Origin of the sequence: Rhodococcus sp. NPDC006774 (assembly GCF_040636045.1) — a bacterium.
Lineage (GTDB): Bacteria > Actinomycetota > Actinomycetes > Mycobacteriales > Mycobacteriaceae > Rhodococcoides.
This window is the reverse complement of the sequence record NZ_JBEYIW010000028.1, coordinates 1-49699: the sequence shown is the minus strand read 5'-3', so window position 1 is coordinate 49699 and position 49699 is coordinate 1. Positions and strand designations below refer to the sequence as shown.

50 protein-coding genes are annotated in these 49699 nt (G+C 65.3%); 23 read left to right on the top strand and 27 right to left on the bottom strand.

The features are described 5' to 3' along the window. Window positions 1-45: 45 nt before the first annotated feature. Both ABZ677_RS25585 and ABZ677_RS25580 read right to left on the bottom strand, forming a co-directional pair. On the bottom strand, window positions 46-900 hold the full coding sequence (locus tag ABZ677_RS25585; RefSeq protein ID WP_358374490.1) for a universal stress protein: 855 nt from the start codon (window positions 898-900) through the stop codon (window positions 46-48). A 19-nt stretch (window positions 901-919) separates the two neighbouring features. Beyond that, window positions 920-2422 carry an APC family permease gene (locus ABZ677_RS25580; RefSeq protein ID WP_037188136.1) on the bottom strand — a complete coding sequence of 501 codons (1503 nt, stop codon included), beginning with the start codon at window positions 2420-2422 and terminating at the stop codon, window positions 920-922. Window positions 2423-2666: 244 nt separating this feature from the next. On the opposite strand from ABZ677_RS25580, the gene ABZ677_RS25575 reads away from it, so the two are divergent. After that, the gene (locus ABZ677_RS25575) at window positions 2667-3791 is read left to right on the top strand and encodes an adenosine deaminase (RefSeq protein WP_358374487.1); all 1125 of its coding nucleotides are present in this window, start codon (window positions 2667-2669) and stop codon (window positions 3789-3791) included. A 37-nt stretch (window positions 3792-3828) separates the two neighbouring features. Here the strand turns inward: ABZ677_RS25575 and ABZ677_RS25570 are convergent, their stop codons facing one another. The 5 genes from ABZ677_RS25570 to ABZ677_RS25550 are packed head-to-tail and all read right to left on the bottom strand — an operon-like array spanning window position 3829 to window position 7237. Then, window positions 3829-5097: a primosomal protein gene (locus ABZ677_RS25570; protein ID WP_358374485.1), complete on the bottom strand. Its 1269-nt coding sequence runs from the start codon at window positions 5095-5097 to the stop codon at window positions 3829-3831. A gap of 15 nt (window positions 5098-5112) precedes the next feature. Next, the gene (locus ABZ677_RS25565) at window positions 5113-5427 is read right to left on the bottom strand and encodes a YbaB/EbfC family nucleoid-associated protein (protein ID WP_052047362.1); all 315 of its coding nucleotides are present in this window, start codon (window positions 5425-5427) and stop codon (window positions 5113-5115) included. Next, window positions 5424-5777 (bottom strand): hypothetical protein, encoded by a 354-nt coding sequence (locus ABZ677_RS25560; RefSeq protein ID WP_094633751.1) that lies wholly within the window; start codon window positions 5775-5777, stop codon window positions 5424-5426. Before ABZ677_RS25560 ends, ABZ677_RS25565 begins: the two co-directional genes overlap by 4 nt. Further along, window positions 5774-6898, bottom strand: a complete 1125-nt coding sequence (locus ABZ677_RS25555; protein ID WP_358374481.1) for an NlpC/P60 family protein — start codon at window positions 6896-6898, stop codon at window positions 5774-5776. The genes ABZ677_RS25560 and ABZ677_RS25555 overlap by 4 nt, the downstream gene beginning before the upstream one ends. A gap of 6 nt (window positions 6899-6904) precedes the next feature. After that, entirely contained in the window at window positions 6905-7237 is a 333-nt protein-coding gene (locus tag ABZ677_RS25550; protein WP_358374478.1) for a hypothetical protein, read from the bottom strand. A gap of 133 nt (window positions 7238-7370) precedes the next feature. On the opposite strand from ABZ677_RS25550, the gene upp reads away from it, so the two are divergent. Beyond that, the gene (gene upp / locus ABZ677_RS25545) at window positions 7371-7994 is read left to right on the top strand and encodes a uracil phosphoribosyltransferase (RefSeq protein ID WP_037188128.1); all 624 of its coding nucleotides are present in this window, start codon (window positions 7371-7373) and stop codon (window positions 7992-7994) included. An 80-nt stretch (window positions 7995-8074) separates the two neighbouring features. Further along, window positions 8075-8923, top strand: a complete 849-nt coding sequence (locus ABZ677_RS25540; RefSeq protein WP_358374475.1) for a DUF2797 domain-containing protein — start codon at window positions 8075-8077, stop codon at window positions 8921-8923. Window positions 8924-8941: 18 nt separating this feature from the next. Here the strand turns inward: ABZ677_RS25540 and ABZ677_RS25535 are convergent, their stop codons facing one another. Both ABZ677_RS25535 and ABZ677_RS25530 read right to left on the bottom strand, forming a co-directional pair. After that, window positions 8942-10543 (bottom strand): phospho-sugar mutase, encoded by a 1602-nt coding sequence (locus ABZ677_RS25535; protein ID WP_358374472.1) that lies wholly within the window; start codon window positions 10541-10543, stop codon window positions 8942-8944. Beyond that, window positions 10540-11367: a purine-nucleoside phosphorylase gene (locus ABZ677_RS25530; protein ID WP_358374470.1), complete on the bottom strand. Its 828-nt coding sequence runs from the start codon at window positions 11365-11367 to the stop codon at window positions 10540-10542. The genes ABZ677_RS25535 and ABZ677_RS25530 overlap by 4 nt, the downstream gene beginning before the upstream one ends. Before the next feature lie 73 nt (window positions 11368-11440). Between ABZ677_RS25530 and ABZ677_RS25525 the strand changes: the two genes are divergently transcribed. From ABZ677_RS25525 to ABZ677_RS25510, 4 genes are all read left to right on the top strand, one after another. Then, on the top strand, window positions 11441-12145 hold the full coding sequence (locus tag ABZ677_RS25525; RefSeq protein ID WP_358374467.1) for an enoyl-CoA hydratase/isomerase family protein: 705 nt from the start codon (window positions 11441-11443) through the stop codon (window positions 12143-12145). A gap of 112 nt (window positions 12146-12257) precedes the next feature. Beyond that, window positions 12258-13421, top strand: a complete 1164-nt coding sequence (locus ABZ677_RS25520; RefSeq protein ID WP_358374499.1) for a M20 family metallopeptidase — start codon at window positions 12258-12260, stop codon at window positions 13419-13421. Next, window positions 13418-14581, top strand: a complete 1164-nt coding sequence (locus ABZ677_RS25515) for a M20 family metallopeptidase (RefSeq protein WP_094633755.1) — start codon at window positions 13418-13420, stop codon at window positions 14579-14581. Before ABZ677_RS25520 ends, ABZ677_RS25515 begins: the two co-directional genes overlap by 4 nt. Before the next feature lie 14 nt (window positions 14582-14595). Then, window positions 14596-15060: an SAM-dependent methyltransferase gene (locus ABZ677_RS25510; RefSeq protein ID WP_358374463.1), complete on the top strand. Its 465-nt coding sequence runs from the start codon at window positions 14596-14598 to the stop codon at window positions 15058-15060. Between the two features lie 13 nt (window positions 15061-15073). Here ABZ677_RS25510 and ABZ677_RS25505 read toward each other — a convergent pair whose 3' ends face one another. Beyond that, the gene (locus ABZ677_RS25505) at window positions 15074-15538 is read right to left on the bottom strand and encodes a gamma-glutamylcyclotransferase (RefSeq protein WP_037188123.1); all 465 of its coding nucleotides are present in this window, start codon (window positions 15536-15538) and stop codon (window positions 15074-15076) included. Window positions 15539-15719: 181 nt separating this feature from the next. Here ABZ677_RS25505 and ABZ677_RS25500 point away from each other — a divergent pair, with 181 nt between their 5' ends. From ABZ677_RS25500 to glpD, 3 genes are all read left to right on the top strand, one after another. Beyond that, window positions 15720-17123, top strand: coding sequence for an NAD(P)H-quinone dehydrogenase (locus tag ABZ677_RS25500; protein WP_037188122.1), 1404 nt, complete (start codon window positions 15720-15722; stop codon window positions 17121-17123). A gap of 140 nt (window positions 17124-17263) precedes the next feature. Further along, the gene (locus ABZ677_RS25495) at window positions 17264-18481 is read left to right on the top strand and encodes a PLP-dependent aminotransferase family protein (protein ID WP_358374459.1); all 1218 of its coding nucleotides are present in this window, start codon (window positions 17264-17266) and stop codon (window positions 18479-18481) included. Window positions 18482-18584: 103 nt separating this feature from the next. Further along, window positions 18585-20315: a glycerol-3-phosphate dehydrogenase gene (gene glpD / locus ABZ677_RS25490; protein ID WP_037188117.1), complete on the top strand. Its 1731-nt coding sequence runs from the start codon at window positions 18585-18587 to the stop codon at window positions 20313-20315. Here glpD and ABZ677_RS25485 read toward each other — a convergent pair. The 4 genes from ABZ677_RS25485 to ABZ677_RS25470 all read right to left on the bottom strand — a co-directional run bounded on the left by ABZ677_RS25485 (window position 20256) and on the right by ABZ677_RS25470 (window position 26868). After that, window positions 20256-21065 carry a sigma-70 family RNA polymerase sigma factor gene (locus ABZ677_RS25485; protein ID WP_358374456.1) on the bottom strand — a complete coding sequence of 270 codons (810 nt, stop codon included), beginning with the start codon at window positions 21063-21065 and terminating at the stop codon, window positions 20256-20258. The genes glpD and ABZ677_RS25485 overlap by 60 nt on opposite strands. Next, window positions 21062-21412, bottom strand: coding sequence for a YciI family protein (locus ABZ677_RS25480; RefSeq protein WP_037188115.1), 351 nt, complete (start codon window positions 21410-21412; stop codon window positions 21062-21064). The genes ABZ677_RS25485 and ABZ677_RS25480 overlap by 4 nt, the downstream gene beginning before the upstream one ends. Before the next feature lie 108 nt (window positions 21413-21520). Further along, entirely contained in the window at window positions 21521-22294 is a 774-nt protein-coding gene (locus ABZ677_RS25475; RefSeq protein ID WP_037188112.1) for a DNA-formamidopyrimidine glycosylase family protein, read from the bottom strand. A 44-nt stretch (window positions 22295-22338) separates the two neighbouring features. Beyond that, the gene (locus ABZ677_RS25470) at window positions 22339-26868 is read right to left on the bottom strand and encodes an ATP-dependent helicase (RefSeq protein WP_358374496.1); all 4530 of its coding nucleotides are present in this window, start codon (window positions 26866-26868) and stop codon (window positions 22339-22341) included. 144 nt (window positions 26869-27012) lie between these two features. Between ABZ677_RS25470 and ABZ677_RS25465 the strand changes: the two genes are divergently transcribed. Together ABZ677_RS25465 and ABZ677_RS25460 are read left to right on the top strand one after the other, a co-directional pair. Next, window positions 27013-27264, top strand: coding sequence for a hypothetical protein (locus ABZ677_RS25465; protein WP_037188110.1), 252 nt, complete (start codon window positions 27013-27015; stop codon window positions 27262-27264). Between the two features lie 187 nt (window positions 27265-27451). Next, on the top strand, window positions 27452-27973 hold the full coding sequence (locus tag ABZ677_RS25460) for a DUF1992 domain-containing protein (RefSeq protein WP_037188109.1): 522 nt from the start codon (window positions 27452-27454) through the stop codon (window positions 27971-27973). Here the strand turns inward: ABZ677_RS25460 and ABZ677_RS25455 are convergent. Continuing rightward, on the bottom strand, window positions 27957-29522 hold the full coding sequence (locus ABZ677_RS25455) for an NAD-dependent epimerase/dehydratase family protein (RefSeq protein WP_358374452.1): 1566 nt from the start codon (window positions 29520-29522) through the stop codon (window positions 27957-27959). The genes ABZ677_RS25460 and ABZ677_RS25455 overlap by 17 nt on opposite strands. Beyond that, on the bottom strand, window positions 29519-30748 hold the full coding sequence (locus tag ABZ677_RS25450) for an aminotransferase class I/II-fold pyridoxal phosphate-dependent enzyme (RefSeq protein ID WP_358374449.1): 1230 nt from the start codon (window positions 30746-30748) through the stop codon (window positions 29519-29521). The genes ABZ677_RS25455 and ABZ677_RS25450 overlap by 4 nt, the downstream gene beginning before the upstream one ends. A 365-nt stretch (window positions 30749-31113) precedes the next feature. Between ABZ677_RS25450 and ABZ677_RS25445 the strand changes: the two genes are divergently transcribed. Beyond that, the gene (locus ABZ677_RS25445; RefSeq protein ID WP_358374446.1) at window positions 31114-32253 is read left to right on the top strand and encodes an acyl-CoA dehydrogenase family protein; all 1140 of its coding nucleotides are present in this window, start codon (window positions 31114-31116) and stop codon (window positions 32251-32253) included. Between the two features lie 3 nt (window positions 32254-32256). Here ABZ677_RS25445 and ABZ677_RS25440 read toward each other — a convergent pair whose 3' ends face one another. Next, window positions 32257-32862, bottom strand: a complete 606-nt coding sequence (locus ABZ677_RS25440) for a hypothetical protein (RefSeq protein ID WP_037188097.1) — start codon at window positions 32860-32862, stop codon at window positions 32257-32259. Between the two features lie 54 nt (window positions 32863-32916). Between ABZ677_RS25440 and ABZ677_RS25435 the strand changes: the two genes are divergently transcribed. The 3 genes from ABZ677_RS25435 (at window position 32917) to ABZ677_RS25425 (ending at window position 35347) form a co-directional block, all read left to right on the top strand. Continuing rightward, window positions 32917-34101 carry an NAD(P)H-binding protein gene (locus ABZ677_RS25435; RefSeq protein WP_094633765.1) on the top strand — a complete coding sequence of 395 codons (1185 nt, stop codon included), beginning with the start codon at window positions 32917-32919 and terminating at the stop codon, window positions 34099-34101. Next, window positions 34101-34811, top strand: coding sequence for a type II CAAX endopeptidase family protein (locus ABZ677_RS25430; protein ID WP_037188095.1), 711 nt, complete (start codon window positions 34101-34103; stop codon window positions 34809-34811). Before ABZ677_RS25435 ends, ABZ677_RS25430 begins: the two co-directional genes overlap by 1 nt. 98 nt (window positions 34812-34909) lie before the next feature. Next, window positions 34910-35347, top strand: a complete 438-nt coding sequence (locus ABZ677_RS25425; RefSeq protein ID WP_032376860.1) for an Lrp/AsnC family transcriptional regulator — start codon at window positions 34910-34912, stop codon at window positions 35345-35347. Here the strand turns inward: ABZ677_RS25425 and ABZ677_RS25420 are convergent. Then, window positions 35319-38033, bottom strand: coding sequence for a molybdopterin cofactor-binding domain-containing protein (locus ABZ677_RS25420; RefSeq protein WP_358374441.1), 2715 nt, complete (start codon window positions 38031-38033; stop codon window positions 35319-35321). The genes ABZ677_RS25425 and ABZ677_RS25420 overlap by 29 nt on opposite strands. After that, window positions 38030-38842, bottom strand: coding sequence for an FAD binding domain-containing protein (locus ABZ677_RS25415; RefSeq protein WP_358374439.1), 813 nt, complete (start codon window positions 38840-38842; stop codon window positions 38030-38032). Before ABZ677_RS25415 ends, ABZ677_RS25420 begins: the two co-directional genes overlap by 4 nt. A 222-nt stretch (window positions 38843-39064) precedes the next feature. Here ABZ677_RS25415 and ABZ677_RS25410 point away from each other — a divergent pair, with 222 nt between their 5' ends. Then, entirely contained in the window at window positions 39065-40633 is a 1569-nt protein-coding gene (locus ABZ677_RS25410) for a PucR family transcriptional regulator (RefSeq protein WP_094633768.1), read from the top strand. A 9-nt stretch (window positions 40634-40642) separates the two neighbouring features. Beyond that, a complete protein-coding gene (locus ABZ677_RS25405; RefSeq protein WP_358374437.1) occupies window positions 40643-41275 on the top strand; it encodes a DUF2461 domain-containing protein in 633 nt (210 codons plus the stop codon). Window positions 41276-41285: 10 nt separating this feature from the next. On the opposite strand, the gene pucL is transcribed toward ABZ677_RS25405, so the two are convergent. Genes pucL through uraD (ABZ677_RS25385) form a run of 4 tightly spaced genes read right to left on the bottom strand, consistent with a single transcriptional unit; the run spans window position 41286 to window position 44949 of the window. After that, complete coding sequence (gene pucL, locus ABZ677_RS25400) at window positions 41286-42206, bottom strand: factor-independent urate hydroxylase (RefSeq protein WP_358374434.1); 921 nt, start codon at window positions 42204-42206, stop codon at window positions 41286-41288. A 1-nt stretch (window position 42207) separates the two neighbouring features. Next, window positions 42208-42534, bottom strand: coding sequence for a hydroxyisourate hydrolase (uraH, locus tag ABZ677_RS25395; RefSeq protein WP_094739435.1), 327 nt, complete (start codon window positions 42532-42534; stop codon window positions 42208-42210). Continuing rightward, window positions 42531-43034: a 2-oxo-4-hydroxy-4-carboxy-5-ureidoimidazoline decarboxylase gene (gene uraD / locus ABZ677_RS25390; protein ID WP_037188083.1), complete on the bottom strand. Its 504-nt coding sequence runs from the start codon at window positions 43032-43034 to the stop codon at window positions 42531-42533. The genes uraH and uraD (ABZ677_RS25390) overlap by 4 nt, the downstream gene beginning before the upstream one ends. Window positions 43035-43044: 10 nt before the next feature. Next, the gene (gene uraD, locus ABZ677_RS25385) at window positions 43045-44949 is read right to left on the bottom strand and encodes a 2-oxo-4-hydroxy-4-carboxy-5-ureidoimidazoline decarboxylase (RefSeq protein ID WP_037188082.1); all 1905 of its coding nucleotides are present in this window, start codon (window positions 44947-44949) and stop codon (window positions 43045-43047) included. Between the two features lie 178 nt (window positions 44950-45127). On the opposite strand from uraD (ABZ677_RS25385), the gene ABZ677_RS25380 reads away from it, so the two are divergent. Continuing rightward, entirely contained in the window at window positions 45128-45661 is a 534-nt protein-coding gene (locus tag ABZ677_RS25380; protein ID WP_358374429.1) for a nucleotidyltransferase family protein, read from the top strand. Here the strand turns inward: ABZ677_RS25380 and ABZ677_RS25375 are convergent. Next, window positions 45652-46176, bottom strand: coding sequence for an alpha/beta hydrolase (locus ABZ677_RS25375; RefSeq protein WP_358374426.1), 525 nt, complete (start codon window positions 46174-46176; stop codon window positions 45652-45654). The genes ABZ677_RS25380 and ABZ677_RS25375 overlap by 10 nt on opposite strands. Window positions 46177-46344: 168 nt before the next feature. Between ABZ677_RS25375 and ABZ677_RS25370 the strand changes: the two genes are divergently transcribed. Genes ABZ677_RS25370 through ABZ677_RS25355 form a run of 4 tightly spaced genes read left to right on the top strand, consistent with a single transcriptional unit; the run spans window position 46345 to window position 48478 of the window. Continuing rightward, window positions 46345-46746 carry a VOC family protein gene (locus tag ABZ677_RS25370; protein WP_358374424.1) on the top strand — a complete coding sequence of 134 codons (402 nt, stop codon included), beginning with the start codon at window positions 46345-46347 and terminating at the stop codon, window positions 46744-46746. 29 nt (window positions 46747-46775) lie between these two features. Further along, a complete protein-coding gene (locus tag ABZ677_RS25365) occupies window positions 46776-47411 on the top strand; it encodes a methyltransferase domain-containing protein (protein WP_358374421.1) in 636 nt (211 codons plus the stop codon). 27 nt (window positions 47412-47438) lie between these two features. Next, window positions 47439-47915, top strand: a complete 477-nt coding sequence (locus ABZ677_RS25360) for a DUF2306 domain-containing protein (protein WP_358374418.1) — start codon at window positions 47439-47441, stop codon at window positions 47913-47915. Next, complete coding sequence (locus tag ABZ677_RS25355) at window positions 47912-48478, top strand: AAA family ATPase (RefSeq protein WP_358374415.1); 567 nt, start codon at window positions 47912-47914, stop codon at window positions 48476-48478. Before ABZ677_RS25360 ends, ABZ677_RS25355 begins: the two co-directional genes overlap by 4 nt. A 6-nt stretch (window positions 48479-48484) precedes the next feature. Here ABZ677_RS25355 and ABZ677_RS25350 read toward each other — a convergent pair whose 3' ends face one another. From ABZ677_RS25350 to ABZ677_RS25340, 3 genes are all read right to left on the bottom strand, one after another. Beyond that, complete coding sequence (locus ABZ677_RS25350; protein ID WP_358374413.1) at window positions 48485-49171, bottom strand: haloacid dehalogenase type II; 687 nt, start codon at window positions 49169-49171, stop codon at window positions 48485-48487. Then, window positions 49168-49593 (bottom strand): DUF1707 domain-containing protein, encoded by a 426-nt coding sequence (locus ABZ677_RS25345; protein ID WP_037188069.1) that lies wholly within the window; start codon window positions 49591-49593, stop codon window positions 49168-49170. The genes ABZ677_RS25350 and ABZ677_RS25345 overlap by 4 nt, the downstream gene beginning before the upstream one ends. 7 nt (window positions 49594-49600) lie before the next feature. Next, on the bottom strand, window positions 49601-49699 hold a 99-nt coding region (locus ABZ677_RS25340; RefSeq protein ID WP_358374493.1), incomplete at its 5' end, for a biotin/lipoyl-containing protein.

Here is a 49699-nt window from a genome sequence, read left to right as displayed (position 1 = left end):
CGGTCGAGTGCTACCGGGGCACTCGACCGCACCACTGCCGTGGCACTAATCGTGCGGAACGACGACCACCGGCACCGGGGCAGCACGCAGAATCTTGGCCGCGCTCGAACCGAGGAACACCCGCTTCGGAGTCGCCAATCGACTCGAGCCGAGGAACAGCACATCGCCCGGCTTCCAGTCGAGGTTGCCCATCGCCTCGTCGAGCGTCGACCCGTCGGCGACGACCGACTCCAGACCGTCGATGTCGGGGAGTGTGCGCACCGCGTGGTCGAGATTGTCCTGCGCGGCAGCGACCTGTCGTCGACGGGTGTCCAGTGACGTCTCGTCGCTCGGTGCCCCGGTCGGCTCGAGCGAGACCAGCGACACCAAGCGGACCGGCACGTGCGCCGCGCTGGCAATGGTGATCGCGAAGGGCAGCGGATTCGGGGCAGAGGTCCGAGTGGGGACGGCGACGGTCAGGTCGGTGATCGGTGCGTTCGAGAGCCGGTAGCCCCGAGGGGCAAGTGCCAGCGGCACTTCCGAGGCATGCAGCAGTTGACTGGCGACCGACCCGATCGAGTGCCGGTTCAGCAGGCCGTCACCCGCACCGCCGACGACGATCATGTCGGCATCGGTGTTCACCGCGAAGTCGATCAACGCGCGGGCGAACGACTCGTGGGAGAGAACGTGTGTGGTCACCTCGATGCCCGACGGCACCTGAGCGGCCGCGTCGTCCACCCAGCCGCGCGCCTTGGCCTCGAGAACTTTGCGGTACGGTCCGCTGCCTTCCATGACCGGTTCGTCGACGGCCATGACCAGCACGATGTCGATGGACGCGTCGAGGGCGCGGGCGAGGGCGGTGGCCAGGGCTACGCCGTCGTCGCCGCTGGGGGTGGCGAGGTAGCCGACGGTGATCTTCATGAGTTTCGGTCCTTCTCTTCTAGTAAGTGTCCGGAACCTTGACTTCGGTGGACGCGGTGAGTGTCTTGCCCTGGAAGAAGTCCCTGTTGCCCACGAAGCACAGCAGCATGAGCGGGATTCCGAGTACCAGCATGCCGACGCCGAGGACGAACACACCGCCGATCGGACCGTAGACGGTGTAACCGTAGTCGGGCTTGATCATGTCGATTGCGCTCTGCACGAACGCCCACGTCATCGACAATCCACCGAGGAACGGGAAGATGCCGCGCATGAACAGGTTTCGCACGGACGTCAGCAGCGTCCGGCGGAAGTACCACGTGCACGCATACGCGGTGATGCCGTAGTAGAACGCGACCGCGAGCCCGAGCGAGGCCACCGAATCCTGCAGCGCGTTGGCGCTGACGAAGGTGAGCACCAGGTAGAACAGCAGGGCCGCGGCACCCATCACGAGCGTGCCGAAGCCGGGCGTCATGTACTTGGGGTGCACGCTGGCGAACCGCTTGGGGATTGCCTCGTACACGGCCATCGACAGTGTTCCGCGGGCCGTGGGCAGGATGGTCGTCTGCGTCGAGGACAGCGCCGAGATGGAGACCGTCAACAGCAGCAGCGACGCGACGATCGACCCGGCGACCGGATCGCCGAGAATGGTGAGCACATCGTCGACGTTGTCCGGGTTGTTCAAGCCGATGCCGGTATCGCCGAAACCGGCGAACGACTGCACGGCGTATCCGACGAGAACATACGTAGCAACGAGGATCAGCGTCGTGATCACTGCGGCCCGTCCCGGCGTCTTCTCCGAGTCCTTGGTTTCTTCGCCGACGGCAAGGCAGGCATCCCATCCCCAGTAGATGAAGATGCACAGGATGATGGCCTGGGCCGCGTCGGACATCGTCACTCCGGTGGGCACCAACCAACTCCACTGGGGCGTGATGGCCTGCGGTCCTGCGGTTCCGGTACCCACCTTGACCAGTGCTGTCACCGAGACTCCGATGAGCACTCCGAACTGCACGACCAGCAGCACGTTCTGCATGCGTTCGCTGATGAGGATGCCGCGGAAGCTGACGTAGGTCATCGAGACGATGAAGAACGAACCGAGAGCGACCTTGGCCGCGGTCGACTCCGCCAACCCCGACAGGCCCAGGAACTCGAACAGATAGATGGCTGCGATCTCGGCGACGTTGGCCAGCACGATGATCGCCGACACGGCCAGCCCCCACCCGGCCATCCAACCGACCCAGGGTCCGAAGGCCTTGGTGCCCCAGGTGAACGAGGTTCCGCAGTCCGGTGTGTCGCGACCGAGTTCGCGGTATGCGAAGGCAGTGAGCAGCATCGGAACGAAGGCGATGAGAAACATGGAGGGCGCTTTGTCGCCGACGGCCAGAACCACGTAACCGAGGGTGGCGGCGAGGCTGTAGGCCGGGGCTACCGCCGACAAGCCGATGACGATGTTGCCGACCAGCCCGAGAGCGCCGGTGTTGAGCCCTTTACCCGGAATGGTGTTCGGCGGTTCCACAGTGGACATAGGTCTCTCCGAGGTTCGAGTCGACCGAGGACGTCGGAGGGGACCCGACGGAATCGGCTGCGCGTGTGTGCAGAACACTACGATTTCCGTCGCCGATCCGCTGTGTATCGACGGAATTGTTTTCATCGGAGTAACAATGCAACGAAATGGGTCGCGGAAGGGGCGGACGTCGGGGGAATCCGCGGACTCGCCGAGTGGCGATGACAGGCGCGCGTGCGCGGGAGCCGCACGCTACCGTCGACACATGAGCACCGCGGAGAACACTCAGTCCTCGATCGGTGGCAGTGCGCCACTCGATCTCGCGTCGATCAGGACAGCTCCCAAGGCATTGCTGCACGATCACCTCGACGGCGGACTCCGCCCGCAGACCGTGTTGGAGCTGGCCGACGAATGCGGTTACGGCGATCTTCCGGCCACCGACGGTGCGGCGCTGGGCGAGTGGTTCCGCGACGCCGCGGACAGTGGCTCGCTGGTGCGGTACCTCGAGACGTTCGCGCACACCGTCGCCGTGATGCAGACCCCCGACGGGCTGTTCCGAGTGGCGCGCGAATGCGCCGAGGATCTGGCCGACGACGGCGTCGTGTACGCCGAGGTGCGCTTCGCACCGGAACAGCACCTCGAGCGTGGACTGACCCTCGACGAGGTCGTCACCCATACGCTCGCCGGCTTCGAAGCGGGGATCTCCGCGGCCAAGGTGCGGGGCAAGAACATCACGATCGGCACCTTGCTCACCGCGATGCGGCACGCGGCGCGTTCGCGGGAGATCGCCGAACTGACGGTCCGGTTCCGCGACCGTGGGGTCGTGGGCTTCGACATCGCCGGTGCCGAAGCGGGCTTTCCTCCCAGTCGCCACCTCGACGCCTTCGAGTACATGCGAGCAAGCAACGCGCACTTCACCATTCACGCGGGAGAGGCGTTCGGTCTGCCGTCGATCCAGGAAGCGGTGGCATTCTGCGGCACCGACAGGCTCGGTCACGGGGTCCGGATCACCGACGACATCACCGTCGGTGCCGATGGCACACCCGAACTCGGTCTGCTCGCCGCGTACGTCCGTGACACGAGAATGCCCCTCGAACTGTGCCCGAGCTCCAACGTCCAGACCGGAGCCGTCGAATCGTTGGCGACGCACCCGTTCGATCTGCTCGCCCGATTGCGATTCCGAGTCACCGTCAACACCGACAACCGGTTGATGAGCGATACCTCGATGAGTCGCGAGATGGCCAAGCTCGTCGAGACCTTCGGCTACGGCTGGAGCGATCTCGAGCGCTTCACCATCAACGCAATGAAGTCGGCGTTCCTGCCGTTCGACGAGCGGCTGGCGCTCATCGACGACGTCATCAAGCCCGGTTACGCAGTTCTGATCGGCTGATCGGCTGATCGGCTGATCGACCAGACCCGGCGGCCGGCTACTTCTTGCGCAGTCGGCTCTCGAACTCACGCTCGAGGGCGCGCCATGCTTCGGCCTCGACGTCGAACGGTGCGCTCGGAGCGAGCCGGTCGGGACTGGGCTCGAGGGCGTACGAGACGTACCAACCCAGTGGGGTGGACGTGGCGAGAGCCTCGTCGACGGAATCATCACCGGCGAATTCGGCGGCGTCGGTGAACAATTCGACGGCCAGGTCGAGTTGTTCGACGTCGACTGCGGTTGGCCCGTCGGCGAGGTCGTCGGCGAGGCCGGGCAGCACGTACACGTTGTCGTCGGTGATCGTGATGTCGAGGGAGCCGTCGATGGCGGCGGTCTGAACATCGGAGTAGGTGCTGACCTGCGCCAGATCGTGATCGTGGTCGTCGGCCAGATACCGGGCCAGCGAACGCTCGGAACCGAAAACGCTGATGGCGCCGCCGCGGCCGAGGAACACCGGCTTGTCGCCGAGGTAGCACCGCAGGGTGTAGAGCGTGTCGTCCGAGGTGATGATGCGAATCGGGTCGATGCCGACCGTGGTCCAGAACGTTTCTTCGGCTGCGGCAGCGGCGATCGGATCGCGGTCCACCTCGGCGGAGTCGTCTTCGTCTTCCTCGTCGTCCGAATCGGAGTCGATGTCGTCGGTGACGTCATCGGCGTCGACGGCGTTCTCGGCGGCTGCGGTGATCTCGGCTTCGGCGACGGCTACGGCTGCGGAGTCGACAGCGGGGGAGGTGACGATGGAGTCGACTGCGTCGAGCACGTCGTCCCAGTGTTTCGCGACCGCTGCACCGATGCGGTCCCACAGTTCACCGCCCTCGCGACCGAGGAAGTTCTCGACGCCTCCGCCGACGGCGCCGACGAAGGGGTTGGAGCCGAAAAAGCTTGTGACAGGTCGCAATTCGCAGACATCGCCGATGGAGGAAACGATGTCGAAGGTGGCCTGCAGTTCGGCGAGAACGTCGGCCTCGGGATCGGAGGCCACCAACTCCGGCACCGCCACCAGATCGAAGCGGTGCAGATCGTCGGGCTCGAGCTCGTGTGCGGCGAGTGCGGAGACCACCGTCCACGACGGATGATCGACGAGATCGTTGTCGTCGTCGGATCTGACGAATGCCGCGAGCTCTGCGACGGTCGAGAATCCGTACAGGTCTTCCTCGTGTCCGAGGAATGCCTCCCACTCGTCGTCGCCTTCTCGCCACTCCGGTGCCCACAGTGTCGAGAAGTCACCGGCGGTGAGACCGAGTTCGATCGGGATGATGTCTCCAGCCATGGCGCGAAGCCTATCTCAGGAGTCTGTGAACGAACCCTGCAGACTTTGCAGGATCGCCTCGCGCTGGTCGAGCGCCGCACGTGCAGCGTCGGCAGCCACTGCGGTGATCGTCGACGCGAGTGCGTGAGCGGCAATCGATCCGAGGTTCTCGGCTAGTTCGAGCTCGACCAGGGCTCCTGATCCATCGGCGACCACGGTCACCAGGTTGTCCGGCGAGGTGAGTCGAATTCTGATGCGGTCCAGTCGCTCGTGCGTTTCGCGGAGTGCATCCAGCCGGTGCTGGGCGCTGCCGACCAGAGCGTCGAGTTCGGTGGTGTGGGCGTGGGTCATACCTGCTTCAACCAACTCGTGGGTGCGGAGTCCTCTGCGAGATCGGCGTTCGCTTCGGCGGCGACTCGGGCACGGGTGGGCAGACCGAGACGATCGAGAACCTCGGTGGGAACACCCTCCTCGGCGAGGAGGGTGCGGCGCTGGGCTCGTGCTGCCGCACTCGCCCGTACGCAGTGCTCGAGAATTGCCGACGCCAATGCGCCTCCGCCGTAACGCAGTTCGCGTTCGTCGATCGCGATCCCGATCGGCAGTCCGTGTTCGGTGGCGCGCACGGTCACCGATCCCGATCGCGTACCCGATACCGCGCTGACGACGGTGATGTCCGAGTCCGTCACTGGCCGGCCCTTCATTCGGTCGGACGGTAGAAGCCCTTGAAGCCCATACCGCTGTTGGTCGTTCTGATCGGTCCCACCTGTACGGGGTCGCCTGCCTCGACGAGCTGACCGTTGCCGATGACCATGGCCACGTGCCCGTCCCAGACTGCGAGGTCACCGGGCATCACCTCACCCGGTGCCACGGCGGAGCCGATGTCCTGTTCCTGTGCCAGACGCGGGATCTCGACGCCCTGCTGTGCGTACGCCCACTGGGTCAGCCCGCTGCAGTCGAGCCCGCTGCCCGGCGTGGTGCCGCCCCACGCGTAGGGCACACCCTGTTGGGTCAGCGCGCTGCGGACGGCACCTGCGGCTTCGGCATTGGGTGCGGTGACGGTGCTGCCGTCGGGTAGTCGTATCTCGACTCCCCGGCCGGTGCTGTCCGGGGTCGGGGAGGGATCGGTGCCCGGATTGCCCAGGTAGTTCTGTGCGCCGCCGCTGCTCGGCGACTCGGCTCCGGCGGCAGGGGAGGAGACGGACTGCGCGAACGTCTTCGCCAACTTCTCGCCTGCCTCGATCACCTGTGATGTCGCGGGCGAGGTCATGAGATTCGAGGGGGAGCCGGGGGTCGGTGTCGGTCCGCCGCCCACGGGGGCGGGAACTGTCGGGGGAGCGGCCAGTTCACCGACTTTCGCGGTGTGGACGGCCAATTCGCCCCGAACGCGCGCCACCACCACGAGAGCTCGCTCGAGGTGTTCGATGGCCGCCGTGATCAGCATGGTCTGGCCGGCCGGGGTGGCGATGATCGGCCCGGCCGACAGTGCGATTCCTACGAACGATCGGACGATCGACTGCAGTTCCAGGAAGCCTTGATTGGTGTCGCGGCAGGCCTGATCGACGACGGCAGCGATATCGTCGGCGTGGTCGGCGAGGGCGATGGCGCTCCTATGAGCGTTCTCGGCGTACCGAATGGCCGCGTCGGCGGCGTCACCGTTCCAGTTCGCAGCGAGCTCGGTGATCGCGACCCTGCCGATTCCCTGCGCCGCCTCGATCGCTGCCGAGGACACACGCAGCACGTCGGCCGGACCGCCGGTGGGGAGCTCACCGTTGCCGAAGGCTCCGAGCAGATCGACGATGGGACGGGCCAGCAGATCGATCATCGGCGCTTACCTCGCGTCCTGCGCGACACCGGCGGCCGAGTCCGCGACGGTTGCGCCGGTGCCGGCATCGGCGAGAGCGTACGACACCGCGGATGCGGCGGCCGCGGAACCGATGCTCGCCACCGTGCCCGCCAGGCGCACCACGGCGTCGGTGTGCGCCAGATGGGTGCCGGTGACCGCACCGAGAAATTCCTGTCCGATCAGACCGAAGACCGGAGCCAACACAGCGGGTCCGCATGCGGCGGCAGCAGCACCTGCCGCGGCGATCTGTTCGGCCATGGTCGACGCCACCGCACCGTATGCGAGGACCCCCTCGGTTTCGACGACGAGCTCGGCCATCGGTGCCCCCTGAGAATGCGATCGATCGACGGTCGCCGAGTGCGACGCCCAACTGGTTCGACGCGGGTACTTGCCATTCGGTTCCCCCGAGTTGCCGTTCGCGTCCTGCCACCGAAGTCCTATCCTTGTCGGCATGGAAACACACGTGGTCGATCACCCACTGGCCGCAGCCCTGCTCACCACGATGCGGGACGAGCGCAGCGACAACGCCACGTTCCGGTCGGCTCTGCGCCAGCTCACCCACATGCTGGTCTACGAGGCCACCCGCGACGCTGCGATCGACACCTTCGAGGTACGTACACCCGTCGCAGTCACCGAGGGCACCAGGCTGGCACGACCGCCGTTGCTGGTCCCGGTCCTGCGCGCAGGCCTCGGCATGGTCGAGAAGGCCAGCAGCCTCATCCCGCAGTCTCGCGTCGGTTTCGTCGGAATGGCCCGAGACGAAGAAACTCACCAGCCCGTGCCGTACATGGAATCTCTGCCCGACGACCTGTCGCAGACGCCCGTCTACGTACTGGACCCGATGCTCGCCACCGGCGGATCCATGGTCCACACCATCGAACTGCTCGTCGGCCGTGGCGCGGCGGACGTGACCGCTATCTGCGTCGTTGCCGCTCCCGAAGGAGTTGCGGCGCTCGAAGCCTCGGGTCTGCCGGTGCGACTGGTGGCAGCGAGCATCGACGACGGTCTCAACGACAATGCCTTCATCGTTCCCGGCCTCGGTGACGCGGGCGATCGCCAGTTCGGTCCGCGCTGACTCCCTCTGTCGCAGGTCGATTGGTTCTCGGCGTCTCCTGGCCCTCGGAGGCAGCACCTGCACCGCGCCCGAGATTGCGGGTGCTCGACGTCGACACCGAGCAGATCGAGTTCCACGAACTGGTCGGCTGCAGGCTCGGCTTCCGCGCGCCGGGTGCGTCGACCGATCGGTACTGCACCGGGCGCATGGCATTTCGGGCCGACGGCCCGCCGCGCTACGTGCCGTGCCCCGGCCGGGAGCGGGCCGTCGCGTCGGGGCAGTGCGCGACGTGCGCCGACAAGGACAGCTTTCGATTCGTGCACACCGTGCATCGCAGCGGATTCGTCTCGCGTGATCTGGAAAAGCATGTCATGCAACCGCATTGGCTGTATCTGGCGGCGTTCGCCAACGGCACCTTCAAGATCGGGACGGCGGCGGACACGCGAAAATGGGGCCGGCTCGCCGAGCAAGGTGCCATCTGCGCGCAGTACGTCGCCCATGCCGACGACGGAAAGGCCGTCCGGGTTGCCGAGGATCTCGTGACCGAATCGATGGGGCTACGGCAGGCGGTGAGGTCCGCGGCGAAAGCCGCCTCGCTGTGTCTGCCGATCGACGTGGACAGGCTCGATGCCGCCACCGCTGCCCGGGCCCAGCAGGTCCGCGAGATGCTGACCGAGGCAGGCATTGCCGGATGCACCCCGATCGACGAACCATGGGCTCCGCCCGCAGGCCGGGAGGCGTTGAGCGAGAACGTCAGCCGCGTCGCCTACCCCGCCGATGTCGCAACCGGCTCGCACGGACTCGAGATCAGGACATGCGTCGGGCAGGCGGTGATCGCGACCGTCGACGACGAGACCTACGTCGTGGATCTTGCGGCATTGAAGGGTCGGCGAATCGAACTCGGGGCCTTCACGTCCGATCTACCCGCGGTGCAGTCGGCGCTGTTCTGAGGTTCCGGTCGTCGACGCCTAGAGGTGCTGGGCGAAGTCGGTCAGTTCGGCCAGAACCTCGGCTGCTGCCGCCCGCGCTCTCGGCAGGTCCTCGGGGCCGTCGACCGGCTCGACCACTTCGAGGTAGGCCTTGAGTTTGGGTTCGGTGCCGGAGGGCCGCACGATCACCCGCAGGCCCGATCCGCTGATCTCGACTGCATCGGTGCGTAATTCGTCGTCGCGCTGGGCGTAGTCGAGCACGGTGACGGCCCGACCGGCCAGTTCCGTCGGCGGTGCGCTGCGCAACCGGTGCATCATGTTCCCGATCTCGGCGAGGTCGTCGACCCGCCGCGAGACCTGCGCACCCAGGTGAACCCCGAACTCGACCGCGAGGTCGTCGAGCACGTCGAGCAGGGTGCGACGATCCTGCTTCAGGTCGGCGGCCAGATCTGCGAGCACCACCGCGGCCGAGATACCGTCCTTGTCGCGCACCACGTTCGGATCGACGCAGTGCCCGATGGCCTCCTCGTAGGCGTACACGAGGCCCTCGCCTGCGCGGACGAGCCATTTGAATCCGGTCAGGGTGCGGGCATAGCGCGCGCCGCGCGCCGGAGCGAGCGCCGAGAGCAGTTGCGACGAGACAATCGTGTTGGCCACCAGTGAGTCGGCGGGCGCATCGGCGAGGAGATGGTTCGCGAGCAGGGCCCCGGTCTCGTCGCCGGTCAGCATGCGCCACCCGCTGTCCGTAGGCACCCCGACCGCACAGCGATCGGCATCGGGGTCGAGGGCGATCGCGATATCGGCGTCGATGTCCGCCGCCAACGCGAGCACGGCGTCGGCAGCTCCGGGCTCCTCGGGGTTGGGAAACGTGACGGTCGGAAACGCTGGATCGGGCTCGAACTGCTCCTCGACCACCTGGATATCGCGGAACCCCGCACCGCGTAGTGCTGCCATCGCGAGCTCACCGCCGACGCCGTGCAGTGGGGTGAGTGCGATTCGGATGTCTCGACGCGTCGAATGTGGCAGTGCAACAACTGAATCGAGGTATCGAGCCGCGATGTCGGAGCCGCCGGGCTGGACGATCGCGCGCGGAACCTCGATCGCGTCGGGAGTGGCCGCGATGAGCGCTTCGATCTGGGCGTCGCTCGGCGGGATCAGTTGCGAGCCGCCGCGGAGATACACCTTGTACCCGTTGTCCGCGGCGGGATTGTGCGACGCGGTGATCTGCACGCCGAGCTCGGCATCGAGTGCCCGTACCGCGAAGGCGACGACGGGGGTCGGCAGCGGCCGAGGCAGCATCACCACGGAAAAGCCCTTGGCGGAGAAGGTTTCGGCGGCCGCGAATGCGAACTGTTCGGAGCCGTTCCTGGCGTCGCGACCGACCACGACCGTGGACCCGCCCAGACCGTTCTCGATCAACCAGGCCGCGATGCCGGCCGAGGTCTTCGTCACCACCGCCACGTTCATTCCGTTGGGTCCCGCGCGCACCGGGCCACGAAGACCTGCGGTACCGAACGTCAGGGGACCGCTGAACCTGTCGGCGAGTTCGGCATCGGGCAGACCGTCGAGTTCCTCGCGAGCAGCGGGGTCGGGATCGCCTGCGATCCATCGTTGTACTCGCTCGGTGAGATCCTCGGTCACAGGCGGGAGACCAATTCGTGCAGGAGCGATCCCATGCGGGCAGCGGACTCCTTGCCTGCAGCGAGTACTTCGGTGTGGTTCAGGTGCTCTCCGGTCATGCCGGCCGCGAGATTGGTCACCAGCGAGATGCCCAGGACGCGTGCGCCTTTCGCTCGTGCGGCAATCGTCTCGTGCACCGTCGACATACCCACGAGGTCTGCGCCGAGCGTGCGCAGCATCCTGATCTCGGCGGGCGTCTCGTAGTGCGGACCGGGCAGGCCTGCATAGACGCCGTCCTCGAGCGACGGATCGATCTCGGCCGCGAGGGCCCGGAGTTCGGGGGAGTACGCGTCGACCAGATCGACGAACTCGGCCCCGACGAGGGGCGAGCGAGCCGTCAGGTTGAGGTGGTCCGAGATCAGCACGGGCTGTCCGACGCTCATGCCGTCTCGGATACCGCCTGCAGCGTTGGTGAGCACGACGGTCGTGGCACCTGCCGCGATCGCGGTACGCACGGGATGCACGACGCGTCGCAGGTCGTGCCCCTCGTAGGCATGCGTGCGTCCCTGCAGCAGCAGGGTGTGGGTGCCGCCGACGTCCACCGAGGTGATGGTGCCGGAGTGGCCCGACGCCGACGGTGGCGCGAAACCGGGCAGGTCGGCCATGCGCACGGTTGCGGTGGGGGAGCCGAAGACGTCGGCTGCCGCCTGCCATCCAGAACCGAGAACGATAGCCACGGTGTGGGTGTCGACCCCGGTTGCCGCGGCGAGTGCGTCGGCGGCGGTGCGCGCAGCACCCTCGGGATCGGTCACGGGGTCGGTCGCATGTGCGTCGGTTGTTGCCACGATGAACAACAGTAGGAGATCGACGCCACGGATGTGCGACCGGCGGAAGTTACCGTTGGGTAGTATCCGCTGCATGCCTTATCTCGAACGCGACGGCGACGTCCACATCCTGTTCCTCGGTGCCCAGAACGGGGCGGACAATCCCGAGAATCGGTTCCATCCGGACTGGATCGACGCCACCCATGCGTTGCTCGACGAGGTCGAGGCCTCGACCGGTCCGGCCGCGCTGGTCACCACGTCGGCGGGCAAGTTCTACAGCAACGGCCTCGACACCGACTGGCTGTTCGCCAACCTGGACAAGATCACCTGGTATCTCGACCGCGTCCACACTCTCTACACCCGGCTCCTGGCGTTTCCGATGGCCACCGTCGCCGCGGTGCAGGGGCACGCATTCGGCGCGGGCGCGATGTTCGCCACCTCGCACGACTTCCGCATCCAGCGCGTCGATCGCGGCTTCTACTGCCTGCCCGAGGTGAACCTGAACATGCCGTTCACCGTCGGAATGTCTGCTCTGATCAACTCCCGGCTGCCCAAGCAGACCGCCGTCGAGGCCATGACGACCGGTCGCCGTTACGGCGGTGCCGACGCCGTGGCCGCCGGAATCGTCGAGGCAACGGCAGCGGAGGAGTCGCTGGTGTTCGACGCGGTCGCCAAGGCGGCGGCGTTGACGAGCACCCGAGGTGCGAACCTGGCCGGGATCAAGAGTCGTATGCACGTGGATCTGCTCGCCGCGCTGAACACCGCGACCGACGACAGCAACTTCAGCTTCGGGAAGTAGCAGGACCGACTTCACCCACGACTGAAGCACAGCTGTTCCGACACTCGGTCGCGCTAGTGACACACTGTCTCTCGTGATCGACGAATCGAACAGTGCTGCCGTGGGCGAGGCGATGGATCGCGCCCTGGCCACCGCCACCGACGAAGTGGTCGCGCTCTCGCACTCGATCCACGCGGAACCGGAGCTGGCGTTCGCCGAGCATCGCAGCGTCGCCAAGATCCTCGACACGCTCCGAGTCCACGATTTCGAGGTCGAGACGGCCGTCGCAGGTATGGACACCGCGTTCACCGCGTCGTTCGGCAGCGGCGATCTGGTGATCGGTATCTGCGCGGAGTACGACGCTCTGCCCGAGATCGGTCATGCGTGCGGGCACAACATCATCGCGGCCTCGGCTGTGGGTGCTGCGCTCGCGCTCGCGCCGGTCGCCGACGCTCTCGGCATCACCGTGCGAGTGCTCGGTACCCCGGCCGAGGAGACCGGCGGCGGCAAGGTGTTGATGCTCGAGCGAGGAGTGTTCGACGGCGTCGGCGCGGCGTTGATGGTCCATCCCGGCCCATTCGACATCGTGGGTGCGACCTCGCTGGCGCTGGCGGACATCGCCGTGAAGTTCACCGGCCGTGCCGCGCACGCCTCGGCAGCTCCCGAATGGGGAATCAACGCGGGCGATGCGGTGACCATCAGTCAGGTGGCACTCGGGCTGCTGCGGCAGCACCTCTCGCCGGGTCAGCAGTTGCACGGCATCGTCAGCGACGGGGGTGTGGCACCGAACATCGTGCCCGGCCACGCCGAGTTGCTCTACTACCTGCGCGCGAACACCACCGAATCGCTGCACGCTCTGACGGCGAAGACGTACGCGTGTTTCGAGGCAGGAGCGATCGCCACGGGGTGCACTCACGAGATCCGCACGGTGTCGCCCACCTACGCGGCGTTGACACCCGATTCGTGGCTGGTCGCAGCTTTTCGGCAGGAGATCGAAGCGTTGGGCCGGTCGCCCCTGGCTCCGGATTTGGAAGGATTTCGCCCGTTGGGCAGCACAGACATGGGAAACGTGACGAATGTTCTACCCGGTATTCATCCCGTCGTCGGACTCGATGCAGGAGGGGCGGTGACGCATCAGCCGGAGTTCGCCGCGGCGTGTGTCACCGAGTCGGCCGATCGAGCGTTGCTCGACGGAGCTCTCGGTCTCGCCAGAACTGCCGCGCGTGCCGCAGCCGATCCCGGTACTCGCGCCCGCCTGCTCGACGGCGTGATCGCTCGCTCGGCGGCGCAGTCGTGAGTACCCGCGAAGACGCGATCGATCGGTGGATCAACGCGCATACTTCCGATCTGTCTCAGTGGCGTCGGCACATTCACGCCAATCCGGAACTCGCTCGACGCGAATTCGCCACCACTGCGTTCGTCATGGAGCATCTCGAAGCAGCGGGTCTGTCGCCCAAGCCGCTCCCCGGCGGAACGGGGTTGATCTGCGACATCGGACCCGACGGTCCCCGGGTGGCGTTGCGGGCGGACATGGACGCCCTGCCCCTGCAGGAGAACACCGGCGCGGTGTACTCGTCGACCGTGCCTGGGGTGTCGCACGCCTGTGGGCACGACGCGCACACCACGGTGCTGCTCGCGACCGGGCTGGCGCTGGCGTCATTGCCGGACCTGCAGTACGGGGTGCGCCTGATCTTTCAGCCCGCCGAGGAGGTCATGCCTGGCGGTGCCCTCGACGCGGTGGCCGCGGGCGCGCTCGACGGCGTCACGAAAATCTTTGCGCTGCACTGTGATCCGCGGCTCGAGGTGGGGCAGGTCGGTCTGCGCCTCGGTGCGATCACCTCTGCGGCCGATACCGTCGAGCTTCGGCTGGATTCACCCGGCGGACACACCTCTCGGCCGCACCTGACCACCGATCTCATCTACGCACTGGGCACCGTCATCACCGGTCTGCCCGGGATGTTGAGCAGGCGAATCGACCCGCGGACCAGCACGGTCATGGTGTGGGGAGCGGTGGTCGCGGGCCAGGCCCCCAATGCCATACCGCAGACCGGCATGCTGACCGGTACCGTCCGCACCGGCGACCACGAGACCTGGGCATTGCTCGAACCTTTGGTCCGCGAGATCGTCACCGGCTTGCTGGCACCCACCGGGGTGCAGTTCGAGTTGCATTACCGTCGCGGCGTGCCTCCCGTGGTGAACGATGCGGCCTCCACGCACACGTTCGAGAAGGCGATCGGCCGGGTCGGACCCGACGCGTTGGCCGACACCGCGCAGTCCGGCGGTGGCGAGGATTTCTCGTGGTACCTCGAACGAGTACCGGGCGCGATGGCTCGACTCGGTGTGTGGCCGGGCACCGGACCGCAACTCGACATCCACCAACCCACGTTCGATCTCGACGAACGAGCACTGGCCGTGGGCGTGAAGGTGATGACCGGAATCGCGCTGGATCCGACCTAGGGACAGGGAACGAGATGGCATTCGAAGTGTCGCCGATCGGGGTCGTCAGATCCGATCGCGCCGAGGTGGTGGACGACGACTGGGGATCGATCGAGTCCGTCATCGAACTCCACGACACTGTCCTCGACGCCGACGCGACCCTCGGTCTCGCCGAGTTCTCCCACCTCGAAGTGGTCTACGGCTTCCACCTGTGCGATCCGGCCGCGACGACGACCGGCTCGCGGCACCCCCGCGGTGACACGACGCTTCCTCGGGTGGGCGTCCTCGCTCAACGGGTCAAGGACCGGCCCAATCATCTCGGGGTGTCGCGGTGCGAGATCGTCGACGTGGACGGACTTCGCATCCGAGTCCGAGGTCTCGACGCGATCGACGGCACACCGGTGTTCGATGTCAAGCCGTTCCTGCAGTCGATGGTTCCCGAGCGTGAAGACGTGAAGGAACCGACGTGGGTGGCATCGGTCATGAAGAACTACTTCTGACCCGTCGCTCGAGCTACGAGGCTGTACCGGGACCGACGTTGCGGCTGTTGCGGGTTCGTAGGTCTCGCACGTATTCGGCTGGGGCACCGGCAATTTCGGCTGCCTCTGCCATGACGCCGAGGTAGCGCGCCGACGGCAGGCCGCCCTCGTAGGCGTCGAGTACGTACATCCAGGCGAGCACCGGCTCCCGGCCGGTCTCGATGCGCAGCCGGATCTTCCGGTGAATACCGAGTTCCGAGCCCTCCCAGCGATCCAGGCTCTCCTCGTCCTCCTCGGATACGTCGTAGAGCACGACGAAGACCTGGGAGTCGGGATCCTCCACGACCGTGGCCAGTGCGCCTTCCCAACCGATGTCGCCACCGCCGAAGGTCAACCGCCATCCGTGCAGCCACCCGGTTCCCGACAGGGGCGAGTGAGGGCATCGCTGCAACATCTGCTCCGGATGCATGTTGGATCCGTAGGCGGCATAAATTGGCACGTCGGCCAGCCTAAACCGTATCGGTACCCACTGACGCCTCGTGGTCGTGTTTCGGTGCGTCGCCCCAGGTCCGCCCTCCTGCGGGGCGAGGCAGGCCAGCCCTGAAGACGCGGGAGGGCAGCCTCTGGAATACCGTTGACGCGACACGACGAGAGATTTCGAGCATGCGAGAAGAGGATCAATGACCCGGATTGTGATCATCGGTGGTGGTCCGGCAGGGTACGAAGCAGCGTTGGTTGCCGCACAGCACGGCGGAGAGGTGACGCTCGTCGATTCCGACGGTATCGGCGGTGCCTGCGTTCTCTGGGACTGCGTGCCGTCGAAGACGTTCATCGCCTCGACCGGCATTCGCACCGAGATGCGTCGAGCCAGCGACCTGGGCATTTCGCTCGATCCATCGCAGGCCGCCGTCGCGTTGCCGAAGATTCACGACCGCGTGAAGAGCCTCGCGCAGGCGCAGTCCTCCGACATCGCCCACCGCGTCACCTCCGTCGGCGTGCAACTGCTGGCCGGACGCGCCGAGATGATCGACACCCATGTCGGGATGGCCTCGCACCAGATCAAGGCAGTGCTCGCCGACGGCGAAGAGCGCATCCTCGACGCCGATGTGGTGCTCATCGCGACCGGAGCCCGCCCCCGCGTGGTCAAGGGAGCCGAACCCGACGGCGAACGAATCCTCAACTGGCGTCAGCTCTACGACCTCGAGGCCCTCCCCGAGCACCTGGTGGTCGTCGGATCTGGTGTGACCGGTGCCGAGTTCGTCTCCGCCTACACCGAGATGGGCGTCAAGGTCACCGCGGTCTCGAGCCGCGACCGCGTCCTTCCGCACGAGGACGAGGATGCCGCGCTGGTGCTCGAGGACGCGTTCAACGAACGTGGCGTCACCCTCGTCAAGCACGCCCGCGCCGATTCCGTGGTCCGCACCGACAACGGTGTTCTCGTGACGCTCTCGGACGGCCGCACCGTCGAGGGCAGTCACGCGCTGATGACCGTCGGATCGGTGCCTAACACCTCCGGTCTGGGACTCGAGAACGTCGGCATCGAACTCGACAAGGGCGGGTACCTGCGGGTGGATCGCGTCTCGCGTACTGCCGTCGCGGGCATCTATGCAGCCGGTGACTGCACCGGTCTGCTGCCGCTGGCCTCGGTCGCGGCGATGCAGGGACGCATTGCGATGTATCACGCACTGGGACAGGCCGTCAGCCCGATCAAGCTCAAGACCGTGGCCTCGGCGGTGTTCACTCGGCCCGAGATCGCGTCGGTCGGCGTCGCGCAGTCCAAGATCGACGCCGGTGAAGTGCCGGCGCGCGTGGTGATGCTGCCGCTGACCACAAATCCGCGAGCGAAGATGAGCGGACTCAAGCGTGGTTTCGTGAAGATCTTCTGCCGCCCGGCCACCGGCGTCGTCATCGGTGGTGTCGTGGTCGCCCCGAGTGCGTCGGAGCTGATTCTGCCGATCGCGATGGCCGTGCAGAACAACCTCTCGGTCAACGACCTGGCCAACACGTTCTCGGTGTACCCGTCGCTGTCCGGTTCGGTCATCGAGGCCGCGCGTCAGCTGATGGCGCACGACGATCTGGACTGATCTCACAATGTGAGAGCTGCGTTTCATATTTCGGTAGCACGTGAGACAGTCGGAAGGAGCGGACACACCCGTCCGCTCCTTCTTCGACTCAGCGGATCCGCGGGCCGTTCTCCCATTCCTGCTGCCCCGGAGTTCCTCTCATGTCCACTACGTACCGTTCCGCCGGCCTGGCCAGACGTACCGAATCACTCACCAGCTCGGCCATCCGTGATCTTCTCGCTCTCACTGCACGCGACGATGTGATCAGCCTCGCCGGTGGTCTACCGGCCACCGACCTGATCCCGGTCGACCGCATCGCCGCAGCAGCGGAGGCTGTGCTTCGCCGCCCCGACGCGGTGCAGTACTGCGAGACATCCGGCCACCGCACTCTGCGTGGCGTCATTGCGGCCAGGGAATCGCTCGTGCGCGGGGGAGTGTCCGTTCCGGTCGAGTCCGTCATCGTGACACACGGTTCGCAACAGGCCCTGACGTTGCTCGCGCAGGCCCTGATCGACCCGGGTGCTGTCGTCGTGGTCGACGAACCCGCGTATACCGGTGCGCTGCAGGTCTTCTCGATCGCCGAGGCAAGTATCGAGTCCATCCCCATCACCGATACCGGAATGGATACCGACGAACTCGAACGCAGACTGACCGCGGGACTGCGTCCCGCGGTGGTCCATACCGTCGCCAACTTTCACAATCCTCGCGGAGTCACGATGAGCGAGCAGCGTCGACGCCACCTCGCGGCGCTCGCGGATCGCTACGGATTCTGGGTGATCGAGGACGACCCGTACGGTGAGATATATTTCGACACAACGGAATTCGGAGTCGGCGCTCCGCCGCCGATCGCGTGTCTCAGCGACCGCGTCATTCGACTCTCGAGTGCGTCGAAGATCCTGGCTCCGACGCTTCGTGTCGGCTGGTTCGTCGCCCCGCCCAGCGTCTGTGGGGCGGTGGAGCTGCTCAAGCAGGGCGCAGATCTGTGTGGATCCTCGATGACGCAGTCGATGGCAGCGGAGATGCTCGCCGACACTTCGTGGCTCGATGCGCATCTGGACGTTCTGCGGCGCGAGTACGCCTGCCGTGCAACGGCATTGACTTCTGCTCTCGTCGCCGAGTTCGGTGATCGCCTCAGCGTCTCGCGCCCTGCGGGTGGGATGTTCGCCTGGGCCACCTTCCTGGACGGAACCGACACCGGCGAGTTGCTCGACGCGGCTCTCGATCACGGAGTTGCCTTCGTGCCGGGCACGGCGTTCGCTTCGGGTGCGCAGTACCGGCACTCGCTCCGGTTGAGTTTCGCCGGATCGACCCCGACCGCGCTGGCAGAAGCAGTGCGGCGATTGGGTGCCGCGCACTCGGCGTCGACCCGAGCGACCTGACCCGAGTGCCCCCACCACGGCAGGTTCTGCGCTCGAAGGACCTGGGGCGGTAGCCTGACTTGCAAGCAATGCGGGGATTTTCGATGGAGAGGGAGCGTTCGAGATGAGCAACCGATCGAATACGAAGTTCCTCGGACCCGACCAGCGGGTGGAGGCGTGGGACCAGCTCGGAACCGAGCAGTTCGACGTGGTGGTGATCGGCGGTGGCGTCGTCGGCTCCGGAGCCGCACTCGACGCGGCGACGCGGGGACTGAAGGTGGCCCTGGTCGAGGCGCGAGATTACGCGTCGGGAACGTCGTCTCGCTCGTCCAAGATGTTCCACGGCGGGCTTCGATACCTCGAGCAGCTCGAGTTCGGGCTGGTCCGTGAGGCCCTGCACGAACGCGAACTCTCCCTGTCCACGCTCGCACCGCACTTGGTCAAGCCGCTGAAGTTTCTGTTTCCGCTCACCCATCGCCTGTGGGAGCGCCCGTACATCGCCGCGGGTATCTTTCTGTACGACCGTATGGGTGGGGCCAAATCGGTGCCGCAGCAGAAGCACCTGACTCGATCCGGTGCGCTGCGCATGTCGCCCGGTATCAAACGCAAGTCGCTGATCGGCGGGATTCGGTACTACGACACGGTCGTGGACGACGCCCGGCACACCATGACCGTCGCCAGGACGGCCGCTCATTACGGCGCAGTGGTGCGAACCTCCACGCAGGTCGTCGGTTTCCTGCGTGAGGCCGACCGGGTATCCGGTGTGCGCGTGCGTGATTCGGAGACCGGTGCCACCACCGAGGTGCGTGCACACGTGGTGATCAATGCCACCGGCGTCTGGACCGACGAGATCCAGTCGCTGTCCAACATGCGCGGACGGTTCCGGGTACGCGCCTCGAAGGGCGTGCACATCGTGGTGCCGCGCGATCGAATCGTCAGCGAGGCCGCGATCATTCTGCGCACCGAGAAGTCGGTGCTGTTCATCATTCCGTGGGGTGCGCACTGGATCATCGGTACCACCGACACCGACTGGAACCTCGATCTGGCACACCCGGCCGCCACCAAGGCCGACATCGACTACATCCTGGGCGAGGTCAACTCGGTGCTCGTCACGCCACTCACCCACGAGGACATCGACGGTGTCTACGCGGGCTTGCGGCCACTGCTCGCCGGTGAGAGCGACGAAACCTCCAAGCTGTCCCGGGAACACGCGGTTGCCCGGGTTGCACCCGGACTCGTTGCGATCGCGGGCGGCAAGTACACGACCTACCGCGTGATGGCCGAGGACGCAGTCGATCTGGCGGCCGAGGACATCCCGGTGCGAGTGGCGTCCTCGATCACCGAGAAGGTGCCCCTCGTCGGTGCCGACGGTTACTTCGCCCTGGTCAATCAGGCACCGCATCTGGGCGAAATGTACAACTTGCATCCACATCGGGTGACGCACCTGCTGGACCGATACGGCTCGCTGATCGACGAGGTGTTGGCGATGGCGGACGGCAAACCCGAACTGCTGCAACCACTCACCGATGCGCCGGCATACCTTCAGGTGGAGGTGGTGTACGCCGCGGCAGCGGAAGGCGCACTGCATCTGGAGGACGTGCTCTCGCGTCGCACCCGAATCTCGATCGAGTACTCGCATCGCGGAATGAACTGCGCGGGTCAGGTTGCGGCGTTGATCGCACCGGTCCTGGGTTGGGACGAGGCCACGGTCGACCGTGAGGTCGAGACGTACCGCGCCCGAGTGGAGGCCGAGATCGAGTCGCAGCGTCAGCCCGACGACGCATCGGCGGACGCCCTACGAGTCGTCGCTCCCGAGGCTCGCCAGGAAATCCTCGAACCCGTTCGCACGATCTAGCGCAATCGAACCAGCGTCCGGGGTGCTCGCGCCGCCATCGCGCCGGAAACGGCCATGATCAGCAGGGTGAACATCGCAAGTGTCAGCATGCGATCCATGGTGATCGGCGAAGCTGTGAACAGCCTTGGTCGCACCTGACAGGGAGCTTTCAGAGTTCTTCGTGTCGTCGCCGAGCAGGGTGGGAAGACGACGCGAGTTTGCGTCGAGTCGTTGCGGTAACTCCGCCGACTCCGGTACTCGGTACGCAATGTTGGCTGCGGCGATTTTCTTCTTCGCGCGTGTGAGCCGTTTGGCCATGGTTGCCTCCGGCACGAGCATCAGATGAGCAACATCGGCAGTGGCCAGCCCGCAGAGGGTGCGCAGACTCAGCGCCACCTGCGCCTCGACGGAGAGCGCCGGGTGGCAGCAGATGAAGACCAACCGCAACAGATCGTCGGCGATCGCGGACTCATCACCCTCGTTCCAATTCCGATTCAGCAGGGCGAGCTCGGCCGCCTCTCGTTCCTTCGCGGAGCGCCCGGCCTCTCGTCTGATGATGTCGAGCGCCTTGTTGCGAGCCACGGTCGTGAGCCAGGCACGCGGATTGTCGGGCACACCCGATCTGGGCCAGTGAGCAAGTGCGGTCACCACAGCCTCGGAGACTGCGTCCTCGGCGACGGCAAAACTGCCGGTAGTGCGAACGAGGGTCGCCAGGACCCGGCGACCCTCGTCACGGACCACGGCCGACAGGTGCTCGGCCGGCGTATTCATCGAGTCATCGGAATGACCGGCCGGACTTCGATTGCTCCGTTCCACGCCGCTGGGATCTGTGCGGCCAGTGCGATCGCGGCGTCGAGGTCCTGCGCCTCGAGGAGGAAGAACCCCGCAAGCACCTCTGTGGCCTCGGCGAAGGGACCGTCCGTTGTCAGGACGTCACCTCCCTTCCCTCCCGACACGCGCACCGTGGTGGCGGTCGAGGTGGGGTGGAGGACCGCTCCGCCGGTGATCGCGGATCCTGCCGCGGCACTGAATGCACCGTATTCGGCCATCTCGTCCGCAACTTCGGGCGAGGTCCAGTCGGCGTCGTGGGTGTAGACGATGGCTGCGTACGTGGTCATGGAGGCTCCTTCGAATCGTCGTGGTCGGCGCCGTTCGTCGACCTACACACGAAGGACGAACAGGGTTCGTCGAAAAGGACACCATGGACCGGACGATCTCGCCAGATCTCAGTTCTGACAGTGCGGGCAGTGGTAGATCTGCCGTTCCTCGAGTGGGTTGTCACCGATGAGCCCGAATTCGATGGTTGTTCCGCACCGTCGGCACGGCTTGTTCTCGCGCCCGTACACCCAGAAGTGTCGGCCCGGGCGCCGATCCCCGGTAGTGACGCGTTGGTTGCGATCCTTGTTGGCCATGATCAATCGATAGGACAGGTCGATCGTCTTCTTCAGGTCACCGGCTTCGGCGACCGGCGTGCGCGGGTCGATGCCACGGAGAAAGCAGATCTCGTTGCGATAGACGTTGCCGAGCCCGGCGATGTTGCGCTGATCGAGTAGAGCGAGTCCGACGGGACGAGCCGGATCCGACTCCAGATTGGTCAGGGCGGCTTTCGGGTCCCAGTCGGGACCCAGCAGATCCGGTCCGAGATAGCCGACGACCTCGTCCTCGTCCTCGACGATGTCGAGGACTCCGAGCTCGAAACCGATCGCCTGCGCGTCGGCGGTGTTCAAGATGATCCGCGCCTGGAAGGCCGGGCGACGCCACCTCGCACCGGGTGCATAGACGTGCCAGGTGCCCTCCATCTTCAGATGCGAATGAATGACGTGGCCGCCGACTCGAATCAGCAGATGCTTACCGCGTGAGGCGACGGAATCGACGGTCTCTCCGGTGAAGTCGACTGTGGCGTAACGGGGTACGCGAATGTCGCAGGTGGTGAGCTGCCTGCCCTCGAGTGCTGCGCGCAGGGTGTTGGCGGCGCGCCAGACGGTATCGCCCTCGGGCATCGTTGTCGGTGTCCTCTCTGGTGGTCTCGCAGGTCGTGGGTAATTCAGCGACGCAGGCGAAGGCCGCGCGGGGTGGCCGAGAAACCTGCTTCGGTCAAGGTCTTGGCGAAGTCGGTGCCGTGAATGTCGTGGCCGTTGATCCGCTCGACGAGTAGCTTGTCGACTCCGCCACGGCGAACGGTGGCGGCCAATGCGGTTGCTGCAGCGCCGATGTCCTCGGTGTTCTCACCGAACGTCAGCACCGACTTCCCGCCACGTTCGACGAACATCGTCAATTCGCCGCGGACGAGGACGACCAGTGCACCGGCCTTGCGACCCGGCCGATGCTTCGTCGTCTCGTCCGGCTTCTCCCCGACCCCGGCCTCGCCGCTGCCGGCTTTCGGCCAGGGCAGTGCTCCGCCGTAGGGGTTGGCCGGATCGCAGGACGCGAGCACGACGGCGGTGGCGTTCTTCTTCGGTTCGTCGTAGCTGCGCAACCGGTCCACCACGTCGGAGGTGGAGAACTGCGCCCCACCGAGGGAATCGACGAAGTAGCCGCGACGGCAGCGACCGGAATCCTCGAATCCGGTGAGCACCTTGTACATCGTGGCGAATCCGCCGGGCACGCCCTCGTTCATCACCGAACCGCGGGTCACCACGCCGTAGCGTTCGAGCAGCACGTCGGCGGTCGCATGGGCGCGGACGGTCAGGTCGGGCTCGAGCTCGGGCAACCTCGACCACCGTCCACCCGCAGTCGGTGGACCAGTGCGAGTCGGAAGAGCGGGGCGCTCGAACTGCCGGTACGAGCGCAACCGCGGTGTGCGACGTGGTGCTCGGTGACTCGGGGCCGAGCGGGTGGTCGTGGAGTTCAACAGGGCGCGCAGCGGGGCGAACGTGTCGTTGCTCAGACGGCCCGCCCACACCAGCTCCCACAGAGCAGCCTGCAGTGCGGTGTCGTCGGTACTGCCGACGGTGTCGGAGAGTTGGCGGAAGAAGTACGCGCCGCCGCCCGCGACAGCGTCCTGAATGCGAATCTGCAACTCCGACAGGTCGGATTCGGCCGCGGCCACGAGAGTCAGCGGAGCGGTATCGGCCATGTGCAGGCTCACCCAGCCGTCCTTCGACGAGATCGCGCCGTGCCCCGCCCACAACACCTCGCCGGTGGAGGTGAGCTCGTCGAGCATCGCCGGGCTGTAGTCCGTCACCCGCGACGAGAGCACGAGAGATTCCCAGGCCGATGCCGGAACAGGAACGCCGGCAAGCTGTTCGATGACGGTCGCGACGCCGTCGATTCCGCTCAGGCGTCGGCTGTCCACGTGCTGCCACGCCGGCAGGAAGCGGCCGAGGGTGGCGGTGGAGACGGGTTCGACTTCCTGCCGGGCCGCAGCGAGCGACCGCCGCCGCAAACGCCGGAGGACCTCGGCCTCGCACCATTCGCTGCCTGTGGCACCGGGCCGGAATTCGCCCTCGACAACGCGCTTGTCGACGGCGAGTCTGCGCAGAACGTCGCGTACCACGGCGGTACCGACCCCGAAGCGCGCTGCGGCGTCGTCGAGGGTGAACGGTCCGTGGGTCCGGGCGTACCTGCTGATCAGGTCGACCAGCGGATCGTCGACGGGTTCGATGAAGGCAGCCGGAGTTCCGATGGGAAGAGGGACGCCCAATGCGTCGCGCAGCCGAGCAGCGTCCTCGATCGCCGTCCACCAGTTCTTGCCGGCGAACGAGACCTCCATCGCCCGCTTGGCATCGGCGAGCTCGGCGAGCCACTGCGGGTACTCGTCGCCGTCGGTTCGAAGGCCGACTTCCTCGACGGTCAGCGGACCGAGCAGCCGCAGCAGGTCCGCGACGCCTTCGATGTCCTTGGCGTGGCGGTCCTCGGGGAGGCGCTGCAGTTCGAGTTCGGTGGTGGTGATGACGCTGTCGTCGAGGAGCTCTCGCAGTTCGACGCGTCCGAGCAGCTCGGCGAGGAGCGCCGAGTCGAGTGACAGTGCGGCGGCACGGCGTTCGGCCAACGGGCTGTCGCCCTCGTACATGAATGCGCCGACGTAGTTGAACAGCAGCGAGTTGGCGAACGGCGACGGCGACGGCGTCTCGACGTCGACGATTCTGATCTGGCGTCGGCCGATTCTGGCCAGGATGTCCTCGAGGGCGGGTAGGTCGTAGACGTCCTGGAGGCACTCGCGAACGGTCTCGAGCAGGATCGGGAACGTCGGGTACTTGCGTGCGACGTCGAGCAGCTGAGCCGAACGCTGGCGCTGCTGCCACAGTGGCGCACGCTTGCCCGGATTTCGGCGGGGGAGAAGCAGTGCGCGAGCGGCACATTCGCGGAATCTCGATGCGAACAGAGCCGATCCGCCGACCTGCTCGGTGACGATGTCGGCGATCTCGTCGCGCTCGAACACGAACAGTTCTGCGCCCGGTGGCTGGTCGTCGGTGTCGGGAAGCCGAACGATGATGCCGTCGTCGGACGCGGTGGGGGCGGCGTCGATGCCGTATCGCTCGATCAGCCTCGCGCCGACTGCGAGCGCCCACGGCGCGTGCACCTGCTGACCGTAGGTGGAATGCAGGACCAGCCGCCAGTCGCCCAGTTCGTCGCGGAACCGCTCGACGATCATCGTCTTGTCGGTGGGGAGTTGGCCGGTGGCCTCGAGTTGCTCGTCGAGCAACGCAATGAGGTTGTTGACCGCGTTGGCGTCGAGACCGTCGGAGCTCAGTCGCTCGGCCAAGTTGCTGCGATCGGTGGTGCTACGCAGGAACTCACCCAGGGCCTGGCCCAGCTCGGCGGGCCGACCCAGGCCGTCGCCGTGCCAGAAGGGGAGTCGACCGGGTTGGCCGTACGCCGGGCTGACGAGCACCCGATCGTGGGTGATCTCCTCGATGCGCCAGCTGGTGGCACCGAGGGCGAACACGTCACCGACTCGCGATTCGTAGACCATCTCCTCGTCGAGTTCGCCTACCCTGGACTGCTTTTCGCCCACCATGTACACGGTGAACAGGCCGCGGTCCGGGATGGTGCCACCGGAGGTGACTGCCAGTCGCTGCGACCCGGGGCGGCCGGTGAGAGTGTTGGCGTCGCGGTCCCATACGAGCCGTGGCCGTAGTTCGGCGAACTCGTCCGAGGGGTAGCGGCCAGAGAGCAGGTCGAGAGTCGACTCGTAGGCAGATCTGGGCAGGGTGGCGAAACTGCCTGTGCGACGGACCGAATCGAACCAGTCCTCGGCGTCGATCGGTTCGAGAGCGCAGGCCGCCACGGTCTGCTGTGCCAGCACGTCGAGTGGGTTGGCGGGAACGAACAACGCCTCGATCTTGCCCGACGTCATGCGTTCGACGGTGACGGCGCAATGGATCAGATCGGTGCGGTGCTTGGGGAACAGCACACCCTTGGAGATCTCGCCGACCTGGTGACCCGCGCGTCCGACGCGTTGCAACCCGCTCGCCACCGAGGGCGGCGCTTCGACCTGGACCACCAGATCGACTGCGCCCATGTCGATTCCGAGTTCGAGGCTGCTGGTGGCGACGACGCAGCGCAGCCTGCCGGTCTTGAGATCGTCTTCGATCAGCGCGCGCTGATCCTTGCTGACACTGCCGTGGTGGGCTCGGGCCAACAACGGATCGGCACCGTGGTTCACGTCGTTGGGGGTGCCGACCTGCGAGGGCGGTTTGTGCTGTGTCTCCACGCCGTCGCCGATCCGTTCGGCATACACCTCGTTGAGCCGCGCGGTGAGTCGTTCCGCGAGCCGTCGCGAGTTGGCGAAGACGATGCACGATTTGTGCTCGAGGATGAGATCGACCATCTTCTCCTCGACGTGCGGCCAGATCGATCCCTGAGCCGGGGGAGCGGCGGAGGTGTCCGCATTCGGGTCGGTGACGCCCAGTTCGGTCATGTCCTCCACGGGCACCTGAACCGTCAGGTCGAAGGTCTTCGGGGCGGGTGGAGCGACGATCTCGATGGGAGCAGCACCGGCGAGGAACCGGCCCACTTCTTCGTGGGGTCGCACCGTCGCGGACAGGCCGATGCGTTGCGCGGGCTTGTCCAGCATCGCGTCGAGTCGCTCGAGAGACACCGCGAGGTGCGCGCCACGTTTGGTGCCTGCGACGGCGTGCACCTCGTCGACGATCACGGTGTCGACCTCGGCGAGGATGTCTCGCGCGGCGGAGGTGAGCATGAGGAACAGCGATTCCGGGGTGGTGATCAGAATGTCCGGCGGCGTCTTGATCATGTTCCTGCGGTCGGCGGCGCTGGTGTCGCCGGATCGCACGCCGACCGAGATCTCCGGCGGGTTCAGGCCGAGTCGCTTGGCGGTCTGGGTGATGCCGACCAGCGGCGCGCGCAGGTTGCGCTCGACGTCGACGGCGAGGGCCTTGAGCGGCGAGATGTAGAGGACCTTGGTCTTGCGGGTGCTGTCCGCACCCAGTTGCGCCAGCTCGTCCAAGGCCCAGAGGAACGCCGAAAGCGTCTTGCCCGAGCCCGTCGGAGCAACCACCAGGGTGTGCGAACCACTCGAGATCGACGACCATGCGCCCAACTGCGCGGACGTGGGAGCAGGAAAAGCGCCGGTGAACCATTCACGGGTCGGCCGCGACAACTTCTCCATCACCGACAGCTCGCTCGCTGTCTCGGTGCCCGTACTGTGCCTGGCCATCCCATCATCATGCCCCCGGGCGCCGACAGATAATCCTCACGCAGTTCCCCGATCGCGCGGCGGTGTCGATTCGAGCGATTCGGGTACACCGCTTCCATGACCGACGACCTAGAGACCATGCAGAAGATTTCCGCGAAACTCGACGCTCTGCTCGGCAGCAAGACCAACGGCCTGCAGAACGAGGTGCCGCCGGGTGCGAGCATCCAATCGGACGAGGACGATGCCGAGCACGGACCACTCGGTCGCGACTACCACCTGGCGAGCAAGTACGCGCAGGCTCTGGCCATCAACGAGCCCCAGGTCATCGACCGCGAAGAATTCGATCGCCTGGTCGCCGAGTACGGCTGACCAGCATCGCTGTGTGACACCAGCCCCGGCCCGCGTATCGGGTCGGGGCTTCGTCGTGCTCGCCGGCCGCACCCGACCGTTCACGATCGAGAAGAACCGGCAGAATCCCGCGCTCGGCGTCCGATGGTGAACGCTTCGGTGCGGAAGACGTGGCGCGGAGCCCGGCTCCGGATCTACAGTCGACGGGGTGACCGAACGCAAGAAACCAGGAGTCACGTTCGAGTCCTGGGTGGACAAGCAGATTCGTGAGGCGCAGGACAACGGTGCGTTCGAGGGGCTCGAGGGCACCGGTAAGCCGATTCCGGTCGGCGATCCCGGCGACGAGCTGTGGTGGGTGCGCGGCTACCTGAAACGGGAGAACCTGCCCGCCGATGCGTTGCTGCCCACCGCATTGCAGTTGCGCAAGGAGATCGAGCGGTTGCCGTCGACACTGATCGGCATTCGGCGCGAGGATTCGGCGCGAGACGTGTTGGACGAGTTGAACGCTCGCATCGTCGACTGGATCCGGTTCCCGACGCCTCCGGTCGTGCCGCTGGCACCGGTCGACGTCGAGACCTGGATGGAGAGCTGGAGAACCAACCGAGCCGAGGTGGACCGACTCGAGCGCGAGCATCGTTCCCAGTCGGCCGAACCCCCGACTGCAGGACTCGATACAGCGGGAGCGTCGTGGTGGACGCGCGTCCGTCGGACATTCACCCGGCGACGCTGAGCCCCGTCGTCGCTGTGCACTGGGCCAACGCATCGGCGGCCGTCGACACGAACCGAATGCCGGCTGTTCCGTCGACCCGGATCTTCGACGGCAGCAGCGCGTCGGGCCGGGTCGGTTCTTCCATCGTCTTCCAGCCGGTGGCCCGCCTGAGAATGCCGCCGACCAGAGTGTCCGCCGCATGACGGGTTCCGCTACGTACAGCGATCGGCGCGGTATCGAGTTCGATTCGAGCGAATCGTAGTGCTGCATCCACGGCCTCGGTGGTCTGCGCTGCCGACGATCGCCCGCGCGGACCGGTGCTCAAGCCGTGCCCGGGTAGATCGAGCACCACAGTGTGGGCACCCCCGGCGGCGATGTCCGAGGCCAACGACGTGAGATAGCGCGTATGCAGACCGGCGTCGGCGACGAGTACCACCGACTGTCCGGATCCGACGGATGCTCGATGGATCTCCACGTGCACGCTTCCGTGGCCGGTGTCGAGCTGCCGATGTTCGACCTGCAGTGCTGCGACATCCTCGCGGCTCAGCGCAACGGCCTCCGATGCCGGGCGCAGCGCCGCCTCGCAGGCGATGCCGCGAGCCAGGGCGTCGCCGCGTCGCACGAGCGACTTGCCTTGCAGCAGAATCATCACCGCCGCGCTCTCGTGTGCCGTGAGCGTCGGTGCCCAGCCGGTGGCTCGGCCGAGAGCAGAGGAATCGACGATGGGTTCCCCTGGTGTGACCCACTGCCCGGAGAAGGGTGTCAGGCCGAGTCCGAACGCGACGTTCGCGACGCGGGTTGCGGCCTTCTGCGGTACGTCGAACATCAACTGGCCCTGCATCGCAGCGAGTTCGCGCACACCGACCCAGTCCACCGGACCCAGGTTGTACGGGCCGATCAGGTCGGTCTTGACCGCGCGGTGGAAGGCGTCGGCCATGTCGTCTTGGTACAGGAATTGGTACGACGCCCGATCCGCCTCCGGGAATGCACCGATCGGCCCGGTGAACTGGTCGATTCCGTCGTTGGCGAAGTCGGGTCCGATGATGTACGTGCACCGCAACATGGAGATGGTCATCTCGCCGGGGTGCCTACGGAGCCACCACTCCGCGTAATGCTCCACCTCGGCCTTGTCGTAGAAGTAATAGCGGTTGGGATCGCCTGCGGGATAACTGTTCTCGGTGAGCGGCTCGGGAGCGATGTCGGCACCGTATGCGTTGATGCTCGACGCGATCACCACTCGCGCCACGCCCGCTCGATATGCCGAATCGATGACGTTGCGTGAGCCGCGGAGGTTGATGTCGTGAGTCTCGGCCTTGTCTTTGAGCTCCTCGACCACGAACGCGAGATGCATGACGACGTCGCAGCCGGTGAAGATGTCCTCGAGGTCCGGTGACCTGATATCGGACCGGAGCGAGGCGAACTTGGGGTGTTCGAGTCGAGCTGGTCGACGAGAGATGCCGACTACCGAATCCACCTCGGGATCATCGAACAACCGCGGTAGTATCGCGGCCGCGAAATCGCTCGTTGCCCCGGTGACCGCAATGCGCAGGCCACGAGTGTGCTCACTCATTCGGGCAGCCCTGCCACGGCCTCGATGATCTGCTCCGTGGCGGTCGCCAGCTGCTGTTCGGTGTGGGTGGCCATCGCGCACAGGCGAAGAATCGCACCGGACTTCGGCACGGCGGGATGCAGTGCGGCGCTGGTGAAGATGCCACGGTCGTACAGGTTCTTCCACAGATTCATGGCTACGAGATCGTCGCCGACGTGGAGAGAGACGATGGGGGAGGCGGTATCTCCGTGCGGGGTGGCGGAGCGGCCTGCCACGTCGAGCCCAGCCGATTGCAATCCGCCGCGAAGGACCTCGGCATTGTCGAGTACGCGCCGAGCTCGATCCTTACCCTCGTCGCTTCGGATCAGACGGACGGATGCCAACGCGGCACCCACTGCAGCAGGCACGCCGGAGGTCGTGAACAGGAAGGCGCGGGCCTTGACTCGGAGGGTGTCGATCAAATCGCTCGAACCGGTGACGAACCCGCCGGTGGAGCTGGGGCTCTTCGACAGCGATGCCATCGTGACGTCGACGTCCTTGGTGATGCCGAAGAGTTCGGCGGCTCCGGTGAGTTCCGGCCCGTAGATGCCGAGGCTATGTGCTTCGTCGACCATCAGTGCCGAGTGATAGCGGATACACAGCTCGGACACCACATCGAGCGGTGCAAGGTCGCCCTCCATGGAATAGAGGCCGTCGACGATGACCAGCACGGCTCCGTCGTCGACGACGGGCTGTCGAAGTTTTGCTTCGAGATCGGCCATGTCGTTGTGCTTGAACTTGACCACCGAAGCGCCGGAGAGAGTGCTGCCGTCGCGAATGGATGCATGTGCCGCCGAGTCGACGATGATGGTGTCGCCGGGTCCGACGATCGCACTGATGGTTCCGAGGTTGGTCTGATATCCGGTGGTGAAGACCAGCGCGTCGTCGGTTCCGTGCCACTGGGCAATTTCGTTCTCCAGCTCGAGATGCAGATCCATCGTTCCGTTGAGCAGCCGGCTACCGGTCACCGCGCTTCCGAAGGTGTCCAACGCATGCTGGGCTCCCTCGACGACCTTGGGGTGGTCTGCGATCCCGAGGTAATTGTTGGAGCCGAGCATGAGCTTGTCTCTGCCCTCGACTCGGACGACCGGCGCCACGGCGGACTCCATCCTGCGAAAGTACGGAGCCACGTCTGCTTCCCGAACGGCGCGCAGCAAGTCCACACGCTCGTCACCGCCGAGTCTTTTCATCAATCTGTTGACAGCCATTATCGACCAGAACTCCTCACAGAGTCGGATTTGGTGTTGTCTTCAATCTGTCGCGAATTCATGAGTCATTCGGCGCGGTCGACAAGCGCGATGGGTTTACGGGCGAAGAATAATCATCGAATGTTTCGGTCGAACAAATCAGGAAGCGCTGTCAGGAAAATTCCTCGAAAAGTGATCGAAGTATCTTTTCGGCTCAGGCAATTCTCAGAAAAACGGTGTTTGTATCCGCAGGTCGAGGGGTATCGTCGACGATCAGCGCGAATTCGACTTCTGCATTTCTTCATCCGCCAATTTGTATCCGTGACCGTTATGTCGCGATCAAACTATGGCACAACCGTAACAATCGATGACACAGGAGATTAGCAATGACCGGCCTGATGGTACGCGAAAGAGAAACTCTCGAAAAGTACATTCCGGGTTTGTTGGCATATCTGGACGAGGCACCGCTTGCGCAATTGGAAGCGCGCGATTCCAACGCTGTCGACAAATTTCGAGAATTCGGCGGCACCGGTTTGGTGGTCCCGGCCGAACTGGGCGGTCTCGGCGCTCCGGCCATCGACGCGGTCCGGGCCCAGAGGGCCATCGGGTCTCGCTCGCCCTCTCTGGGCGCGGGAACCACGATGCACCATCTCTCGCTGGCCTCGCTGACGGAGTTCGCTCGCGGTGCCACCGAGGACGACCGCGGTGCCACCGAGGACGACCGCGCGTTGATCAAGGGATTGGTCGAGCAGAAGGCGATCGTCGCGTCCGGATTCTCCGAGGGCGTCACCGGTGGCAGTGTGTTCATTCCGACGATGACAGCCGTGAAGAAGGGTGACAACTACATAGTCAACGGAAGCAAGAAGCCCTGCAGCCTGGCTCGTTCGATGGATCTGCTGACCTGCAGTGTCGAGATCGACTCCGGCGACCGCGCCGTCGCTCTGATTCCGGCAAGCCTTCCCGGTATCAGCGTGAAGCCGTTCTGGACCACCGACATCCTGGCCGGCGCGCAGAGCGAGGAAGTCGTGCTCGACGACGTCGAAGTGCCCGCGAGCCTGGTCCTACCCAACAAGGACGACGATCCCGATGGCGTGCACGAGATGACCGGTTACCTCTGGTTCGGCATGTTGATCTCGGCGAACTACATCGGTGCCGCGACATCACTGCTGGAACGCATGATCGAGCAGGACAAGGGCGACCACGAGGGCTACGTTCGCGCAGCGGCCGAACTCGAGACATCGATGGCGGCCATCGAGAACGTGGCTCGCGCCTTCGACGAAGGCGAACGCGGACAGGACATCTCGGTGAGGTTGTTGTTCAACCGCATCGCAATTCGCGACGCTCTGGTGCGGAGCAGTTCGGCTGCGATCGAATCGCTCGGCGGAATCGGCTTCATCAAGTCTCCCGAAATCGCGTACGTCGCAGCGGCATTGCACGCCTTCGCATTTCATCCGCCGTCACGGCGGTCCATCTCGGAGACCCTGGCCCGCTTCCACGCCGGAGACGAGTTCGCATTCGTGAAGTAGGGACTACCGCTCTTCGTCTCGCAACTCGTCGTTGAGCTTGTCCTCGCCGCGATTGCGGAAGAACTTGAACCCTGGAATGCCGATGACCGCGCGTCGAACGTCCTTGGTGACTCCGAGGAGCTCGTGAATCTCGGGGGACACCGTGTCGAGCGTGGCGAGAATGGGAAGCAACGCTTCCATGTGATCGAGGAGCCCGGGCAGTTGATCGACCATGGCGATCGCGGCGTCGACTTCCTCCTCGGAGAGGTTGTCGACGAACTTTCGCGCCATGGGTTCGGATTTCTTGGCGATGGGATCGAACAACTCGATCAGCTCCAGCGCGGTGTGCGAGGCGACCGACGCCGACGCGACCACCTCGTCCGCGGCACCGGTTGTCCGCTGCACGCTGGCGACCACGGCGTCGGCGGAGTCGATCACGTGATCGATGCGTGTCATCAACATCTCAATACGCGTCAACAGTGCTTCGATTCGGCCGGGCAGGGTAAGCGCGAAAGCGGTCGTGGTGAGCATCCAGCCCGCACCGGCCCGAGCGACCGCGACTCCTCGTCGGAGCACCGTTTCGGTACCGAGGGGATCGGGGAGAACCACACCTGCCAAGACCAGAGCCATAGGAGCGACAATGCCACACCGACACAACGCCTCGAGTGCCGTTAGCCTCGAAGCATGAGAGCTCTCGTCACCGGTGCCAGCGGGTACATCGGGTCGCGGTTGGTGGCAGCTCTGTTGGCCGACGAGGCCGAGGTCGTGGTCGGCTCCCGAACGCCGGACAACCTGCGGACCTTCGACTTCTTCGACTCCGTCACCGCAGTATCGCTCGATGTGACCGACGACCGGTCCTGCGCTGCCGCGTTCGCGGAATCCGGCGACATCGATGTGGCCTACTACCTCGTGCACGCGATCGGCGAGTCCGATTACCGCGCGCAGGACCGACGTTCTGCCGAGCAGTTCGCCGCAGCGGCCGCGCGGGCGGGAGTACGCCGAATCGTCTACCTCGGCGGTTTCGTACCCGACGACGACCAGCTGTCGGAGCACCTCGCCAGCCGGGCGGACGTCGGCGAGGCTCTGACGGTGGACGGTGTCGAGCTGGTCTGGCTCAGAGCGGCCATCGTTCTGGGTGCAGGTTCGACGTCGTACGAGATGTTGCGCTACCTCGCCGACCGCTTGCCGGTGCTGCCGCTGCCCAGTTGGCTCGCCGAGCCCGTGCAGCCCATCGCCGTCGACGACGTGCTGCACTACCTGGTGGCATCCGCCGACGCCGAGGCAGTTCCCGCGGGTTCCTACGACATCGGTGGGCCGGATGTGGTGCCGTATCGAGATCTCGTGTTCGCGTACGTCGAAGCTGCAGGTCTCCAGCGCATCGGCGTTCCGGTGCCGCTGGTGCCGACCTCGCTCGCAGGCAAGGTCATCGGAAAGATCATTCCGGTTCCCGCCGGACTCGCCGAGGATCTCGTCGGGTCGCTGCACAACACGATGACGACGTCGGAGAGCCGGATTCGTGAGCTCGTTCCCGATCCTCCCCGAGGTCTGACCACGATTGCCGACGCCATGGCCCGTAGTGTGCGGGGAATGGTCGGTGACCCTCCCGGTGTGTGTGCGCTGAAGGATCCGCTTCGGCTCGCGAGCACCGATGCGGCGTGGAGCGGCGGTGACGCTCTGGGGATCAGGCGTCGGGGTGTCGCGGCGTCCTCGGACCGCACCTGGGGGTTGATCGAAGCTCTCGGTGGGCGACGGTTGCTGTACTCGAAGCCCGTTGCGGCAGCGGTGCGTACCAATCTCGACGTGATGGCCGACGTGAATCGACGCGCGAGGTCGGCCGTACGCCGACTGACCGATACCGAGGAGGCGTGATGGGAACGTGGTCCACGACCGCGCTCAACGTGATGAAGTCCGCTCTGGTCGACCCGGTCGAGCGCGATCACAAGGAGTCCGACGCGGCGTTCCGCAAGCGGCGGATCATCGTGCTGATCACACTGGTGATCGGTGCCACCGTGCTCTACTTCTCGCTCAAGGTCGAGCCGGGTGATCCGGCGTTCTACGCACTGACCCTGGTATTGGCGGCAGTGTGGACGGTCGGTGGATTCCTGTCGGGCCCACTGCATCTCGGACGCATTCAGGTCGGGGGATCGATCAGGCGACCGATCGTCACGCCCATCCTGATCGGTCTCGCCGTCGGCGGGGTGTTCATGCTCGGCGGTCTCGTGGTGCGGCAGATTCCGCCGCTCGCCGATTTCACCGAGAACGTATTGGCTCACGCCCGGGTGGGTTCGCTGGTGCTCATCGTGTTCATCGCGCTGCTCAACGGCGTGGCGGAGGAGATCTTCTTCCGAGGAGCGCTGTACTCGGCCATCGGCGTCAAGCATCCGGTGATCATCTCGACGGTCGTCTACGCGATCGCCACCCTCGCGTCGGGCAACCCGATGCTCGGCTTCGCCGCAGTGCTTCTGGGCTACGTGATGGGCCTGCAGCGGCGCGCGTCCGGCGGAATACTGGCGCCGATCCTGACGCACGTCAGTTGGTCGGCGGTCATGGTTCTCGCCCTGCCGCCGCTCTTCGTGTGATCTCTGCCGGCCGGGCAGAAAGAGGCACAAGCACCGATTCGACCAGCAGAAACTGATGTGGGCGCTGATTCGTCTCGGATCTGGGCTACATTGCGCAGGTGAGTGAAAATCTCGATCGCGTCGATCGCTTGATCATCGACGAGCTTGTCTCCGATGGCCGCGCCACTTTGGCGACGTTGGCGGAGAAAGCTTCCCTGTCCGTCTCGGCCGTTCAATCCAGAGTTCGGCGGCTGGAGTCCCGACGTGTCATCCGTGGGTACACGGCGCAGGTCGACCCGGAGGCCCTCGGCAGGCCGCTGTCGGCGTTCGTGGCAATCACTCCGATCGATCCGGCGCAACCGGACGATGCCCCCGCTCGGTTGAAGCATCTGTCGGCCATCGAGTCGTGCCACTCGGTTGCCGGTGAGGAAAGCTACGTTCTGCTCGTGCGGGTCGAGTCGCCGAGGGCGCTCGAGCGCTTGCTGCAGGAGATCCGCGCCACCGCCAACGTGCAGACGCGCAGCACGATCATTCTGCAGACGTTCTACGACCGCTGACCGCCCGCCACACCCGGTCCGACGACATGGGTAGGTCGTACAGTCGAGCGCCGACGGCGTCACGAATGGCGTTGGCCAGGGCCGGTGCCACGGGATTGTACGGAGACTCGCTCATCGACTTCGCACCGAACGGGCCCAGACGGTCGTAGGTGTCGGCGAACAGAACTTCGGTGCGAGGTATGTCCGCGAACTGCGGAACGTGGTAGCTACGAATCGAATCGGTGGTGACGAGACCGGCACCGTCGGTGCGGATCTCCTCGTACAGCGCGCTCCCGATCGCCTGGGCGACGCCGCCCTCCACCTGCCCACGGCACTGCTGCGGGTTCATCACGGTTCCGGCGTCGGCGCTCTGTACCGACTGCAATATTTTCACGGTCCCGGTGTCCTCCTGGACCGCCACCCGGAACGCGTGCACGTTGAACGCCAGCGAACGCGGCAGCCCGCCACTGTTGCCCTCGGTGACGAGGGAGCCTCCCGCCATCGCCAGAATGTCGTCGAGGGTGACGAAACGATCTCCGCAGCGCACGCCCTCCGGTCCGAGTGTGCAGTCCGAATTTCGGTGTCCGGTCGCGGTGGCGGCCAGATCCAGAATGCGAGCCGACATCGCGCGAACCGCCGCATACAGGGCCTTGCCTGCCACCACGGTGCCCGCCGATCCGAAGGCACCCGTGTCGTACGTGACCGAGTCGGTATCGGATTGATCGACTTCGATGCGGTCGACGGACGTGCCGAGTTCACTCGCCGCGATCTGAGTGTGGACGGTGGTGGTTCCGTTGCCGAATTCCGCAGTCCCGACGCGTATCTCGTACCGACCCTCGGGCACCAGTGCGACCGAGGTCTCGGCTCGGTGACCACGCGGCGGAATGGTCGCGATCATGGCCACCGCCATTCCTTCGCCGACCTTCCAGCCCGCCGGGGCGTGCTCGCCGTTGCCCCGTCGCAGAGCGGCTTCGGCCAGGTCGATGCACTGATCGAGGCCGTAACTGCCGAACTGCAGGTCGTCTTCTTCGTGATGGGCGGCCACGATGTCGTCGCCGCGGACGATCACGTTGCGTCTGCGGAACTCGAACGGGTCGACGTCGATCTCTCGCGCCAGATCGTCCATCGCCGATTCGATCGCGAACATCACCTGTCCCAATCCGTAGCCTCGGAACGCTCCGGACGGAATGTTGTTGGTGTACACGGTTTTTGCGTCGACTCGCTTGTTGGCGCACCGGTAGATCGCCACCGATTCGCCGCAACCGTGGAACATCACACCGGCACTGTGGTTCCCATAGGCACCAGCGTCGGTGAGAACGTCGATCGACAGGGCGGTCAGCGTACCGTCGGCGCTCGCGGCGGCCGTGACGTCGACGCGGAACGGATGGCGGCACGGTGCGACGGTGAACTCGTCCGTGCGCGTGAACTCGAACTGCACCGGTCGACCGGTACGCAGTACCGCCAGCGCCACCACGTCTTCGGTGAGCAACTCCTGCTTGCCGCCGAATCCGCCGCCGACGCGCGCAGTGAACACGCGGACGCGGTCGCGTGCCAAACCGAAGATCTCGCAGATCTCGTCGCGGACCAGAAACGGAACCTGAGTGCTGGTGCGCAGATTCAGTTTTCCGGTCTCGTCCAACCAACCGATGGTGCCGTGGGTTTCCAGGTGTACGTGCTGAATCCGTTGAGTGGTCCAGCGGCCGGTGACCACCGCCGCTGCGCTGCGAACGGCAGCGTCGACGTCCCCGGTACTGCCGTGCAGCTCGGCCACCAGATTGCGAGACGGATCCGCGATTCGCGCCGTCGCGTCCTTGTCGCCGTGGATCTTCGGCGCATCCGGTGCGAGCGAGGACTCCGGATCGAACACGGCGGGCAGCACGTCGTACTCGACGACAAGAGCGCGGCACCCCTCCTCGGCTGCTGCAACCGATTCTGCGACCACGATCGCCACTCGCTGGCCGATGAAGCGCACGACGGTGTCGAGAACATGGGTGTCGTCCGGATCGTCGACGCGGCGGTCGTGGCGGGCCGTCGAGAAGGCGGTCGACGGGCTGTCTTTCGCAGTCAGGATCAGGTGCACCCCCGGTACCTGCTCCGCTGCGGTGGTATCGACGGAGACGATCCGGGCATGCGCGTGTGGACTTCCGAGAACACTGGCGTGCAGCAACCCGGGAGGGGTGTGGTCGAGTGTGTAGGGCTCGGTTCCGGTGACGATGCGCGTGCTGGCGGGTGCCGCGATGGATCGTCCACACGCCGGACCGTCGACGGACTTCTCGGTGTTGACCACCCCGCAGACGGCGTCGGACACGGCGCGATACCCGGTGCAGCGACACAGGTTTCCCTTCAGCCGTTCGGGAAGCTCGTCCAGATCTTCCTCGGTCAGCGTCGAGGCGGTGACGACCATTCCGGCAGTGCAGAACCCGCACTGGAAACCGGCGGCGTCGACGAATCGCCTCTGCATCGGATGGAGGTCGTCCGGTGTACCGAGCCCCGCGACGGTGGTGACGGACCGGTTGGCGGCACGGAACGCGGGAAAGATGCACGAGTGCACCGGTTCGCCGTCGACGAGCACCGAGCATGCGCCGCAGTCGCCCGCGTCGCATCCTTTCTTCACCTCGAAGTGGTCGTGTTCACGGAGCATGGTGCGCAGGCACTGACCGGGCCGCGGAGTGACATCGGTCGGTACACCGTTGATGTCTACGATCATGACAACTCCTCGCGAATCTGCTGCGCTGCAGTGCAACTGATGTGACGGCGCCAGTCCGGAGCCCCGTGGGGGTCGTCGTACCAGTGCTGGGGACCGATGGTGGCGGCGAGCGCGTCGTCGAGTTCGCCCGCCGTCGGCAGGCTCGGGAAGCGCAGAACGAACGGACGGACGGTCGACGCGCTGACGGTCAGAACGAATTCGCCGCCGTCGTCGACCCGCCCGATCACCACGGCGGCCGATCGCCCGAGCGGTGACAGTGCGAGCTTGCGCATCGCCGTTCTGGACCGGAGCGCGTGCAGTGGAATATCGATGCTGCGCAGCACGTCTCCCGATCGAAGTGCGTTGGCGTGCGGGCCCGTGACCAGATCAGCGATCGCGATGCGGTAGTCGTGATCGGGCCCATCACCCGACCACACCTGCCCGATACCGTCGAGAGCGGCGGTCAACGAGATCATCGCTCCGGCAGGCAGGGCCAGCGCGATGTTGCCGCCGACGGTGGCGGTCTTCCAGATCTTGAACGAGGCCAACAACGCTGCTGCGCAGCGGGGAAACAATGCGGTGGCCGGCCACGGAGAGGTATAGCGCGCCAAAGTCTCGATGGTGCAGGTCGCAGCGATCTCGAGCCCGGTCTCGGTGACGGTCAACGGCTCCCAGCCCAGGGCAGTGACATCGACGAGGGTGGCCAAGTGGTCCTGCTTCTCCGAGAACAGCCAGGTACCGCCGGCAAGGACCGCGGTGTCCGCGCGTCCGGGCGGAAGGTCCGCGCGGGAGCCGGGAAGCAGAATGTCGTCGACAGTGCCGAGATCCATGGCCTTCGTTCACCTCGTTTTCGCCGGCAGATCCACCACGCCGGCAGATCGACCACCCGATGTGTCATCTCGAACTGTAGTGAGTATCTGTTACCGATCTTCGGTCGTCCGGCGATACGCCCGAAACTCGGAGGAAACAACCCACACATACTGTTTCTTCCTACGAGCTCAGCTGTTTCGAGCACGCTCAGCGAGGGCCGGGGCCGGGGGAGGAACAGCACAGTGCAGGTCAAGGACTTGCTCGACGCCACGCAGCTCGGCATTCGATTGCTCACCTCCGATCCGGACGCCCTGGGTCGCACGCTGCGATGGACGTACACGACCGACCTGCCGGACCCGTCGCGCTACATCGCTGGTGGCGAACTGGTGATCACCGGCCTCGTGTGGCATCGGACGGCCGCAGACAGCGAGGTGTTCGTCCGGGCCGTCACCGAATCAGGGGCCTCGGCACTGGCCGCCGGTGAAGGGCTGCTCGGTCACATTCCACCGGACCTGGTCGACGCATGCGAGCGGCACGGACTACCCCTGCTCGCGGTACCCGACACCGTCTCGTTCGGTGAGGTGACCGAGTTTCTCGTCGGCCGTGTCACCGGAGATCGCATCGCCTCGCTGAACACCTCGCTCGTCAGGCAACGCCAGCTGCTCACCGCGATCGCGGACGGCAGAGCCCTCGACGAGTTGGCGCTGCACACCTCGAGGGAAACCGGGATGGCGTGTCTGATCTTCACGGCGACCGGACGTCGGCTCGTGGCCGAGGTCTCGGCGTTCTCCGACGCCGACGTGGACACGCTGACCCACGCTGCGCTGTCCTCCGAAAGACTGCCCACGACAACCACTCTCAGTGACGGCGGTGTGTACAGCATCTTCGGCATCGGGCCGTCGCTCGTGCAGCGGACCACGCGATGGTTTCTCGCGGTCGCCGGAGACATGGCGACGTTCCCACCCGCCATCGCCGATGCGTTCGGCCAGCTCGCCGCCATCGCCGCGCTCGATCGTGCTCGACGCGAGGAGGGGCGGCTGGTCCGACGCGAAATCGCCGACCAGGCAGTGGCGTTGATCGAAGCCGACAGCACCAGACCCGAAGCCCTGACGCGGCTGCGCCAGGCAGGAGTCGACCCGGACCGCTCGCTGGTCGTCGTCAGGGTCGTCCACAGCGGACGGATCGACCTGCGCGAGATGCTGCGTACGGTTCTCAGCGACACTCTGACCTCCTTCGGTGGGGGTTGTGTCGGGTGCAGCACGCACGGGGACATCGTCGCTGTCGTGAACACCGACGATCCGAACTTCACACAGACACTGCGAACCCGATTGACTCGCTTGGGTTCCGGCATCGGGCACAGCCGGCTGCTCGTGGGGGTCAGTTCCGAAGCGACCGGGATCACCATCGACGGCGCGCTGCGATCGGCCCGTCACGCACTCGAAGTCAGCAGGCAAGGGTCCAGCCCGGTGACCGTCACCGCGGGGGCCCAGCTGACATCGGCTGTGTCGATGCTCTCGGCTCTGCCGGACGACGTCCGGCGGTCCTTCGTCGAACACGTTCTCGCTCCGCTGCTCGACTACGACCGGCGCACCGACGCCGGACTCACGGACACCCTCCGCGAGTTCCTGGCCACCGGTGGATCGTGGAATCGAACAGCCGAGTCGTTGCACGTCCACCTCAACACCGTGCGGTACCGAATCAAGCGCGTCGAGGAATTGCTGGGCCGCGATCTGAGTTCCACCTCGGACCGGCTCGATGTCTACCTCGCGCTTCAATCCATCCCGCGTTCGTCGGCCACCGGGGCCGCATAGGATCGAACGATGACTGGCTTCACCGGAATACCCTTCGCGGCCCTGGACTTCTACGAGGACCTCGAAGCCGACAACAGCAAGCTCTGGTGGAGCGAGCACAAGGATGTCTTCGACAATGCGGTCAAGGGACCGATGACCGCGTTGCTCGCGACACTCGAACCGGAGTTCGGTACTGCCAAGGTCTTCCGCCCCTACCGTGACGTTCGCTTCTCGAAGGACAAAACCCCGTACAAGACCCATCAGGGCGGATTCGTCGCTCGCGGCGACAGCCTGGGCTACTACGTCCAGATCGACCCCGCCGGATTGTTCGTCGCAGGCGGCTTCTACAACTCCTCGACCGACGGCGTTGCCCGCTACCGCCGCACCGTCGACGACAACGTCCGCGGAGCCGAGCTCGAGCGGATTTTGGCGACGTTGACCAAGGCCGGATACGAGATCGGCGGCGACAAGCTCAAGACCAAGCCGCGGGGATACGAGCTCGACCACCCGCGCATCGACCTCTTGCGCCACAAGTCACTCACCGCGGGCAAGCATTTCGGCTCACCCGCGTGGCTCGAGACACCCAAGGCTGCGACGAAGGTGCGCGATGCCTGGCGTGCTCTCGCACCGTTGGTGGAGTGGACTGCGGCACTGCACACGTGAACTCAGCGCACTATCCGACGACAGAGTATGTCCGCCAAGCACTTCCAGCGTCCGGGGCATCCTCGCGTTCGACGGTTGCCTGAATCAGACCGTACGGCCGATCGTCCGCGTTGAACACCTCGAGATTGTTCTCGATGCCGAACTTGCCCAGGTCGTAGACGAAGTGATGCTTGTTCGGTGCGGACATGGTGATCTCGGCGATGAACGGATACTTCTCCAGCACCGCCTCGCCCATGGCGTAGAGGGTCTGCTGGAGGGCCAGCGACTGTAGATTGGCGAACCGCTCGACCATGGCCGCCTTCACGCCCGCATAGACGGCGTCCCACTCGACGTCGGTGGTGGTGTACCGCCACTGCGCTGTCAGCGATGTCGCCATCACCCGGTCGGTCGTGGGCTCGAGAATCGTCAGGTCGTCCTCGAGGAATCCGTGGAACTCCGAGCCCGTGGACTTGAGGATCACCATCTCCTTGAAGCCGCTGATCACCCACGTCTGCTGCGCGTCGCCCTTGCCCTCGACGGTCACCGCCGACGTACGGATCTCCTCACCCTTGCGTGTCCACGTGTGATCGTGCTCGACGCCGTCGATCACCGCCCGAGCCCAGGCGTATTCCTCGAGTTCGATGCGGGCACCGTCGACGGGCTCCACGTCGTCGACGTAGTGACGAGCCAGATCGAGGCCGTAACTCTCCAGGTGCAGTAGGCCCTTGGTCTTGGCGTACGCGTAGGCGGTCTGCTTCTGGGTGTCGGTGGGAAGCACATTGGATTGATCGCCCACCAGATGCGCGGGAGAGAAATCGCCACGCAGAGCGCTCGACACGTTGATGTCATGGATCTCGTGCCGTGGCGAGTCCCGATAGATCCGCACCACGCGGTTCTCCGCCTTGCCGTACTGATTGGATCCGAGGACGATCTTTCCGGTCAGGTCGGTCATGTCAGCTCCCGCGATAGGTCGAATAAGCGAAGGGGGACAACAGCAATGGGACGTGATAGTGAGCATCGGGATCGGTGACGGTGAACGAGATCGACACCTCGGGGTAGAAGCTCGGTGTCTTCGTCGCCTCGAAATAGTCGCCGGTGTCGAACGAGAGTCGGTAGATGCCCGGATCGATCGGCCCCGGTACGACTTCCCCGATGCGGCCGTCCCCGTCCGTGGTGGCGGTGGAGATCTCGCCCTTCTCGGGGTGGAACAGCCGCACCCGCATTCCCACCGCGGGTGTTCCCGAGGTGGCGTCGAGTACGTGCGTCGACAGCCCGGTCACTGCTCCGGACCCAGCATGCGGCCGAGGCGAATTCGATTGATCTTGGCCAGTTCCACGCGGAGCACCCGTCTTTCGGTTTCGGCGTCGTTGTCGAGCCTCTCCTCGAGGATAGCGAGCAGGTCCTCCGCGGATCTGCCGGTGGCGCACACCAGGTAGACGTGCCCGAACTTCTCCTCGTACGCACGGTTTCCCGCCGCCAACTTCTCGCGTACCTCGGTACCCGCAGTCGTCACCGCAGCCTGCTCACGTTTCGACGACGGGTTGTCGGCCTTACCGCCGATCCGTGGATGGCCGTCGAGCGCGTGGTCGATCTCCGCCTCGGGTAGCTCGGCGAGCACTCGATCTGCTCTGTCCAACAGCAGGTCTCGACTGTCGAAGGGGCGACCCTGGGCCACTCGACGGGCCCAGATCGACGATGCGCAGCACTCGTAGAGTGCATGCATCGCCTGCCGATCGCTGAGCCGATTGAACCCGTCGAGCCCTATCCATTCGTGCAGCACATCTCGCTCGCTATCTGAAGTCGTTGATGCGCCCGAACCGCGCGGCGGCGATCGGGTTGGCATCGGCCACGAGATCGTCGAATCGGTAGTTCGCGATCTTGGCAATCTCGATCATCGCGAACGACCGCTCCGCCGACGGTGCGTTCTCGACGCGCGACCACCCGTTGGCCAGGACTCGATCGTAACGCTCCGTCTCCCGTGCACAGATCACCAACGGGAAGCCGAAGTGCTCGCGGTATTCGGCGGCGAGTTGGACGATGTTGTCGTGCTCGTCCTCCTCCAGGTTGGACAGACCGACGTGGTCCGCTGCGTTGAGGGTGCCGGTGGCGTCCTCGCTACCGAGATCGGGGTAGCTGTTGATCAGCTCGATCTGTTCCTCGGTGGTGCCGGCCAACAGTGCCTCCTGGAACGCCTCGCGCAGACCGTGTGCATCGGCGAAAGGCCGCTGCTGGTAGGCGCGTTCGACCACCCACGGCGTGCCCTGCACCAAGCCCCCGAACGTGGCAGCGAAGTCCTCGGAGGACATCTCGTTGACCTTGTCGAGGGTGATGCCCTTACCCGGACCACCGGCGACGGCCTGCCCACGATTGCCGATGTGGAAGAACAAGACGTTGAGCACGATTGCCGAGACCGCGCCGAGAACGATGCCACTGCCGAACAACATTTCGAGCCAAGCGGGCACACCCTCGGAGACCGTCGGTTGGATGGTCACGAGCATCGCGAGACCGAGGCTCGTGGCGACGATGATCAGGTTGCGGTGATCGGTGAAGTCCACCTTCGACAGGGTCTGGATTCCGACCACGGCGACGGTCGCGAACAGGGCGAGCGCGGCTCCGCCGAGCACCGGCGGCGGGATGGATGCCACGACGGCTGCCGTCTTGGGTAGCAGACCGAGGAGAATCATGATGCCGCCTGCCGTGGCCACCACCCAACGGCTGCGCACACCGGTCAGGCGCACCAGGCCGACGTTCTCGGAGAAGGCCGTGTACGGGAACGAGTTGAACGTACCGCCGATGACGGTGGCCACTCCGTCCGCGCGCAGGGTTGCTGCGATGTCGTCCTTCTTGATGCGCTTGCCGACGATCTCACCCGTCGCATACACACTGCCGGTGGTTTCCACGGCGATGATCAGCATGACGACGATCATCGAAATGATGGCGATGACACTGAATTTGGGCACACCGAACAGGAAGGGCTGCGTGAAGCCGATCCAGGACGCGTCGGAGGTGCCGTCGAAGTTCATGTCGCCCAACGCGAATGCGACGGCGCTGCCGATCACCAGGCCCAGAAGCACGGCGATGGTGGCCATGAAGCCCTTGAAGAATCGTTGGATCAGCACGATGATCAGCAGCGTGCCGATCGCGTACGCCATCCACCGTCCGTTGGTCGGATCCTGTTCGTGAGTAGCAGGATTGGTCACCGCATCGTTGACGGCCACAGGGAGCAACGCCACACCGATGATCGTGATGACGGTGCCGGTCACCACCGGTGGGAAGAAGCGCAGCAGCCTACTGAAGTACGGTGCCATGAAGAACGTGACGAGCCCGGCGACGATGACGGCGCCGTAGACGTACAGCAACCCCTCGGTGCCGCCGCCGTTCGCCATCGCGATCGCGATCACCGGAGAGACACCGGCGAACGTCACGCCCTGCAGGAGCGGCAGACGGACACCGATCTTCCAGAATCCGACCGATTGAATGATCGACGCGATGCCGCAGGTGAACAGATCCGCATTGATCAGGTGAATCAACTGCTCGTTGGTCAGTCCGATCGCGCTGCCGATGATGATCGGCACCAAGACAGCGCCTGCGTAGAACGCGACGACATGTTGAAACCCGTAGGCGGCAAGTTTCGGAACGGGGAGCACTTCGTCGACAGGATGGACACGTTTGCGTGTGGTGGGCTTGACGGACATGGGTGGGCACCTCGCGGAAGCAACAGGGCAGGATTCCTGCGACGCTGCAGGAGAAGTGCACTAAGAATCAGCCATCACGCCTATCCTCGCTAGTCGAGCGAGCACAAACTTCGGGGCGTACTCGACGTGGACGTTGTGCGAACATCCAAGACTGCACCCACCAGTGAAAGGAGCGACCGTGTCGGACCTTGCCGTCGGAGTGCTACTCGCCGCCGGTGCCGGAACACGATACGGATCGCCCAAAGTGCTCGCCCACGACGGGCTGTGGCTGAGGACGGCGGTCCAGGCATTGCGCGACGGCGGCTGTGATCGCGTGGTCGTGGTGCTGGGTGCGGCTGATGCGCCCGTGCCCGACGGCGTGATCGCGGTGCACACACCCGACTGGCACCAGGGCATGAGCGCCTCGTTCATCACCGGGCTGTCGGCGGCGTCGGACGCGGACTACGCGGTTGTGCACGTGGTCGATACGCCGGACGTGGGACCCGAGGTGGTGCAGGCAGTACTCGCCGCAGCACGGGAAACAGGTCTTGCCAGGGCCGTGTTCGACGGCCGTCCCGGACATCCGGTCGTTCTGGCGCGTCGACACGTCGACGCAGCCGTGGCATCGGCGTCGGGAGACGCCGGTGCCCGGGACTTCCTGCGGGGAAGAGACGACGTGATTGCCGTCGAATGTTCGCAATGGGCAACGGGAATCGACCACGACTATCGGTGAGCGGCCGGTCCGAGAATTTCGGCGGCAACGGCGTCGATCATGCCGTCGAACTGGTGACCACCGGTTGGTAACTCGATCACTGTCGCCGACGGGAGAGCCGTCGAGTTCAGCGCGAGGTGAGAAACGGGAACCACGTCGTCGTCCCGGCAGTGGACGAGCGTCAGGTCGGTCTCGGGTTCCGGGTCGGTGAACGCGTAGTCGGCGACGTCCCACCCACACGGAGTCCAGTCCGGCATCGCCAGCAGAGTGGCCTGCAGGGGCCATCGGCGGCGATGTTCTGCCAGGACCCCGACGAGGATCGATGCGCCGAAGGAATGCGCCACCACCGAATCCTCCGGTCCGAGCCGGTCCAGGTGTTGCCGAACCGGTCCGGCCCAGTCCTCGAAACCCATGGCGGTGTCGGACAGCTCCGGCATCCGAACATCGAGATGCAGAGCCTGCGCAAGCCCGTTGGCCAGCGGTGCGTCGTCGACAAATCCGCCGGCACCGTGAACGAACAGAAGTCGGCCGACCATGCTGGGGTCCTTTCCTCGGCAATGTTGTCATCGAAGATGACCGAACTGCGGTCGTGAATTCACCGGTTGACTCGGATTCGGGGTCCGTGCGAGCATCGGCGGCAGCGTCGCGTGTCGATGACGGACTGCGTCAGACATGGAGGCGTCGTACTGCCCAGGAGGCAGCGCATGTCCATTTCGTTCGATCACACCATCATCGTTGCGAAGAACAGTTCCGACTCTGCGGCGTTCTTTCGCACGCTGTTCGCTCTGCCGGAGGCACCGTCGTGGGGGCCGTTCGTCAACGTGCAACTCACCGACGGCACGCTCGTTCAATTCGCCGAGCCTCCCTTCGACGATATTCAGTTTCAGCACTATGCCTTTCGGGTCAGCGACGATCTGTTCGACGCGGCCTACGCCAGGCTTGTCGACCAGGGCGTCGAGCACTGGGCCGACCCTCGGATGACCGAACCCGGCACCGTCAACACCGACCACGGAGGCCGCGGAGTGTATTTCCGCGACCCGACCGGGCACTTCTTCGAGATGCTGACGCACTCGTACCTGCCGACGCCGGGTGAGCCGGTACCGTAGCCACTGTGGCCGAGCAACAGCATGTTTCGATGACGAGAGCTGCCTACGACACCGTTGCCGAGAGCTACGCAGACATCGTTCGCGACGAACTCGACGGCCGACATCTCGAGCACGGATTGTTGGCTACGTTCGCAGCCCGGGTTACGAGCGGACAGGTGCTGGAGGTGGGGTGTGGATCCGGCCGCATCACCGAGCAGCTGTACCGCCTCGGCCTCGACGTAGCGGGGATGGATTTGTCGCCCAACATGATCGAGGTCGCTCGGCGCGAACATCCGCACCTGCGATTCGGTGTCGGGTCGATGGAGGCACTGGATGCGGGGGAAAGTTCCGTTGCCGGGATCGTCGCCTGGTACTCGATCATCCACACTCCTCCCACGCAGCTGCCTGCGGTGTTCGCGGAACTGCATCGAGTGCTGACGCCCAACGGTCCACTGCTACTGGCATTTCAATCCGGCAACGAGCGAGTGCGGCTCGAACATGTCTACGGACACTCGGTGTCGTACGACGCATACCGACTCGACCCCGACGCGGTCGTGGGCATGCTCGTCGACGCCGACTTCGAGGTGGACGTGCGCGTGCATCGCGCTCCGATGGGATACGAGTCGACATCGCAGGCATTCCTGATAGCACGTAAAAGAAACACCGTCGGACCCGACGACCGGTAGCGTCGGTCGGGCGAAAGGTGGCTGTCGATGTCGATCACGGTGATCCACACGTCGGCCGCAGTGCTGTCCGTTCTGGTCGGAGCATTGGTTCTGTTCGCCCGCAAAGGCACCGTTTTTCATCGGGCGTGTGGACGCACGTACGTCGTAGCGATTCTGGTGATGATCGTGGCGTCCTTCTTCGTCACCGAGATCCGTGACGGATGGAGCGTGTTCCACGCGGTCTCGATCCTGACAGCCGCGCTGGTGCTGTTCGGCTGGTGCCAGCCCGTGTTCGGGCGCTCTCGTACGGGTTGGGTGCGGCGGCACATGCTGTCGATGCAACTGTCCTATCTGGTGCTGATCGTGACCGGAACGGCTCAGTTCTTCGACCGTCTGCCTCTTCCGAACGACGCACTCAACGCCATCGTCTTTCTGCAGTTGCCCCTGATGGTCGGGATCGTGGCTATCGTCCGTCGTAGTCGACGACCGATCGGCTTCCACGATTCGCTACCGTCGTCTCCGTGATTCTCGGACCGAACGATGCAGTGTCCCGTCGCCCCACGAGGATCGTCGTTGCTGGGACATCCGGTTCCGGGAAAACGACGCTGTCTGCCCGTCTCGGATCGATTCTGGGAATCGAACACATCGAGATCGACAGCCTCTATCACGGGCCGAATTGGACGCCGCGTGCGACGTTCGAGTCCGACGTGGAGGAGTTCATCGCACGCCCGTCGTGGGTCACCGAGTGGCAGTACGGCGTTGTGCGCGATCGCCTCGCAGATCGTGCGGATCTGCTCTTGTGGCTCGACTTGCCACGTCGAACAGTCATGCGGCAGGTGATGATTCGGACGCTTCGCCGCAGGCTCGGCAGGCGCGAGCTGTGGAACGGCAACTTCGAACCGTCACTGCATCGCATCTTCTTCGACCGCGACCACGTCGTTCGATGGGCATGGAACACGTACCGGTTGACTACCGAGCGAGTGCAGCGACTGAGTGTGCGCCGCCCGGAGCTGACGATTGTTCGCTTCCGTTCGCATCGGGACGTGGACGCGTGGATTGCGCACCAGCTGATTCCTCTGACCCGATAACTGTCGTCAGCAGCCCAATTGCGTTGCGAGAGAATCGATCGAGTCGGCGCTGTGAGTCCAGTCGGATTCCGCGGCGAGGTCGGTGGTCTGACTCGGCCCGTGTTCGAGCGGACGGGCGATGAATGCCGTTTCAAAGCCGCAGTCGGCAGCGGCAGCGAGGTCACTGTTGTGTGCGGCGACCATCATGCACTCGCTCGGCTGAAGACCCAGAATGTCCGCGGTGCGGAGATACGCGTCGGGCAGGGGCTTGTACGTCTGTACCGGTTCTGCGCCGAGGATCGCGTCCCATGGCAGTCCGGCATTCTTGGCCATGTCCAACAGCAACGAGATGTTGCCGTTGGAGAGCGGGGCGATGATGAAATCGGTACGCAGTCGCGTGAGCCCTGGCACCGAGTCCGGCCACGGATCCAATCGATGCCACGCGTGATTCAAGGACGCGACATCACTGTCGTCGAGCCGAATGTCGAACTCCGACAGTACGACTCGAAGCGACTCGAGATGGAGTACATCGAGCCGGGTGAACGGTCGACTGCCCGATCGAACCTGTTCCATCGCCGGTTGATACAGGCTGCGCCAGCGGTCGGCGAATGCATGACTGTCGACATCGGGACCACACACGGATTCGACCTCGCGGGCCACGCTGGTGCGCCAATCGACCACTGTGCCGAACACATCGAACAGAAGCGCCTTCAACGATCCCTCTTCTTTTTCTTCTTTTTCTCGTCCTTGGAATGGCCACCTGCCGACAGCAGCGCACCCGCCAGTGGAATGAGAAGGAAGAAGAGCCACTTCTGATCGAAGTCGGTGAGGAAGAACAATGCCAGTGAACCGAAGATGACCAGGGGCATCACCACTGCGCGCCAATCGATTCCGGCACCGCCCTCGGTCGGTGCCGGAGACTTCCCGAGCTGGGCGGGTGTGTGCGACGTCGAAGCAGCGGGGAGATCGACGAATACCTTGTCGATCTCCCCACGCGTCGTCGCCGAAGCAACGACGGCGCTGCGCTCGTCGAATTCGGGCACAGTCAGCCGACCCTCACTGAAGTGCAGACTCAGTGCCTCGAGGGCCTTCTCCCGATCGGCCGTACCGATCCGAATTTCCGGAAGCTCGGACATCGCTACGTCATTTGATCTCTGCGAGGACGGTGCCTTGGGTGATGGCGTCGCCTGCGGTGACGGTCAGGCCGGTGATGGTGCCTGCTTTGTGGGCGTTGACGGGGTT

Bases quoted from the DNA above. Each gene is read 5' to 3' on its own strand.
- pucL (WP_358374434.1), bottom strand. From the start codon at position 42,206: ATGACCGACCTGACCGGAAAGATCGTCCTCGGATCCAATCAGTACGGC.
- ABZ677_RS25550 (WP_358374478.1), bottom strand. From the start codon at position 7,237: ATGGCCGAGCTCGTCGTCGAAACCGAGGGGGTCCTCGCATACGGTGCG.
- ABZ677_RS25485 (WP_358374456.1), bottom strand. From the start codon at position 21,065: ATGAATACGCCGGCCGAGCACCTGTCGGCCGTGGTCCGTGACGAGGGT.
- ABZ677_RS25470 (WP_358374496.1), bottom strand. From the start codon at position 26,868: ATGGAGAAGTTGTCGCGGCCGACCCGTGAATGGTTCACCGGCGCTTTT.
- ABZ677_RS25480 (WP_037188115.1), bottom strand. From the start codon at position 21,412: ATGACCACGTACGCAGCCATCGTCTACACCCACGACGCCGACTGGACC.
- ABZ677_RS25525 (WP_358374467.1), top strand. From the start codon at position 11,441: ATGCCTTATCTCGAACGCGACGGCGACGTCCACATCCTGTTCCTCGGT.
- upp (WP_037188128.1), top strand. From the start codon at position 7,371: ATGGAAACACACGTGGTCGATCACCCACTGGCCGCAGCCCTGCTCACC.
- ABZ677_RS25455 (WP_358374452.1), bottom strand. From the start codon at position 29,522: ATGAGTGAGCACACTCGTGGCCTGCGCATTGCGGTCACCGGGGCAACG.
- ABZ677_RS25570 (WP_358374485.1), bottom strand. From the start codon at position 5,097: ATGGCTGGAGACATCATCCCGATCGAACTCGGTCTCACCGCCGGTGAC.
- ABZ677_RS25575 (WP_358374487.1), top strand. From the start codon at position 2,667: ATGAGCACCGCGGAGAACACTCAGTCCTCGATCGGTGGCAGTGCGCCA.
- ABZ677_RS25510 (WP_358374463.1), top strand. From the start codon at position 14,596: ATGGCATTCGAAGTGTCGCCGATCGGGGTCGTCAGATCCGATCGCGCC.
- ABZ677_RS25405 (WP_358374437.1), top strand. From the start codon at position 40,643: ATGACTGGCTTCACCGGAATACCCTTCGCGGCCCTGGACTTCTACGAG.
- ABZ677_RS25440 (WP_037188097.1), bottom strand. From the start codon at position 32,862: ATGGCTCTGGTCTTGGCAGGTGTGGTTCTCCCCGATCCCCTCGGTACC.
- ABZ677_RS25365 (WP_358374421.1), top strand. From the start codon at position 46,776: ATGACGAGAGCTGCCTACGACACCGTTGCCGAGAGCTACGCAGACATC.
- ABZ677_RS25500 (WP_037188122.1), top strand. From the start codon at position 15,720: ATGACCCGGATTGTGATCATCGGTGGTGGTCCGGCAGGGTACGAAGCA.
- ABZ677_RS25445 (WP_358374446.1), top strand. From the start codon at position 31,114: ATGACCGGCCTGATGGTACGCGAAAGAGAAACTCTCGAAAAGTACATT.
- ABZ677_RS25475 (WP_037188112.1), bottom strand. From the start codon at position 22,294: ATGCCCGAGGGCGATACCGTCTGGCGCGCCGCCAACACCCTGCGCGCA.
- glpD (WP_037188117.1), top strand. From the start codon at position 18,585: ATGAGCAACCGATCGAATACGAAGTTCCTCGGACCCGACCAGCGGGTG.
- ABZ677_RS25415 (WP_358374439.1), bottom strand. From the start codon at position 38,842: ATGGATCTCGGCACTGTCGACGACATTCTGCTTCCCGGCTCCCGCGCG.
- ABZ677_RS25585 (WP_358374490.1), bottom strand. From the start codon at position 900: ATGAAGATCACCGTCGGCTACCTCGCCACCCCCAGCGGCGACGACGGC.
- ABZ677_RS25560 (WP_094633751.1), bottom strand. From the start codon at position 5,777: ATGAAGGGCCGGCCAGTGACGGACTCGGACATCACCGTCGTCAGCGCG.
- ABZ677_RS25430 (WP_037188095.1), top strand. From the start codon at position 34,101: ATGGGAACGTGGTCCACGACCGCGCTCAACGTGATGAAGTCCGCTCTG.
- uraD (WP_037188082.1), bottom strand. From the start codon at position 44,949: ATGTCCGTCAAGCCCACCACACGCAAACGTGTCCATCCTGTCGACGAA.
- ABZ677_RS25555 (WP_358374481.1), bottom strand. From the start codon at position 6,898: ATGATCGATCTGCTGGCCCGTCCCATCGTCGATCTGCTCGGAGCCTTC.
- ABZ677_RS25435 (WP_094633765.1), top strand. From the start codon at position 32,917: ATGAGAGCTCTCGTCACCGGTGCCAGCGGGTACATCGGGTCGCGGTTG.
- ABZ677_RS25370 (WP_358374424.1), top strand. From the start codon at position 46,345: ATGTCCATTTCGTTCGATCACACCATCATCGTTGCGAAGAACAGTTCC.
- ABZ677_RS25345 (WP_037188069.1), bottom strand. From the start codon at position 49,593: ATGTCCGAGCTTCCGGAAATTCGGATCGGTACGGCCGATCGGGAGAAG.
- ABZ677_RS25465 (WP_037188110.1), top strand. From the start codon at position 27,013: ATGACCGACGACCTAGAGACCATGCAGAAGATTTCCGCGAAACTCGAC.
- ABZ677_RS25450 (WP_358374449.1), bottom strand. From the start codon at position 30,748: ATGGCTGTCAACAGATTGATGAAAAGACTCGGCGGTGACGAGCGTGTG.
- ABZ677_RS25375 (WP_358374426.1), bottom strand. From the start codon at position 46,176: ATGGTCGGCCGACTTCTGTTCGTTCACGGTGCCGGCGGATTTGTCGAC.
- ABZ677_RS25420 (WP_358374441.1), bottom strand. From the start codon at position 38,033: ATGATCGTAGACATCAACGGTGTACCGACCGATGTCACTCCGCGGCCC.
- ABZ677_RS25580 (WP_037188136.1), bottom strand. From the start codon at position 2,422: ATGTCCACTGTGGAACCGCCGAACACCATTCCGGGTAAAGGGCTCAAC.
- ABZ677_RS25360 (WP_358374418.1), top strand. From the start codon at position 47,439: ATGTCGATCACGGTGATCCACACGTCGGCCGCAGTGCTGTCCGTTCTG.
- ABZ677_RS25520 (WP_358374499.1), top strand. From the start codon at position 12,258: ATGGATCGCGCCCTGGCCACCGCCACCGACGAAGTGGTCGCGCTCTCG.
- ABZ677_RS25565 (WP_052047362.1), bottom strand. From the start codon at position 5,427: ATGACCCACGCCCACACCACCGAACTCGACGCTCTGGTCGGCAGCGCC.
- ABZ677_RS25495 (WP_358374459.1), top strand. From the start codon at position 17,264: ATGTCCACTACGTACCGTTCCGCCGGCCTGGCCAGACGTACCGAATCA.